The sequence below is a fragment of the Providencia sp. PROV061 genome (genome assembly GCF_011045655.1).
Lineage (GTDB): Bacteria > Pseudomonadota > Gammaproteobacteria > Enterobacterales > Enterobacteriaceae > Providencia > Providencia hangzhouensis.
Window position 1 is genome coordinate 173,014 of record NZ_CP042861.1, and the last position, 57,671, is coordinate 230,684.

Here is a 57,671-nt window from a genome sequence, read left to right on the forward strand (position 1 = left end):
CGCTATTTGTTCCCCCATTAAAGGAACGTGGCGAAGATATTATTTTATTAGCGGGGTTCTTCTGTGAACAATATCGCCAGCGTTTTGGCTTATCCAGTGTGGTACTGAGTCCTTCATTACAACGGTATTTACTCAATTATTCATGGCCAGGTAATGTACGTGAATTGGAACATGCGATTCATCGTGCCGTTGTTCTTGCTCGAGCTTCAAGTGATACTGATGAAATTATCTTACAGCCTCAATATTTTACCTTTGATAATAATAAGTATGAGTTTACAGAAACATCACAGAAAGTCTTACTACTAACTAAAAATTTACGTGAGGTAACGGATGATTTTCAGCGTAAAGTCATTTCACAAGTATTAGAACAAAGCCATTATAATTGGTCTGCATGTGCCAGAGAATTGTCTGTCGATATCGCTAATTTACATCGATTAGCTAAACGACTAGGTCTGAAATAAAGTATTAATGCCTGTTTTAGCCGGGGTACTTATAAGAACTTATTTTATTATTAGCAATATTCTTTTTCCATATAGTGTTTTACATATTTCTTAAGCTGTTCAAGTTCTTTATTATCATTTTCGTTACGCTGTAAATGCTGAAATAGTGTGGAAATTTTCTTTAAGTCAAAGCGATTTTGTTGAATGCGTTTTTCAAGCGCAATAAGGGCTCTTTTCTTTGATGCGTGGTGCGCAAATTGCTTATGCAAAATAAGTAGATACAACCAAATACTTTGTCGAGTTATAAAAAAATCAAATATAGGCGGGTGAGGAAGATTTGCTTTTTTTGCTAGCAATAATCCACTAAATAAACGGTGCATGAATTGGGATGTGGAAGGCTTATTGCCCTGAATTAGAGCCGTTACTCCTTGTTTAAATTGCTGCTCAGAGAGATAGATTAATTGCTGGTAACGCTTGGTCGGGTTGGTTGGATAAATCCATGCGAAAGCAGCCATTGCAACTAATGGGCCTGAAACTATCGCAATGGCATTACCGATACTTTGAGGGAGTGAAAGAGAAAAAGGATAGCTCGGTTGGAGCAAAATTAAAGAAACCATAATGTAATCAAAAGCAATTAAAATTAGGCGGTTATGGGAAAAAATGATAACGCCACTAATAATCACTGGAATAATGAAAAAGGTCATCTGCCATGATGAAGAGGCAAAAGGCCATAAGTACCATGTGCAGATTAACGCTGTAATAGCGCCAAACAATTGCCCAGTAAAAATATTTTTCATAAACCTAGCGGGGTAATCGAGGGATGCGAATAGAGCCAACATCACTGAAAGACCGAGAGTAAGATAAGCCAGTACTTGCCACTGTGTCCACAACCATAACAAACCAACTGCAGCGATAGTCATAAAAGAACGAGCAAAGGCGTGCCACGCTGAAATTTTATCTTGATGAAGCTTCAGTTTATCCACTTTTTCAAAGTGTTTCGCTGATTTACCAAAAATAGCATAGTAAAGTGGGATCAATAGTGTTTTCAGTACTCCAGCGGGGCATAATGATAAAATATGTTTCCATTGAGTCTCAGTTGGCTCTAGTGCAGGAAAATAAAAAGGTGCAATAGATTGATATTTATCTAAGTGTAATAATATTTGGCTTTGAAACATGAGTTTTTGACGCGCTTTAGCAACTTGTTTGCGGTGATAACGCCAGCCAATACGATGAGTCTCTAAAATTTCGTCATAGCTAGCCATGGTTTGCCAAAGATAGTCGATATCGTGTTGCTTAATTGGGTGCTTTTTCTCAAGTGAGTCATGTAGTATTTGGAAGAATAGTGTATCAATTTGATTTTTAAGGGTAATGATATTATCTTGTTCACGCTTAGGGGTAAAAAGGAAATTGAATACTACCGCTGAAAGCACGCCAACCAAAATGGTCCATAGCCGATCCCAAGCGACTATAAATAAGTTATCAGTAATATGAACGCTCAACATACTCACCATCACGGCGGAGTAACCTGCTAAAAATGTGCCATAAGCGACAAAGCCCTTTTGTAATTGGCCGATACCACTGCAAATGCCTAACCAACTCGCTAGCCCAATAATGAAAAGTAACGGGTGAATAAGGTGAAGCTGAATTAAGACGACACCGGCAAGCACACCACAAACTGTTCCAGCAAAACGCCACCAACTTTTTTCCAGTAAATTTTCGCGCCAAGGTTGCGCTGAAGCCCAGACGGTCATGGCTGCCCATTGGGGGTGAACTAACTCTAAATATTGAGCAATAAAGAGCGCAGCAATTGATGCACAAGCGGTAATGGCGGCAAAACGAAAGCGTGCTGGGTTGAATCCCAATGAATTCAGTAAAGTTATTATTTTTGACATAGAATATGAGTAAATTTGGGGTGTTAAAAAAGTATTTAGTTGATAATATCAACTAAAATCAGCGTGATTATTAACTAATTGGTTGATAAAATCAACTAAAGAGGGATTATGCGTACAGAACAGGCTCGAGTATTTGGAGTGATTAGTCGAGCAGCTCACCATTATATGAAATGGATGGGAGAGCCTTATGGTATCAATGCAATTGAGTGTTTGATGATTTTACATATTCATCAATATGATGCATCAACCCTAGAGCAGATTACGAAAGCGATGGTTGTGGATAAATCAGTGACGACTCGAGGTGTGAGCAAATTTTTAGCTAAGGGGTGGGTTGCTAAAACGAATAGCTTAGTCGATAAACGGGTTTATCATGTTTCGTTGACAGCGCTCGGCAAAACGATTGTGAATGAGTTAAATTTTAAACTAGATAAATGGAATGATTATTTAGCGGCGGATTTGCCAGAACAAGAGGCTGATCAGCTATTTAGTGCACTAGAAAGCTTAGCGAAACGAGCTATTGAAAGCTCGGCGGCAGATTTTCCGAGTTTATTAGAAAAACCAAATGAGTGAGGCTCAATAACCAACCTAGCAATGTTATGTATTTAGGACTGGTTTGAGAGCGGGTTATGTAATTCTTCATTAAGAGGAGGAGAATTCTTTAAATTTATTTTGGCGAAATGAACGTTGTTATTGCGAAATAGCGGTCATAGGAAGTAATACTACTTCAGACATATTCTCAGGTATTGGGCTTAGTTTATTACTCATCATGATTAATTCGCCATCTTTTTCAATTCTTGCACTCATTCCTAAGGTATACCGTTTGGATTGAAATTCTTCAGGAAGAGCGACTGTAAATGCGATACTACGTCCTGCACTTTTTGTTTTTAAACTGTAATCCAGATTAGACTTTGCGTTGTTTTCATTTTGTTGTATTGAGGTCAATGAGAGTGTAATTGTGGAATTTTCGGGAATATCATAAGAGTGCGAATAAATATTACCATTAATATTATAAGCGGGAGTATGAGTAAAATAACTCATTAAAGTACTATTACAAGCAGATAGCATGAAGGTTATAAAAAGTATAAATAATAAAAAAAAGTATTTCTTTGAAAAATTTGGGTTAATATTTAGCATTAAATTTTCTCTTTGATGAAATCTGGTTATAGTGATGAACGAATAAACATTCTCTGAAGAAAATATCGTATATAGGTGTAAAGGCTTTTTTTTGTGTCATATTTTGAGAGTGTTGGCATTTCTGATTTCTCTCCTGTATATAAAATACCAATTCGAGGTAAGGTCATAATTAAATTTTCATCGAGATCGACTTTTTTAAAGGATTGTCGTAATTGCCTGACTAGCTTGTAATAACTACTTTCAGTTACGATAGTGCCTCTTTTTTCCCAAATTTCATACATAACTTCTCTTTTACTATTTGTTTTTATTAATAATAATTTAAGCAGACATGATTCATTTTCGGAAAGATTAACGACATTTTTTTCACGGGAAAGTGTGCGTTTGAGTGGGTCATAGACGACATTCCCAGATAAGAGGATCATTGATTCTTTTTCATTATAGTCAATGTTATCCATAAGGTTTTGTACTGTAGGTAAATCGGTCATAATTTATATCTGTCCTGATCATTTATGAATATATTTCAATACAAAAAACGAGACTAGATAAGATGTTATAAAAAATAAAATCGCTTTTTGATATTGAACTAATGTGTTTTGATAAAGTGAATTTAAACGATATTCAGAGGTTGTATATATCAATTTTTATTTAAATTTTTTATGTTTTTTATATTTTTATAAATAAATAGGCTTAGGGTATTAAAAAAATACACTAAACCTATAAATATTAGTCGATAGATAATAAATTCAAGATGAGGGTAATAGAGGAAATTAATGCTAAATTACTAGTTCATCATCCTCATCGTCGCTACCCTCTAAATTAATATTAGTCATATTATGACGAAGTTGGTTGCTAAGAGGGGCGCTCATCAAACTGATAGACATATAATGGTTGAGTGAACGATTAAATTTTTTATTTAGTGATACTAGCTCTGGGTCATTCGATGATTGTAATGCTTGGCTAACACCGGCGATAAAGTTTTGTTTTTCATCTTTACCCAATGCAATCATAGTTTTAAATACATGAGAGAAGAATATTTTGTCATCTCCCTTTGATTTAAGCTCATCAATAAAGTTGTTAACTTTATTTTTTTCTATAGGGGATAAATCTATTTTTTCGCTGTATTGATACTTATTTGTGGTCTCCATATTTTTCTCCTGCCATATTGAGGTCATTTTACTTTGAATATTTTCTGCATGAATTTGAGAACCGTTATATTGAGGATTGATAACCTTAGTTTGTAGATTAGTCTGCATATTTGTGTTCTTCCGGTATTGAATTTATTGTTGTTATCAAGTTTTGATAGGCATTTTTATGCATTTTTAAAATTTGGCATTGTGTCGGAACAGAAAATACATGAGGAAAAATATTTTTAGAGGCAATGATAGGGGAAAAGTAGGTGATTCTATTATCGACTTCTAAGGCAATTGTATTATCAGCCGTGGTTGAAAACTTCATATCAGAACCACCTATCGTAATACGAGTTTGCATTTTTTCAGGTAAGTGTAATGTTGTATTGGTTGTTTTTGCACATTGCCTCTCAAAATAGGTTGCAACCGTCTCTTGTAGATGGTTATCACCAAAAATATCATTCAATATTTTCATCAGCTGTTCTTTGCTTTGACTGATATTTTCTTGGTATTGAATTTCACTGGTTTCTACCGCATGAATAAAATCAGTTAATAATTGTTTAATTCCATCGTTATAGCCTTGTTGATAAGCGGTTTGGTAGATAGCTTCTTGCTGTTGTTTTGCTTGTTTGTATAGCTCACTCGCCTTTTTTTGAGCATGTTGAGTGATAATTGTGTGGTATCTATCGGCACTCAATGCTTGGTATTTGATCAAAACTTTTTCAGACATCGTCTGTTTAACATTTGGGGGTGTTTTCTCTGACATATCGACATGTTTCTTCAATAGTATTCCAAGGTAGCATCGTTTTTACGGATGACGGTATAAGTTGCTGAGTTTCAAGACTGAACATATATTTTGCCCGAAGGGTGTAAGTGGTGCCAAAGGGAGCTAAACACATTAATAACTGTTGTGCTCCAAGGGCAGTTAGTACCTGTGGTGACGTCGTGGGTTGATTTTCCGACTGCCAAAGTGAGCGGCTTAAGCGTGTATGTAATACACGGTATTTGGAAAGTTCAACCCACCAAGGGAGTGGTTCGGCGTGTAGCAGAACCCCTAAGCCTAACGCTACCTCCGGTAGTAAAGCCCAATGTTCAGATAATACTTTTGGCAATAAGGGAGTTTTCTCATTGGGTAAAGGCAATGAGTATTGATGAATCAATTGCTGATTGTGTTTACGTTGCAGTAAAGGTGGAAAGTCGTTATATCCGACCCCATTAAATTCACTATGGAAATAGCAACCTGGCGCGAGTAAAATATTTCCTTGTTCAATTAGTAGGTTAGTCAGCGTTGCCATCAACAGGTTTCTCCATCAGATGAGTTGCTGATTTTTTGTTACTTAGCTGGCGCCACAGTAATAGTAAAATAGTAAATAGAATGATAATTGCTGCGATAATTGAGCTGATTATAATTGGATTGAATGTATTTTCTGGTTCAGATTTAATTTGGTATTGTAATGGTGGCCGGTTGACGACGACGACTGAGACATTATCGTAATTTGCTTCAGCAAAACTGTTCGTTAGAAACAGTTTAATTTTATGCATCATCATCTGAGGATCTTCACTTCCGGAATAAGTAACTAAGCTAGACACATTTTGTATTTGCTTGGTCGGATTATTGCCATTTAATGGGTAGCTGACATGCACTCGAGCATTAATAATGTCGGGGATGGTGAGCAGTGATTGTTCAAGCCGTTGTTCGATTAAAGAAAGTAAACGGGTACGTTCTGCTTGTGGTGATGCCACCAAAGAATCTCCAGGAAATGCTTGAATAATTTCTATTGGCTCTTTTGATGGTAAGTTATATTGGCGCAATAAATCTACCGCGATAACAAAATCACTAGGTTGAACACGAATGGAATCCCCGTTTTTATTATCTTGTTTACGCGTAGCCTCAACACCATGCTCTTGCAGTATGGCCAACACTTCATTACTTTGCCTTTGGCTTAACTGACTGAGTAATAATTGGTTATCACAGCCCGCTAAGAAGCTAATAAATCCAATCAAGATAAACTTCTTTAAAATATTCATGGTTTACTGTGCTTTTAAGACGGCATCAATTGCAGAGACGCTTTTATGTGTCAATGTGCTAATCATATTCATTGTCAGGCTATAATTGCCGACACGATTTTGAAATTGCAGTAGTTGGGTTGGGTTACTTGGGTCAATATTATTGACATTCTCAGTTAAGGCTTTCCGTTCTTGACTGACGGTTGCTGTGTATTCAGCAAATAGCTTTTTGACCTTGTCTTCAATCGGAAGAGATGGTGAGAGAACTGATGTGGTCTCTGTTGGGGCAGTGAGTAGTAAATGTGGTGTAATAGCTAACATAAATAATTATCCTAAATAAAATAGAGCATTATAATTAATAATGCTCTTTAAAATTAAACGTTACGAATAATGGCTTGGTCAGTATCTTTAATGGATTTCATAAAATTACTCTGCAATTGGCGTGCCATATTATAGTTACCACTCATAGCGGTGATTTTTGCCAACACTAGTGGGTTATCGACTTCTAAATTGGTGCTAGCAAGTAAGGTGTTTAATTCATCGCCAAATTTTGTAGCTTTAGCACTAATACTTGCCGAGGTACGATAGATCATACCCAGATTATTTTGACCTGTTCCCTCGGTTTCTAATTTAGAGCTGCCCCAACGGCCACTAGTATCTAAACCTAGAATTACATCTGACATTTTATTTCCTCTTTATTTTTAAAATCATATTAATTAAATTTTTTAAGTTAAAAACTGATTGAATTAAAAAACCAATGGTTATTACCTAATAGAATATAACCATTTGCATTGGTGACAAATGATTTTCCTTCGAGCTTGTTATTTGCAAGGGAAATAGAAAATTGAATGTGATTTTCTCCCCATTTTTTGTAAAATAAATTTGTGAAATTAATTAGTGAAGCCGTCTGGTCGTCATTTAAGCTGTCTTTTATTATAAATATGACTTTATTATCTTTAGTGATTTTACGCCATTGAACATTACTTTCTGTTAATCCTAACTCTGCTTTTTGTAATAATTCACCAAGGTTAACCTGTTTTATATCACTCTTAATATAACAACTGAAATAGCTAGATAATATTTTGTCTATTTTATTGTTTACATTAATGGATGTTTTGTCATCTATCGCTGTTATTTTTGGGTTACATGGATTACTAAGCTCTATCTTTAATGTATCTGGAAATACGTCAATAATCTTATTTTCAATTTCATTTTCGAGTTTATTTATTATTTTAATTGAAAACTTTTCATTATATTTAGCTTTGACTAGGCGTTGCATACTCCAGTCGGCATCTCTTTGGGTTTTAACTAAAATGAGGCTTTCGTCATTTGCACTTTGAGTTACAGTAATAGGGTCGTGGTTGCCTTGAAGTATGCGCTCTAGTGTTTTTACTTTTTTGTCAGCACTTTGTTCTGGAATATACTGGAAAGTAACGTAAGTAATAAATATTGAAAATAAAGTAAAGAAAAAGACCAGCATAGTTTGTTTATTAAAAATACTTGGTTTTTCCTTGGTTGACTTTTTTATTTTAGCTTTAAAGGCAGGTAACGGGTTTTCCATTTCCGAGCTCAATGCGTCTTCAAACGTTTGGGCGCTTTGCCAATCAGTATCTTGCATTTTTATTGCGATAGGAAATATATCAGCCAAAAGCAATTGCTGAAGAACGATAGGAATTTCAGTACTTAGTCCACTATCATTTAGTCGAATTGCCAAACCACTTTCAGTTGATTGACTTGCCGTAACAATTGAAAACTCACATGCAATACCATTACTAGGGATCTGGTAAGTTGTAAACCCATCATCATTGATGTCAGTTTTGTAATCTAAGCCGTTACTAATGATAATAAGATTATTATCTGTATTAACCATTAACTCTTGGCTGGTCATAGGACCACTAGCAATTTTTATTATGCATGTTTGGCTATTTGTGTTACTCATAAAAATAATCTCATGGAATTAATTTCATTTTAGTTATGTATTTATTGGGTCTCGTTATTGGCAGCAAGTAAAACAAGAAATATTTTTTCTGTCAGTTGAATTGTTCTTATTCATTTTTACTTTTAATTTGGAATGGAAAGTGTGAAGGATTCCAGAGTATTCCCTTGAGGATTTTTCATCTATCGCTCATTCTGTATACACCAAGTTACTTTAATAAGGCTTATATCATGTCAAAAAAAGATATTGCTATATTATTAGAAAGTAGGGGCTGTTGCTTTTCTTTGCAGGATAAATTGGTCTTGGCTATACCTAATAAGAATGCAACGCCTTTTTCTTATAGATCTCTATATTCAAATTTAAATATTTCGATAGAAATTCAGGCTATATTTATTTGCCAGGAAAATGAATGGGAGTTGATAGATAAATCAAACTGGAATTTATATTCAATGGATTTATCAGAATTAGTTGAAATTTTAGCAGTTATTGACACCGCGACAAGGCAAGCATTTCTCGCTAAAAAAGAGAAACTAAAGGTTGATGAAAAGAGTCAAGACGAATTTATTGTATTACCTGAAGAGTTTCCACCAACCGTTTCGATTAAAAATGTAGTGATTGATTTAATCATTAGAAATCATCCTATATTTGATAGTTGGTGTGAAATATTAAGGCGATATGAAGCCTACGGTATGATGCGATTTATTCTTACTTCCGCTCAAGATGATAAGAATGCCAATATTAATCAGCTATGTGCACGTTATGGTATATCAGCTTCTTATTTTAGGCAGCTTTATCGAGAAAACTTTAATAAAACGGCAAAACGAAAAATTATGAGTGTGCGTATGGCTAATGCCATTCTACAGCTAATTGAAAGTGATGATTCAATATTAGATGTAGGTCTGGAAGCGGGTTATTGTTCAGCATCTCATTTTACTAATGATATTAAAAAAGAGTTAGGCCTAACGCCATCAGAAATTAGGCATATTGGAGCAACACTATATGAGCAGTAAAAAAAATCGAGTGTTTGGGTTGACACTCTTTTTACTGAGTATGAGTTTTTATTCGGCGCAAGCAGAAATTATTGTTGCAGAGCCCGTTACGCAGTCAAAAAACCACGATACATTCGTTGCAAATAATATTGCAGTGGGTAAGGTGTTTGATGCGGTCGCAGAGCGTCTAAATAAACCAATTATTCTCAGTAAATTAGCTGCTCAAAAAAAAGTAACCGGTAATTTTAATTTGGCTAATGCAGATGAAATGTTTAAAGCATTAGCTCGGCGAATTGCACTAGTGTGGTATGACGATGGCGCAAGTATCTATGTTTATGATAATAGTGAAATGCGCAGCGCAATTATTCCAACGAATAACGTCAGTAGTAACCAGTTGCTTAATTATATTCAACGAAATGGCATCTATGATTCACGTTTCCCGGTACGTTCACAAGAGGGGGAAAGACTATTATTTGTCTCTGGCCCGCCTCTATATATTGAATTAATTAAAGCGGCTTCTTTATACCTTGCAGAGCAAATTAGGAAAGAGGAATTATCCAGCGGTGAAGTTGCGGTTATTCCGTTAAAACATGCCTCAGTAACAGATAGAAGTTATTCATTACGCGGACAAAATATCACAATCCCTGGTTTGCTGAATGTCATTAATAACTTATTTCAAAACGGTGCTACAAGCGATGAAACATTAATTATTCAGCCTCCATCTGTAGCGATTAACTCAACAGGAGATTCAATCGATGAATTAATGGATGCACCAATTGGGGACTCATCATCTTCTACGAATAAGCCCCAGTTGGTAACAAGAAAGCCTTCTAACAGTGCTTTTTCTCTAGTGGCGCATCCTGACAGTAATAGTTTGATTGTTAAAGGCAGCCAAGAGCAAATTCGTTATGTTCGTCAACTTGTGAATACATTGGATATGCGTCGTCGCCAAGTGGAGCTGTCATTATGGATTATCGATATTACTCGTTCTGAATTAGATAATTTAGGTGTCAATTGGGAAGTTGGCACATTTAATACGGGAACGGGCTCAGTATCTTTTAATCGCAGTACATTATCGAACAGCCAGCAATTTCTATTACAGATTGATGCATTGAATAAGACGGGTAATGGGCACATAGTTTCTCGGCCAGTGCTATTAACCCAAGAAAACATTCCTGCTTTATTTGATAACAACACTAGTTTTTACGCCAAATTACAAGGTGAACGTATTGCGACTCTTGAGCAAGTCACATATGGCACCATGGTGAGTGTGATGCCGCGTATTTCCGCAGGTAATAACGTTGAAATGGAAGTCAATATTGAAGATGGTGCAGAAAACCGCGATAGCATGGGTAAAACATCCAGCGTAGAAGGGCTACCAGCCGTTAATCGAACCAGTATTAACACCGTTGCGCGTATTGCAAAAGACAGTAGTTTACTTATTGGTGGTTATACGCGTGAACAATATGTTGAAAATGAAAGCAAAATTCCTTTTTTAGGCGATCTTCCTTATGTGGGAGGGTTATTTAGCCATTCATCTACGAATCAGCAAAAGATGGTGCGTTTATTTTTAATCCAACCGCGTTTATTGGATGAAAATGAAGGTTGGGATGGGCGACAATTTTCCGAAAAAACGCGGATTACCAACCATGACAGTCAGTTACACGGTACGGTTCAATTTCTTCAACAATACATGAGTGAGTCATGGCAATAACACCACTGAGCTTTAATACCCGCTTTTCGGTTAATACTCAAAACAAAAGTCGTGCACCAGTGAGTAGCAGTAGTGACGACTCCGATGAAGTTGCTCGTGGCGCAGGTGTCATTGATAGCTCTAGTGAATATGCATCGATGTCGATGCTAGCGGCAAGTCATGTGCGCCGAGGAAGTTCTAAAAAGGGCAGCGAAGAAGACTGGTTGCAATTTTCTGAACGCATTTTAGATAAAGATGCGGATGACAAAGTGTTACATATAGAAGGGTTACTTAATAAGCAGTTAATGACCCCGAAACAGTTACGAGAATTTTTATTGCAATTTTTTACTGATCCTAGTGACTTATTAATGCTTCTTGCAGCATTACTTAATCGAAAAAAATTAAAAAAAGAACAAATTGATAACCTTGAAGCTTTAGCGGAATTACTGCAAGCAGAAGACACTGAACGGAGCGCTCAAGCAGGCATTAATGTTGCACTCATTGCAAAGGCATTTGCAAAAAAATTACATTTCAGTGCTGGGAATTTACGTACATTATATCGTGAATTTATTAGTTATGACGGGCCGATTGTTTATTTATATGAGCAATGGGTTGAGGAAATGGAAATCCAAGAGCGTGAAAATATGATGCGTTATCTTGGTCGGGCGCTTGCTTGTGATTTACAGGCGTTGCCATTAGGCGATCTAAATATCACTGCGTTCGGTAGTTTTTTTAGCCGTGTTGGCCGGCTCCGAGAATTGCAATCATTAGACTATGTATTTTGTCAGCAATTCTTTCAATCCGGGTTTTTTCGCCACAATGGAAAATCAAATCAATCAAAGCTTGAAAAAGAGTTAAGCCAATTATTTACCCGAGGGATACGTAATCACGTTGGCTTTGAAGAAGTGGTCATCACTTTTATTAATAACATATTGAACATAATGAGCTCCGATATTCGAGGCCAATTTTTACAATTACTCTTATTGGCGTTTTCTATCATTCCAGTTGCTGTATTTCCTTCATTGGAAGCACGAGAGGAACTCATTGATCAATTAAAGAAACTCATGGACCAAGTTATGGTGAAAGAGCCGTTTTTACACCGACATTCGTAGTTTGATAGGAAAAGTAATTTCATGAAAAATATAACCGGATTTTTATTACAAATCCGTAATCGCCCAGAGCTAATGGTATTAGTTATCATGGTTATGGTTATTGCGATGTTGATTATTCCATTACCCACAATATTGGTCGATTTATTGATCGGCTTAAATATTATGATCTCAGTACTTATTTTTATGAGTTCTTTTTATATTACTCGGGTACTTAATTTTCAGTCATTTCCATCTATCTTGCTAATTAGTACGTTATTTCGACTTGCTTTATCAATTAGTACTAGTCGTCTAATTTTATTAGAAGCAGATGCAGGGGATATTATCGCAACGTTTGGTGAATTTGTTATTCAAGATAACTTAGTTGTTGGTATGGTGGTATTTGCGATAGTTACCATTGTACAGTTTATTGTTATCACTAAAGGTTCTGAACGTATTGCTGAAGTGGCTGCACGCTTTTCCCTTGATGCGATGCCGGGCAAACAAATGAGTATCGATGCTGATCTACGTGCAGGTGTGATTGATGAGGCGACAGTTAAAGAGAAGCGTGGCGACCTTGAAAAAGAGAGCCAATTATTTGGGTCTTTTGATGGCGCGATGAAATTTATTAAAGGGGATGCGATAGCGGGTATTGTCATCATTTTTGTTAACTTAATTGGCGGAATATCTGTTGGCACAGCTCAACAGGGAATGGATGTTTCAACTGCATTAAATACGTTTTCTTTATTAACGATTGGTGATGGTTTAGTTGCTCAAATCCCTGCACTACTCATTTCTATCAGTGCGGGTTTTATTGTCACTCGAGTAGGCGGTAATGATAAAAACTTAGGTGAAAACATTGTTTCGGAGTTATTTGCAAATGACTTTACGATTTTAATTACAGCATTAGTTGTACTTTCAATGGGTTTTTTACCTGGTTTTCCAACGATTATATTTTTACTGTTATCAGGGCTTCTTATTGGACTATTTGCTTTCCGATATTTTAAAAAACAAAAAAACAAGCAAAAAATAGTTAAAGGTGAAGCAGAAACGATTAATTCAGATGTAACGGAAGGTGAAACACAAAGAGAAATCAGTGATATTGAAGAAGAATATATTCCAGAAACATTACCGATTATCATATCTGTTAACCAAAAATATAAAGAACATTTAGAAGATAATAGATTTTTGTCTAGAATGAAAAAAGATATTTTTATTCGATACGGATATAGGATCCCAGATATTGCTGTCAACTACTCACCGATTATTCCTGAAAATAAAATGGTGATACTCATTAATGAAATTAAAGCAGGAGAATATGATATCTATTTTCATGGGTATCGCTTACTGACTGTTAATGATGAACCTGAATATTTAGGTATGGAATTAATAAAGTTTACGGATGAATATGGCTCAGTGAGCACGTGGTTTGAGAAAAATGACTTATCTAGTATTGAACAACTCGGTTTAATGGTTCGTGATGATGTAACAGAAGCGATTGATTGTGCCAGCACCTTATTACTGCGATTTATTAATGAATTTTTTGGTATTCAAGAAACGAAAAACTTACTCGATGATCTTGAAAGAAAATACCCTGAATTATTAAAAGAGTGTTATAGACATACGACAGTACAAAAAGTCACTGAAGTTTTTCAACGTTTATTAATGGAAAAGATTTCAGTTCGTAATATGAAATTGATTATTGAAACCTTAGTGCAGTGGGTGCCAAAAGAAAAAGATAGTTTAATGTTAGTTGAGCACGTCAGAAGTTCAATGGCACGTTATATTTCATCCTGTTTCTCTGTGGATGGGCGTTTGAATGTCCTCATGATTAACTCAGGGCTAGAAGACACGATACGTCAAGGGATTAGGCAGGCTTCCGGTGGAGTGTACTTACATCTTGAACCTGAAAAAACCAATGAGTTGATACAGGCTGCAGAACTTGCTTTAGAAAATAGTTATTTGTCAGTTAGGGATGTGAATGTTTTAGTACCGGTTGATATTCGTCGTTTTGTCAAAAAAATCTTAGAAGGCCGCTTCCCAGAATTAGAAGTGCTTTCTTTTAATGAAGTTTATGAAATGGTGAAGGTTAATGTAGTTAAAACCATATAGTCAAAAATTGGCTTTATTAACAAATAAAGCGACTGAATTCAATATAACTAAAAATATTGGATGATTAAAATATATTTAAAATATGAGGAGTATCAATGAAATATAGATTTATAGAAGTGTTAAATGAGTATTTAAATTCTATGGGACGTAGTGACCTAGTTAACTCTCAGCTGGATTGCCACTCTAATGTCCAATTAGAAATGAATGAGTTCTCTGCGATTAATATCGATTTATCAACGGATGATATTATTATTTGGTGTCAATTAGTAGATTGCAATTACAGTCATTTAGATTTAGTTAGTGCTACTTTATTGAAATCATTACTAGAATACCCGCCAAATAATTTTTATCCGGGGCAACCGGCATTGAATCTTGTGGATAATGCCTATGTTCTTTCTGCAGTTTTAAAAGAATCAGCGTTAAATGATATGCAATTATTTGCAGATAGTTTTGAAGAGTTCTTTGAGCGTGCAAATGAGCTTAGCGCTCAGCTATCGTAATTCATTATGAAGTTATTTGATTTCTGCGCGCATCCTGCGCGCATTCATGGATGCCTAATAGAAGCGCCTTTACACGGTGTTTTTATTGGTGAAATTTGTTTTATTGAGCGTTCTCTTATGCAGCCCGACATTATTGCGAAAGCGCAGGTTGTTGGTTTTAAAGAAGGGCTCACGGTATTGAGTTTAATAGGTCGCACACAAGGTTTAACGCGAGAAGTGGTTATTCGCCCGAGTGGCTACCCATTTGTATTTGAAGTTGGCGAATATTTAGCGGGTAAAATTTTTAATGCGGCAGGAGAACAAGTTGGTGCGTTGAGTGAAGACCTTGCTGAGCCAATGTTGCTCAATACAAAATTATTACGTATTGATAGCCCTCCGGTGAGCGTGACACAAAGGCGGCCGGTTTCTGAGCCGATGGTCACAGGGGTACGTGCAATTGATAGCCTACTAACATGTGGCTTAGGGCAGCGTATTGGTATTTTTGCCGCCGCAGGTAGTGGTAAAACTTCATTAATGAACATGATCATCAACCACGCTCATGCGGATATTCATGTCGTTGCTTTAATTGGTGAGCGAGGCCGAGAAGTTATTGAATTTATTGAGGAGTTGAAAGAGTCGCCTCATGCGGCACAGACGATATTAATTTATGCAACTTCAGACAGCCCACCGATTGAGCGGTGTAATGCTGCGTTGCTTGCGACTACGATTGCTGAATATTTTCGTGACTGTGGTCGTAATGTATTGCTGTACGTTGATTCCATGACCCGATATGCGAGAGCATTGCGAGATGTGGCTTTAGCTACCGGAGAACTGCCGGCTAGACGCGGTTATCCTGCCTCTGTTTTTGAACAGCTTCCTATGTTGTTGGAGCGTCCAGGGCAATTAAAGCATGGCTCGATTACTGCTTTTTATACGGTGTTATTAGAAAGTGAAGAAGAAGCTGACCCGATTGGCGATGAGATTCGCTCCATTCTAGATGGTCATATTTATTTAAGCCACAAATTAGCGGGACGTGGGCATTACCCAGCGATTGATATCTTACACAGTATTAGCCGCGTATTCCAAAAGGTAACGACTCCAGAGCATCGCCGGTGCGCAATTGATCTACGTGACATGATCTCAAGGCTTGAACAAATTCAGCTTTACCTTGAACTCGGTGAATATCAACGTGGTGAAAGCCATGAAAATGATCGAGCTTTAGATAAAAAAGAGCAAATTGAAGCTTTCTTAAAACAAGCCATGGATGAGCCAATGAGTTTCGACAATATATTAAGCAATCTCAATGAATTGGCATCTTAATGATTTCTAACTTGCTGGCTTTAACGGAGAGACGTTTTGACCGGACATTACAAGAACAATCGCAATTAAATTCAATAATAAAGCAACAGCAACAGCAATGCAGGGATATTCGCCAGCGTATTTTAGTTCTATCAACACAAACTGCATCTTATGAAAAATCAGAAGAATTAAGCCGAACTGCTTTTTGGGAAAGGCAGCGATTAAAGGCAGCGGTTCTAGCGGAAATAGCTCAACTTGAATTTCAAATAGAAACTCTAGCAGCCGAAATATCAAAAAATAAAATACTACAGTCTGAAATTGCTAAACGAATATTCATATTACGTAATAAATGCGAGAAATTCAGAAATTATCTCAAGCAACAACGTATAGCCAGAAGGTTAAAATCAGAGCTGCAGCAACAAAATGAAATTGAGGAGTTATTCGTACATGTCAGCAATAAAAACGAGCTCAAATGAAAAAGTACCCTGTGTAGCTATCGACAGAGAAGCAATATCATCAACATATAACACCACTGAATTTAGCCACCAAAATATAACTCCAAAAATGGCAAAAGTAGTGAATGACAAAAATATGATGCATCTATTCGGCCATAAAAATAAAAGTCAGCCAAAGGATATATCTGCTTTTCTATCCGTATCCCTTCCTTTTATGCAAAAAATATCGCAATTGAGCGACTTAGCGAAGGGGTTTATTACATGGAAAGAAAATGTATATATTGGTGAAGGTATCCAAATAGCCGGAGAAAATAAAGAATTAAAGGCCAAAGCGATTGAGCCGCTAATAAATAATTATATATTTACGGAAAGTTGTATACCTGTTGTTCATCATTTTCAGGATAACTTACCAAAGACTCATCAGGTCAATATTACGAATAAATTGATGGTGGATAATCAGCCAGATATGAATCTATTGGCTGATTTGACGACTACTGGGAAAGTCGAAACCATCCCTGAATTAATTGAGAATAATGAGAATACTAACTTTATTATTAGCACCCCAGCCGCTGACCTAGTTGATATACTAAATAAACCGGTCGTTGATAATAATCTGTCAGAGAGTCCGGATATTCACGTTGAACAAAATATTGCTGACGAAGATGAGATCCCGTTGTTCAACTCTATGATGGCCAGCTTTCCATTACCGAATATCCCACAGCGAGTAAGGGGAAAAGCTAACGATAATTCAGTTCCATACGGGGAAAATAAACCGCAATTAAGTGAGAAGAATCAGCTCAATATGGAAAGTCCACTGGCAAATTTGGCGCTTAGGAGTACTTTAGAACCGACATCAAAAGAGTTGAAACCAGAGGTTAAAACGGGGAAACAGTATATTAGATCTTCAGTCAAAGTAGAGCTTGAGCCCGCTATCCAAAGGAAAATAGTTGGAGAACAATCCAAGCCAGTTAATATTCGACAAATTGATTCACTCGATACCATTTTGTTAAATACATATCCACGAAAAAATAACCCAGCAAAAGATGACTCACTAAGAAATCCCCCTTCTCTTCTGGGAATGCAGTTAGCTACCCATCATTTGCATGACCAACAGGGCACCCATCAAGGTATTAAAGAGAACACCCATCAAGGTATTAAAGAGAGCACCTATCAAGGTATTAAAGAGAACACCTATCAAGGTATTAAAGAGAACATCCATCATCATGTTGTTGGGCAGCTTGAACTTGCTTTTACAAAAAATGAGCCACCTACACAGTCAGTTACCTCACTGAAAACTTATTATCTATATGATAATAAAAATATTTTATTATCTGAAAATGAGACAAATAGTCTCCCTGATAAAGTGCAAGAGACGACAATTTCTGCACAAATCTCACCTGCAGAAGATATGAGCCCACCTAGCAATATGATAGCAACGACTGCGAATGAGGTTATGCGGGTGTCTGTGCCACTACAAGCCACACAGCAAAAGTCAGAGATGCACAAAATGCCAGAGCTAGTGGAACCCCCCCCATTTTTAGGTGAAAACCAACAGCCGAAAACTGCAGAACGTAGTTTCACTTATACTTTTAACCAGTGGCAAAGTAGTCCATCAGTGACGTTTGAATTGGCCTCTAAAGGAGAGTTCGTTGCCTCAACAGCGAGTTCAGAAGTTCAATTGGCATTAAATGAGAATAAGCATTTATTGGCTCATGAAACGAGTGTGCATATTCGACGTGAAGATGAACGTCAGCAGCATCGAAACCGACAGCAGCATGACCAACAGCAAGAAGAAGATTAATTATGTTGAAGATTCGACGGATCAGCTCTCAAGAAAAACAACTTAAAATTTGGCAGCAATATTATTTAGTTAATCCACAAATAAAGCTAGCTAACCGCAGTATTGGTTATTTTCAATTATCACTAGTGAGTGAAACACAGAAAATAAATGCATTCGTTGTTGTTGAAAGTTGGTGTCATTATCGTTGGCCTGAACTGGTTCATTATGCATGGAGTTCATTATCAAACAGCCAGCTATGTGAATTGTTTGCTTCTGAATATATTGGAATTACATTTTTCTCCCAGAATTTCCGTTGTGAATCTGTCGAGATAGTTGATGATATGCGTATTAATTACCAGCCATGGCTAATTGTTAAAGAAGCTAGCCTCGGGGAAGTATTATTAGCAGAACCAATAGAAAGCCTCGAAAAAAAGCAGGGAACTAATCAGATATTCGACCATTTAAAACTGCGAGCGGATTGGATATTAGGGTATAGCTATATTAGTGCCAAACTTTTGCAAACTATAGAATTACGTGATGTGCTGAGTATCCAACAATTACAGTTAAATATGTCTGTGGCAGGACAGGTATTAGCTCGATTTCAAAAGCAAGATGAAGGACTACTTATGATTGAAGAATTAGTGGCGCCAGAGAGTGAAGAGGAATTCGTATTTCCTGAAGAAGATGAAATGCAAGAAATTGTACGCCCCTTTAATATAAAAGAAATGAATATTAAATTAACCTTTGTTTTAGGTCATAGTGATATTACGGTCGATGAGCTTTCAAAAATGGAGCCCGGTTATATTTATTCTATTGGTGAAAATAAAGAACGTGAAGTTAAAGTCTATGCTAATAAGCAACTTATTGCAGAAGGGGAGCTTATTTATATTGGCAATAGTGATGAATTAGGTTTGGAAATCACACATGTTGTCAGTTTGGGTGATAAAAGAGTTTAATATGCCAACGATACCTGATGGGATCCCATTATTAGCGATTATCGCATTCTCGACATTATTGCCATTTGTTATTGCTGCAGGCACCTGCTATTTAAAAATATCTATTGTATTAATTATGGTACGCAACGCGATGGGCGTTCAACAAGTTCCTTCTACTATGGTATTAAATGGTATTGCATTGTTACTTTCTATTTTCGTTATGATGCCTGTTTTACAGGATGTGAATAATCATATGCGACAAGAACAGGTTGATTTTAGTAATGCCGAATCAATCGATAGTTTTGTTGAAAATGGGCTGGGGGGATATAAAGCGTATTTGAAAAAATATTCAGATCCACAACTAGTGACGTTCTTTGAGTCAATACAACAAGGTCGAAGTGAAGAAGAAGTGACTGCTGATGAAGGCGAAGCTACATTATTTTCTTTATTACCTGCTTATGCATTAAGTGAAATAAAATCAGCTTTTGAAATTGGTTTTTATATCTATTTACCTTTTGTTGTAGTTGATTTAGTTATTTCCAGCATTTTATTGGCACTGGGTATGATGATGATGAGCCCAGTAACAATTTCGATTCCAGTTAAATTAATTCTATTTGTTGCAATTGATGGCTGGTCACTGATTTCTAAGGGGTTAGTGATGCAATACATTGAATTAGCACAGCATTAAAGCGAATGATACTATGGATCAAATCGTTTATTTAAGTAATAAAACGATGCTATTAATCGTTATATTATCTGCAATACCAGTAATAGTGGCTACTGCAGTAGGATTATTGGTAGGGTTACTACAAACTGTCACGCAACTTCAAGAGCAAACATTACCTTTTGGTATTAAATTATTAGCTGTTTTTGGCTCACTTTTTATGATCTCTGGTTGGTTATCCGATAAGGTAATGAATTTCGCATTAGAAACCTTAAGCGCTGCTATCCCTGCTATCGGGTTATTCGGATGAATCAGGAAATACTATCGCTGATGTCCTCGCTCTATTTTATCTTTCAAGAAGGATTGATAAAAATAGCGTTAGCTTGGTTGAGAATTGCACCAGTGATGTTTTTATTACCTTTTTTAAGTAACAAATTACTTAATGGTGGGATTATTAAAAACTGTGTGGTGGCTTATATTGCATTAGGTTTATGGCCTTTTTTTTCATCCTATGAAATACAATGGGATGAAATTAATTTTGTTGATGTATTTATTTATGAAATTTCGATTGGACTCGTATTAGCACTGATGTTAGCGTTGCCTTTTATGATAGCCAATATTGTTGGCGAATTAATTGATGCGCAGCGTGGCGAGACGATTAGTAGTATTGTTGACCCTGCGAGTGGAACCGAAGCTTCGGAGCTTGCTGTATTATTAAACCATATTACGTGTATGATATTCTTAGCACAAAATGGAATGTATCAACTTGCTAATCTATTCGCACAGAGCTATCAGTTATTACCCTTTGCCCATGGATTTACGTCATTTAATAGCCTTCCTTTGGGGGAATGGTTAAATAAAATGGTCATCAGTGGAGTTGTTTTAACTGCCCCAATATTAGTGACATTATTTATTACAGAGGTTGCCTTAGGGCTATATTCCCGTTTTTGCCCTCAATTAAATGCATTTTCATTATCTTTAGCAATAAAATCAATCATCGCTTTCTGTGTCTTTTTACTTTATTTCCATAATGAGGTCCCAGAGATATTAGTCAATATGATTTCAATTTCACCATTGCGAGACATATTCCTTTCTTCTTGATTTTATGGATGTAAATAAATATGGCTGAAAAAACAGAAAAACCTACTGATAAAAAAATTAGAGATTCAGCTAAAAAAGGGCAAAGTTTTAAGAGTAAAGATAGCGTTGCGGCAATTGTATTAGTCGTAAGTGCATTTGTTATTGAAGGCGTATCTAGTTTATATGAACTGGGTGGGTTAATGCGAAAAATATTTTTATCTCCAACGGAGATAAAAATTGATGCACTACTTTGGCAATTCTTCACGATATTTTTAAGTGTTGTTTTACCTGTTCTATTTACTTGTTTTTTATCCGGTACAATTATTTCTTTATTACAAAGTCGATTTAGATTGGCCAGTGAAGCAATAAAGCTTGATTTTACTAAGTTAAATCCTATTGCAGGGTTTAAAAAAATATTTTCATTGAATTCATTGAAAGAGTTAATTAAGGCGATTTTGTATTTAATTGTTTTTATTATATCAACATTAGTCTTTTTTATTGTTTGGCGTAAAGATATTTTTATGCTCTACCGAACAATGATTAATGGGATGATTAGCCAATGGGTTAGTTTGTGCGTAACATTTATTGTCGTCTTTCTTGCAGTTGCTCTTATTATTATCTTGGTTGACGCAATAGCTGAATTCTTTCTGTATATTAAAAACTTAAAAATGGAAAAGCAAGAGGTTAAAAAGGAATACAAAGATAATGAAGGTGATCCTCATATCAAAAGTGCACGTCGAGGAATGCATCAGGAATTACTGTCTGAAGAGGTTAAATCAAATGTTCGTAATTCAACATTTGTAATGGCAAATCCAACGCATATTGCATTGCTTATTTATTATGATTCGAATATTGCACCATTACCCTTTTTATTCTCTAAAAGTAAAGGCGCACAAGCAAAAGCAATTATTAAATACGCGGAACAACAAGGTGTTCCAGTTATTAGGGATATCGTTTTAGCAAGGCAAATATGGCGGTCATATAAAAATGATAGTTTTATCGATGAAAAAGGATTAGAAGATGTTATGCAAATAATATCATGGTTAATCCGTATAGAATTAGTAAAAATGGGAGTCGATATTGATAAAGCATTAGAGAAAATATCAGAGAACGAGGCATATTTGAAAAATAATAGCGAATTTAATTAATAATTTATTTATTACTTAAATCGTTTTTTTAAAGAAAGAACTAAATCGGTTAATTATGATGCAAGCATAAAGTATATGTTATGCATTGCATATCAACAATAAGGTAAATATATGAATAATGCGGAAACAGAGAGTTTTCAACAATCTGATATGGAAGAATTACTTGACAATATTACAACTGCACTAATGGATGGTGCAACTTATAAAGATATTCACGGGATCCCACAAAGTACAATGGATGGCATTTATTCCTATGCATACGAATTCTATCAACAAGGTAAATTAAAAGAAGCAGAAACTTTTTTCCGATTTTTAAGTATTTATGATTTCTATAATACAGATTATGTGATGGGACTTGCTGCTGTCTATCAATTAACGAAACGGTATGACAAAGCAACTGAATTATATGCTCTCGCATTTGTATTGGCAAAAAATGATTACCGCCCACTATTCCATGCAGGACAGTGCAATTTAATGATGAAAAAAAGCAGTGCTGCAATTCATTGTTTTGAAAGCGTTGTAAAAAGCAGTACAGATATTGATTTAAAAAATAAATCTCAAGCTTATTTAGCCGCATTAGAAAAAAAACTAGAAAAGACAAATTTAGAAAATAAAAATCCTAATATAACGTAGAGGAAATTATATGGTTCAAATTATCAATTCAAGTAATGAACGAATAAATAATATTCATACATTTCTACAAGGCAGTAATCCTATTGGATTAGGGGATGAGTGCATCAAGTCGGTATTAGCTTTAGAAATGGCGTGTGAAGAATTAACGTCAACAGAGCAGATGAAACGCAGCCGTATTGAAAATGCACCACAATTACCTGCACCTAAAAATAATTTATCCGTTATGTTCAAGGCAGCCGCGGCAAAAGAAGAAAAATTATTCCTAAAAGAAGAGGGGTTTAATGCGGCTTCAGTACTTGTTGGTAGCCTTACGGCATTACGCCAGTTATTACATGAAGGGAATATTAGTGAGCTAGCTAATCGCCTCCAATTGTTAAATATAGAATCAAATACACTTCGAGAAAAAGGAAATGATTTATTAAGTTCTTTTACAAGTAATACGGACAAGGCCAGTGCACTTAATAACGAAGCTAATGCTTTAATACAAGAGCGTGCCGAAAGTAAAGAGCGTTTAGCGAATCTCAAGTCTTTGAAGGGTGGAAACCAAGAGAAAATTAAGCAGCAAATTAAGGCAGAAAATACAAAAATTACAAATTTAGGCACCAAAATCGATAACTTGCTTGAGTCGGCTGGTAATTATGCGAAAAGTGCAGGTGAGGATGCAAAAAAACTCAATCAATTTGTAGAAACAGCGCCACGACGAGTCGAGATTGATGGTGAAAAATGGGAAAACACGCTGGCACTGCTTACGATGTTAACCGCTCAACTTAAAAAGGCGATGAATGAAGATTCGATTCGCAATATGAAAGAGCAAGAAGCCGTGATGGCAACAGTCAATGAAGCTTCTCGCAAAGATTCAGATAAAAAAGCCAAAGAGGCGGAAGAAGCACAGCGTAAAGCTGATGAAGCGAACAAAGCGGCCTCTTGTGCGAGTAAAATTTTTAGCTATGTGATGCTTGCTGTGTCTGTTGTCGCCACTGTTGCGACTTTTGGCGCCGCTGCACCACTAACGCTTGCAGTTGCTGCTATCGGTATTGCTATCTCAGTGGCTGATATCGTTTTGGAAGAAACGGGACAAAGTAGCCTTATGCAGATGCTAGCGGCTGAAATTTCTAGTGTTGTTACCGACATGCTGATGACTTTTGGTGTCTCAGAGGAAAAAGCGAAACAAATTGGCAGTATTGTTGGAATGATTTTGGCGGCAATCGCATTTCTAGCGCTTTCATTAGCTTCTATGTCATCTTTTGCGAAAAACATCGGCAATATTGCCAGTAACTCAGTAAAAACGCTTGCTAAAAACGCAGGAACATTATTGAAAAGCATTATTAAATCGATGCCAAATAGTTTAATGAATGCCTTAGGTAATATCGCGAATGGAGCCGGTAAGGTAGGAAAATCGGCGGATAATATGGTGGTGCTCACTAAATTTAACAAGTTGGCCGATAGTATTGATGACTTACAGCAAGCAGTAAAAACTACCACTAAGGTAGCGAGAAAAGCTGATGACATAAAAGACACCGTGAAAGCGGCCGATAAAGCGGCAGACCAAGCAGACAATATTACGGATATCACCAAAACCTCAGATAAAGCCGTAAACACGGCTAAAACGCAAAGCGTTGCAGTGGCTCGCCTTGAAGTGGGTATGAAGGGGACTGGAGCGACATTGATGGTTGCGAATACGGCAACAACCGGAGGGCTAAATTTGCATGCCGCGGGGCAAATTCGAGATATGAAAGAAATGCTTGCAGATATGATGCTTAACAGTGAAACCATTCAAGCGTTGGATGAGTTATTAAAAAATCTACTGAAGTCCATGTCTCAAAACTATGAGAAATTTGAGGAAATGTTTAGCGGAATGCTGGCGTCATTAAATCAATCAGGTCAAACGAAAGTCAATATGCTGAAAACAGCCCGCTTTGCGTAGTTAATATAGGAATTTATCAAATGAGTCTTAATATTCAATCAGAATCAAATAAGCCAGTTTTATTTCATAAGCCTGTCAGTTTTAGTAGCGTTTCCCCGACAATTAACAGTAATACAAAAACAGTAGCCATTCCTTTACTGCAAAGCGTGCATTTAAATGATGTGCATGCAATGGCGTCAGGGGCTGAGATGGTGATGGATAAGCCATTATTAAAAATGGTTCAATTTTCAATGCATGATGACCAGATGCTAGCGGACATTTCTGCGTTAACGAATTCCGATAAATTAGCCACATTGGATGATCTTCATACTTTTCGAACACTGACACCAGAAAATATTCGACAGGCAATTGGCAAGGTATTAGAAGAAGAAAAAAGTCATATTGAACAATTAGTTGGAGATGCTCAGCTTCCAGATGAAGCCGATTTAAAACAAATGTCTCAAGCTGTTCAATTATTGATTGCCAGCAGTTTCTTCAAAGATTCGCCTTCTAGGCAGGTTGAAGGTGGTAATAAAGGTCAAGAGCCTATTGATGGCATTAAAAACAACACGTTTGTTGGAATTATTAGTAATGACTTACTGGTGGAGTTGTCGAAAATTATTCGCAAAGTGATGGCAGAGATAAACATTTCAGATCGTCGTATTAGTGCGGAGTTTCTGCAATTAAATGCCAAAATGGTACAAGCTTCTGCGGATTCAACGATTCGTGAAGGTAAAGAAACCTTTAAAGGGGCTATGATGGGCTTTTTTACGGCTCTTGCAATTACAGCTGCTGGCGGAGCCTTCCAAGCAAGAGGGCTGCGCCAGCAACAGCAATCGATAAAACATAACTTGATACCAGGCAATAAAAATATCAGTGGTGCTAGTAAGTTATCGGGGTTAAATGGAAATACAGAGAGCGTCTCAACGAAGCCGAATACATTGAGTCTGGCGGGTAAAGATGGCTCAACAGTGACGCTGGGTAATCAAGCTTCACAAAGTCAAAAAAAACCTTTCAAATCAAAGGATTGAAGAGGCTGGTAAACGTACAAGAGATTTGGGTGCCTCACAGCATGAGAAGCACGACCAAATCATGAATAAAACTCGTGTGCAAATGGGGGTGGCAGAGCAAGCTTCTCGAATGTCAGACAATGCGGGTCAACTCGCGACGGCGTCAAATCAAGTCAATGTGAAATCGGCGGAAGCGGATAAAATGATTGAACAATCCGTTGCGGATACTGCACGTTCAGTTTATTCAGATAAAGACAAGCAAATCGATAAGAGCCAGGACCTTGCGAAACAAATGCAAGAACATTTACGTGAAATTCGTGAAGGTAGCCTAAGAACAATGCAAAGTATGGTGAGAGGCTAAAGAATGGATATTACATCTCCTTCTCGTCTAGACAACATTTCTCATTTTTCGCCGCAGGCGACATCAACAGAGCAACCACACCTCCCCCTTTTTGGGGGGGGGATTACTTTTGATGAGTCACTTATGCCTCACCAACAAGTGCTGGATGTGTTCCGACAAATGCAATATAGCGTACCGGAGGGGGTTTATCAGCAACGACCACAAAATGATTCCCCTGAAAATATACAGCTTAGGGCAAGAATGTTGGTACGTGAAAATAAGAGCGCAAATGATGCTTATGAGGAGGCTAAAGCATTAAGAGCCACGAGAAGAACGGAGACTCTCGAAGATGGCCGCTCGCATATTAATAGGCTGACTGGTTTGATTGATAATATTCATACGGATTATCAAAAAAAATACGGTGAATTAGTTAAGGCGTCAACTCAATATATGCAAGATATGAACACGCTAGCCAGTAAGCTGTCTCGTCATATGAAAGCCGGGGATGATGGCAAGATAAAATTTGCCAAAGAGCATGTAATGAGTGATATGGATAGAATTGTGTCGAAATACTCTGGTACGAGTATGAAGATTGAGGTTCTTGGTGAAACAGAAGAGGTAAAAAAATTACAAAAACAAATAAAGGAGATGGGAGACCTGCTTGTGATTGGAATGAAAGGTAAATTAAGTGAGTATAATGAGCTACATGCTAAAGTAGCAAATATAAAAAAATCACTTAATTTAAAAAGTTATGGTGATTATTATGGCGATTGGAGCCCCAATCTTTATAAGGCCAAACCGCTAATGGAGATTAAAGGCGGTACAAAAGAATACGAGTTCTGGGGAAAAAAATTGACAGACCAAGGGTTCGTGATAAAACAGAGTAATGGAAAACTGTGTATTTACCCTGATTTAAAGCCAGTCAAAGAGATGTTTCATGCGATTAATCACTCATCCGGCGCATGGAATGATGGTAGTGACATTATGTCTCAAGAGTTTCAAAGTTTACAAACAGCGATAGATAGCCAAAAAAATGCGATTAATAGCTCCGTATCTCGTTTATTAGAAACCTTTCGACAAGATAATAGTCACTTTGAAACTTTAACTCAGTTACTTATTCAATTATATAAAGACTTACAACAATATAATAATGGCTATGTCAATATGTAATAGATGAATATCGGTTTTTTTCGTAGGATAAATAGTTTTAGAAATATTATTATATATTAATAAGGTGAAGGGATGGAGAAAATTAACACGACATCAGCTGTAAATAATGCATTACCAGTATCCAAAAAAAATGATCGGCCAATATCATTTTCAAATGATATAAATTCAGTTAATAACGTAGGCCAGGAAGTTCATTTTCCTTTAAAAGAACAGGCTATTGATAAAACATTTAATCTTTCAGGTAATGCTGAGGATTTACACTCGAACAACCAAAAGTTACAGGCGAATATAATTGAATCGCTATTAATTGAAAATAAATCTAGTATCAGTTTGGAAATGATAACCAAAACCCTGAATTTGGGGCATGCTGGTAGTCTCCAAGGACAAAAATTGCAGTATCAGCCTGAAAATGCACTCATTGTTTTAACGCTATTGACTCCGGATGAAATTAAAGGGTCAAAGGTATTAGACTGCGCTGCAGAATTAATTAAGCAAGTTAATAAAAGTAATAGTGATAAAGATCTTAAGCAAGTGCTTAAATCATCGCAAAAAGCGCTTGAAGCAGAGCTTTTTGATAATATCTTGAGCGATAAAAATATTGATGAACTTAACCAACGCTTTACTGATAAATATGTTTATCCTGCAATTAAAGAAAAATTAAGACCTTTTTTATCTGAAAAAACCATCGAAGAGTTACCGATAGATAAATTATTCGATGCATCTCTTCAAAAAACAAAAGAAGAGTTAATTATAGAAGCAAAAAAACAGCTGATAAAACATAAAGCTGATAAATCAGTTGATAGACTTTTGCAGGTACATAATATATTTTCAGCGTTGGAACAACAAATCGAAATTATGGGGCAGTTGAGTATTTCTATAAATACGGATATTAAGACTGAAAATGTGATAACACCATGCTCCGAGAAAAATGTTAAGCCAGAAGATAGTGTGGATGGTGGCACGAGTTCTGTTATATCACCTAATAGTTCGGCTTCAACTCCTTATAAATCTGATGTGATACTAAAAGAACTGGTTGCTGTGAATAACGACGGAACAAAAACGAGCCAGTTTGAAAATAAAACAGTAGATAGCCGAACACCCGAGTCAGTTCAAAAAAATAGCCCCGAAGAGGGTGACAATAAGCCCAGTATACTTAGGTTTAAAAGCACGTTAGATATTCCTCAAGTTAATAATAATCCACAGGTGGCATTAGCTAGAAACGCAGTGGAAAAGGGGCATTCTTTGGCTGATGAGTTGCGCCAAAGCATTCTGGACGGTTCGCGGGATCCATCTGCACATGCCAGTAGCAAACCATTAGCATCTGCTGAGTCTAAGTTTAGTCCCGATATAAACGCGTTACTTCCTAAACCAATGGTGTCAGCGAGACGCTTCGAATTAGTTGAAGTTACTGACAAGATGACGGGTGAAACGAAAAAAAGTTGGCAAGCTAAAGTTCCGGAAGAAAAAAATATCACCTTATCAGGTCATGGGGCGCTAACCCGTAACCAAGCTGATAAAGAACGTTATGCGAGTGGGCCGATAGCGTCAAGTACGGAAAAAATGGGGATCCCCAATAATACCAATACATTCAGTAGCAGCTTTAAATCTACAGAAATTGTTGATGAAGTAACAGGAGAAAAGAGGATAACGTGGCAGTTATCTGATGCGAAAACAAGCCAATCAGTCACGTTAACGGAGATGGGGGCGTTAACCCGTAATCAAGCAGATAAAGAACGCTATAACGATAATACTACCCGTTCTGAAAAAGGTTAAGAAATGACAGCACAGAATTTAATTCAGCAACAATGGGTAGAAAATAAAATTAAGGAAATCCGGACTTATTCAGGAATAACGGAATCTTTTACCATGGACTCAGCCCTAATAAGAGATTTGCATATTGATTCTTTGGAAATGTTAGAGTTGATAGCAGCCATTGAGCAATATACTAAAGTCCCTATTCAGGATGAAATTTGGATGAAATGGTATAATTTACAGGATATTGTCGAGTATCTATTGTGTGTCAAATAAAAACAGAAAGCCATGGTATTTATTCGAGCATGGCTTTTGTTTATTTATTTCCTATCGTGTTATTTCAGTCATCTAAAATTCATATTTTTGTCATCAAGTGATAACGCTCACAAAATAGCATACCCTCGTTTGCTTAATTCTACGCGCGTAGACTATCCTTTAAGTAAATAAAAAACGCCAGTTAGATTTTTTGATTAATAGGCTTCGCGCCAACACCAAGGGTTTATCACTATGGCTACACAATTAAATATCGAGGCGAGTCAACAAGCCGCGCAAGAACGGTTAAGTACGCCAGAAGGAAAAAAAGATTTCCGTCGGGCGATTTTTTCTTGTTGGTTAGGCACAACCATGGAATATGCGGATTTTGCTCTCTATGGTTTAGCAGCAGGTATTATTTTCGGTGATGTTTTCTTCCCTGATGCAACGCCTATTATGGCGCTGTTATCCAGTTTTGCAGCCTATTCAGTCGGGTTTATCGCACGTCCAATAGGTGCGTTATTTTTTGGTTGGCTAGGTGATAAACATGGCCGAAAAATGGTTATGGTCATCACGATTGCATTGATGGGGTTATCAACCACACTCATCGGTGCGATCCCCAGCCACGCACAAATTGGTGTTTGGGCACCGGTTTGTTTGGTGATCCTAAGGTTTGCTCAAGGGCTAGGAGCGGGGGCTGAACTATCCGGTGGTACTGTGATGTTGGGGGAATATGCGCCAGTAAAACGCCGTGGTTTAGTTTCTTCGATTATTGCATTAGGCTCCAACAGTGGAACATTACTGGCCTCAATGATTTGGCTGATAGTGTTACAAATGGACAAAGAAAGTTTGATGTCATGGGGATGGCGGATCCCTTTCCTTGGCAGTATTTTGATTGCATTGGCGGCATTATTTATTCGTCAACATATGCGTGAGACGCCAGTTTTTGAGCGGCAAAAAGAGCAACTTGCTGAAGAACGCCGCCTCGCATTGGAATCTGATGCTGTCGCTCACCCTGTAGATAACCGTTCATTTTGGCAAAAAACGCGGGCATTTTGGACCATGGTCGGGTTGCGTATTGGTGAAAATGGGCCATCTTATCTTGCTCAAGGCTTTATTATCGGTTATGTCACCAAAATATTGTTGGTGGATAAATCTGTGCCAACAACGGCGGTTTTAATTGCTTCAATCCTTGGTTTTGCCATCATTCCATTTGCAGGGTGGTTATCAGATAAATTTGGGCGCCGTATTGTTTATCGTTGGTTCTGTTTCCTATTGATGCTGTATGCCGTACCCGCGTTTATGTTATTAGACTCTCGCGAACCGATTATCGTTATCCCGACGATAGTGGTTGGAATGGGGTTAGCATCACTGGGTATTTTCGGGGTACAAGCGGCTTGGGGCGTAGAATTATTTGGCGTGCGTAATCGCTATACTAAAATGGCCTTTGCTAAAGAACTCGGCTCTATTTTATCCGGAGGTACAGCTCCATTAGTGGCATCTGCACTGTTGTCTTGGACAGGTCAGTGGTGGCCAATTGCCGTTTATTTTATTGCAATGGCATGTATTGGTTTAGTGACCACATTCTTTGCACCGGAAACGCGAGGCCGTGACCTAAATCTGCCAGAAGATGCGATATAAGTAAGCATGGCTGTATATAAAAGTCAGAGTGGCTGCTATTCTTTGGCAAAGTCATGTTAGAAAAAGGAATTGCTGGGTGTCAGATACAAATGACCGTAAAGTGACGCGGGTAGATGTTGCCCGCGAAGCCGGAACCTCGGTTGCGGTAGTCAGTTATGTGATTAACAATGGCCCTCGTCCTGTTGCAGAGGCAACGCGGCAAAAGGTGTTAGCAGCAATCAAAAAAACGGGGTATCGGCCAAATGGTATTGCAAAAGCCCTAGCTTCGGGGAGCACGCAAACCTATGGGTTAGTGATCCCCGATATCTCTAACCCGTTTTTAGCCTCTATTGCTCATGCCTTGCAGCGAGAAGCGTTTAAATATGGGCATGTTTTGTTGCTGGGTGATGCGGGGGATTCTCGGATTCGTGAAAAAGAACTGATTAATAACCTTTTGTTAAGACAAGTTGAAGGCCTCATTTATACCAGTGTTGACCGGCATCCCTATGTTGATTTAATTCAGTCATCAGGCACGCCTTGTGTGATGCTTGATAGGATTGAAGCCACAGAAGGGATCAGTACCATTCAAGTGAATGAGAAGCTCGCAGCCTATAAAATTACTCGTCATCTCATTAAGCATGGCTATCAAAATATTGGCATTATTTGCGGCCCAAATGAGATGCTCAATACCCAAGACCGCTTAAATGGTTGGAAAGCTGCACTCACAGAAGCTGACTTAACGATACAACAAAAATGGATTTTATCAGGGGAATATACCCGCGTTTGGGGCTACCAGGCTATCTATCAGATGCGGGAAGAGGGGTTCCCTGAAGCTATTTTTGCCACGAATGAATTGCAAGCTTTTGGCTGTTTAAAAGCCTTAGCAGAATTAAAATTACGCGTACCGAAAGACATTGCACTGGTGTGTTTTAACGGTACCGTGCAATCAGAATATACCGTTCCAACTCTCACAACTGTTCGCCAGCCTGTTGATAAAATAGCGCAAAGAGCGATACAAATTTTACAAAATTGGCCATCTAAAGAAGCCATCTGTGAAGTGGAATTTGAATTACAAATCGGGCACTCATGTGGGTGCTGATTATTTATTGTTTCAGGGAAATTTATGCGAGTGATTATAGATTGCGACCCCGGTAATGGGGTCGTTGGTGCGAATGTTGATGATGGCCTAGCACTTGCGCTGGCTATCGCTGCACCTGAAATCAAATTGGAAATGATCACCACTGTTTCGGGTAATACACCTAGCGAAATTGGCTTTGACGTTGCCAGCCATTTAGTTCATTCACTGGGTGAAAATATTCCTGTTTATCGTGGTGCATCGTCAGCCTTGGTTGAAACTAGCGCGGCATGGCGTGAACTACTCGATAACGGCGCTGAACGAGCGCAACTTACGCACCTATGGGACGGTCTTCCACCCATACCCAGTTTACCGAAGTCTATCCCAGAAGCCGCGTTACGTATTGGTGAATTAGTTTGCCAAAACCCGAAACAAATCACGATTATTGCCATTGGCCCATTAACTAATATCGCAATAGCAATGCAGCTGTTTCCTGACATGGCTCAAAACGTGGCGGAGATAGTGATCATGGGGGCGGTTTTTAACGTGCCGGGGTACTTGAAAGACACTAATTTTGGCATCGACCCTGAAGCGGCCTACGCGGTGCTTAATAGTGGAGCAAATCTGACTTTAGTGCCAATGGATGTCACCGTACAAACGCAAATGGTGCATGAGGATCTTGATAAGCTTGCTCAAATTGGTACACCACTGAGCCGTTTTCTTGTGGCAACAATGCGACCGTGGATGGACTATTCACGTGCGACTCGTCATTTAGCAGGGTGTTGGATACATGATGTGTTAACCGTGGCATGGTTATTGGATAAGAGTCTGGTGACTTATGATAAAAAGCACGTAGGTATTGAGCTACAGGGAGCGCTGCGCGGTAAAAGCTTTTGTTATGACGCACTGCGCCTACGGGTCGGAGTTCCTGAACCAAAAACAAAGCCAATTACTGTGCTGCAATCCGTAGATAACTCAGGTTTATTAGATTTAATCTTTAATACGCTCAAACTGAAAAAATAACGTGGCAAGAATAGCGTCTATAGACGCTATTCTTTTATCACTATGAAGCGGACTTTGGCATCATTCCGTGGGCTAAATGGCCTTTATGGAAGCTCGCGAACCTTGGTGAGATCCGTGCGACTGCTTCGGCAGAACAAGATGCATCAAGCAGCACAAAGCTGGCATCATCCCCTTTAGCTGGCCACACTTGTTGGCCTTTTTCATCTAACGGTAGAATATTGCCTGTTGCGATGGCCAGTGAACGGGATAGCGATAGCTCATCAGGGCGAGTATAAAGCTGCGCGTATAAATTGGCTTTTTCTAGCATATCGCCTAGGCCAAAGGGCGACCAATGGTCAATCACACTATCCGTTCCGGTCATCACAAATACCCCATTTTTATTTAGGGTTTTCAGTGGCATATGCAGTGTGCCAATTGGAACAGTTGAAGCAATGGTGATTTGCTGCTCAGCCAACTGTTTTGCCGTTTTTTCCGTTTGTTCAGGGGTGAGTGTTGCCAGTGCAAAGGCATGGCTGATGGTCACTTTACCGCGTAAGCTGCGGTTTTCATCCACCGTTTTAATCATATAATTGATAGCGGCAACGCCTGCAGGGCTCGTTTCATGCAGATGAATATCCACGCCTTTGTTGTAGTCCAATGCAATTTGGAACATCGAATCGAGAGACTTTTCCATCGCGCTATCTACATTGGTTGGGTCTAAACCGCCAACGTAATGAGCGCCCGCTTGCATGGCTTCACGCATTAAACCCTCTGACTTGGAATGTAATAAACCATGTTGCGGAAAGGCGACAATTTCGCAAGTTAGGTCTTGTTGGTGTTCACCAAGCACTTTTTGTAAGGCTTCTAAATTTTTTAAACCGGAAACGGGTTCGATATTACAATGGCTACGAGCAATGGTCGATCCTTGGGATTGGATCAGTGCGATCAGCGCATTCGCTCTTTCTTCCGTGAAAGGTTGTAATTCAGGTAGCAATTTTTGCTCTAACGCGATCATATCCATAATGGTTTTGCCTTCACGTGACTGTGGCGCTTGCCATGGCCCGCCATAGAAAGTTTTATCAAGAGGTGGATATGCATGTCACGAAAGGCCGGTAGCATCAGTTTGCCTTGCGCACTATAGGCATTTAATGTGCCATCAGCATGCTGTTTATTCGGTAAAACGGCTGCAATTTTACCGTCCCGGATTTCTACAGTGTGTAATGCGGTTTGGGTGCCGACGACCGTTGAATCTTGGTAATTAAAGCCAGTTTCGAGTAATACGTCATCGAGGTAATAATGTTTATCCGTAATACTGGACTGGCCTGCTTTTTGGCTAGTTTGGTCTTGAGCGGAGGCAAAGCCCGATACCGCGCCGAATAAAGTGCAAGCGGCTGCGACTTTAGCGCTGATGGAAAGGAACTCTCTTCTGCCTGATGATTTTTCTGCTTTCATAGAAACTCCTAGTGATATCCATTTACTGTCGAATTTCCTGTTTTTAAGCGACACTTACCCACTCAGATCGTCATCAAACGATCTGAGGAATATTGCGGTTTGCGACTAACAAAAAATTCGCATGATCCAGATTATAGAAACTTACCCTTGAACAATATGGGTTCCCGTTTCACCGCGTAAGGCTTCTGGTAGCTTTTCAGGGGTGGTGATGATCACACGTTTACCGCCATTGGCAATAAACGATAGGCTGGCTTCAATCTTCGGTAACATGCTACCCGCTGGGAAATGGCCTTCTTCCATGTAGCGTTGCATGTCGCTAGTGCTGGTTTCGCCAAGTGCTTTTTGTTCAGGTTTGCCGAAGTGAATACACACTTTTTCGACACCTGTGGTGATAATTAAAATATCGGCATTGAGCTCTTTCGCCAGTAAAGTTGTTGAGAGGTCTTTATCAATCACCGCGTCAACACTTTTGTAGCCACCATTGCCGTTATCAATGACTGGAATACCGCCACCACCTGCAGCAACCACCACATAATTGTGTTCTGTTAAAGTGCGGATCGCTTGTGATTCAATCACACGTTTTGGTTCGGGGGAGGCCACCACACGGCGGTAACCGCGACCAGAGTCTTCAACAAAATGCCAGTTTGGGTTTTCTTGCTGTAATTGCTGAGCTTGTTGCTCAGTAAAAAATGCCCCAATCGGCTTGGTTGGCGCGCTAAAGTTTGGGTCGTTTTTATCGACTTCAACTTGTGTCACTACCGTAATTGCTTGGCGGTTATGGCGTTTTGCTAAGACGTTAGTCAAAGCTTGTTGAACTAAATAGCCAATCCCACCTTGAGTATCTGCCACACAGTTAGCCAGCGGTGTTAAAGGTAAACCTTCGGTTTCGTGTGCAATTTCTGCACGGCGCAAATCTAATCCAACTTGAGGTCCATTTCCATGGGTCAAAACAATGTTGTAATTACCTTCAAGCATGTCACTAATATGATGTGCGACTTCTTGAACGGCTTTTTCTTGAGCTTCGATAGACTGGCTGTTGTTATCTTTGATAATACTGTTGCCCCCGATGGCAACAACCACGAGTTCTTTCATTGTTAATGTTTCCTGAGACAGAGATTTAGCTGATAGTAGGTGTACAGCGCACACCTACTATAAAAGGTTGGCTTAGTTACACTGACTTACTGAGTTTCTCAGATTTTTCAGCTTGTTGTTCTTCCACCGATTTCCGGCTATCTAAAAAGTGTTTGAGTACAAATAAAGCTGCCATCATGAGGTATGCGTAAACAAACATCAAGGTTGAACCAGTAGCAATTCCGACCGCTGGGGAGTGAATAATTCCGAAGAATACTAATATTGCTCCCGCTGCAGCAGCAATGGCTCCACGCAGTGGTTGGTTGAGGATAGCAAAGATAGCAATACAGCCCCATAACATACTGGCTAACGGCGCACCGTTACCTAAATGAACTAGACCTTGGTAATAAACACCTTTGTGTAGCAAGGTTTCAACACCAATTGCACTCGCAGAGGTGCCCGCCGCGCCCATGACACTATTAACCATCGTCAATGCCCAGTTAGCAATCCATGGGAATAGACAGATAAAGATAACGGGAACTTCAATTTTTGGCGTTTCTCGCACAACTTGGTTGGCGGTGACGACCCCGATAAACACCAGTATTGGCACGATAGCGGTCATTGGAATGATAGCTAACATAAAAGCGCCGATACCGAATAATGGGACGATAAACATGGTGATACCGGATGCTAGGGTATAACCCACACTAGCGCCCATGGCTTTCCAACCCGCATGGCCGACGTAAACAGTGACAGGGAATGGGTTACCCATAAAACAGCCAACTGTAGACGATAAACCGTTAGCTAACATGACCTTACGAGTATTATATTCATCACCTGCAGCATGCGCACTTTCAATATTTTCAAGGTCGAAGATATAGTTTGCTAAGCCAAGTGGTACCGCAGACGCTAAGTAAGGCAGAGCGTGTGGCAGGCCTTGGAAGAAGCTATCAATATGGATGCCCGGCGGGTTGAAACCAAATGACGCCATTGAGTCTTTGATTGCTTCCGCACTTTGCAAGCCAGAAACCCATGCCAATACCGTACCGGCAATTAGCAGCAATAAGCCAGTTGGGATGCGAGCAAAAATCGGTTTTTTACCAAACCAGTTAATGAAAATTAATAACAGCACAATGAATGAAACCGTTGGTGCTTCAAACGCTTGCAGCATCGGGTTCATCGCTAGTAACAGTAATCCTAAACCGGACAAACAGGATAACAGTACGGTGCGTGGGATCATCTTACGGATGGTTTCACCTAAGAAAGAACCACCGACGAGGATCATTGATTCGACAAAACACCAAACTAGCGCAATTTGGATCGCAAATTCAGCATTCTGTGTTGTTTGGTAGACAGGCATGATGACTAAGAACGTCACCGTAAAGATAGAAGGCGCACTGGGCCCTGATGGTAAAGCGGTGACATCATTGCGTCCAGTTTGCTTTATCATTTGCTGGCCAAAGTAAGCATAGCTCACGCTGGCAAGTAAAACAGCGAAACCAAAGGCTGGTGCGATACGGCCGTAAACAATTTCTGATGGGATGCCGACAACGAAAATCAAGAGACCCATCATGGTGAGTAGGTTGGTTAGGTTATTGGTCATTAAGCCAAAGTAGGCGGCCAAATCCCCACGTTTCCATTTTATTTTTAATATACTCATTTTAAGTGTTCCCCTGTGTACCCTTGTATACCCGTCATACTTTGAACCGCAGCGTTGTTGGCTGCATTCACTTGTCCTAGTCACATACCTATATATGCTCCTAGGGTCTCGTTTACTTGCCGCCTAGCTGCAATTCAAATTATTTAGGGTATGTTCCTATATTTTGAGTTACAGCACTGTTTTTCAAATAAAATCAATCAGGGTATTCGTTCTATTTTTATTGCCCGACTTTAGTCGGGCGTTATTTTTTCTTACTGGAAACTAAGCGTATTTTTGTGCGTAGGCCAACATCGCTTTTTCAAAGCAATCAAACGGCGGGTGAACAATACCTGCCCCAATCATACCGATGCCCGCATCTTTATGGGCAATGGCTGTGTTGATAACAGGTAAAATACCACTGGCTGAAACCTTCGTAATATCAATAGCTGTAGGGATACCCATAAAGCCCAGTAATGGAATAGTCACGTTCGGGTTCTCACCTAAGGTGATTTCACGCATTTGGCGAGAGAAATCGACCGCTTCTTCTACCGTACCGCCAACGAGTGCCACAATAGCTGGCGCTGTTGCCATAGCAAAACCGCCAATACCGTAGGTTTCTGTGATTGCGGAGTCACCGATATCTAAACCAGAGTCTTCAGGTTTGTAGCCTGCAAACATTGGGCCGATAACTTGCTGAGAAGGCCCTGTGAACCATTGACCTGGTAGTCCACTAATGCGTAAACCAAATTCATAGCCATTACGCGCCATGGTCGTGACAACAGTGCTGTATTCGATACCGTGAGCCGCATCCATTGATGCTTTACACATCGCCATCCACGTTGGGCCGGAGAAGTAATCGCTGCTTGCAACAAAATCAAATACTTCTTTTTGCTGGGCGACAGAGAAATCAGTTTGAATGATCCCTGTTGTAAGCGCTTGAATCAGTAAGGTTGTCCCTGCATTGTTGCGGTTATGGCACTCATCGCCCATATGCAGTGCTTGAGCAAGCATCAAACGCAGGTCGATTTCACCAACGATTTTCATTGCGTCGCGCAGCATTGGGCCTAATACATCACGCATCCAATTTAAACGGTCTATTACACTTTGGTCATTGGCACCCATGCGCAGGATTTTCGCCATTTGCTCACTGAGGTTAGTGAATGCACGGTTGCCATAGGTTTTATTTTCAACGATATGCATAAACATCGATGCTGAAGTGACACCAGCCATCGAACCTACACAATCGTGTTCATGGCAAGGGGAGAAAATGATATCTCCCGAGGCCGCAACACGTTCTGCATCGGCTAAGTCTTTCGCTAAGCCTTCAAAAACCAGCGCTCCCGTCACCGCACCTTTCATAGCGCCACACATATCTTTCCAAGCAACCGGTGGGCCTGCGTGTAGGATAGTATTTTTGGTCATGCCCGGAACCACATTAATCGCTTGGTCGTAACCGATTAACACAGGTTGAGATTGAATAATGCGCTCAAGCGCTTGGGCATTGGCGGCCGCAATTTTTTCTTGTAGTGCGGCATCACCTTCAATTTGGTCGAGGGCGCGGATAACCGCAACGTTGCCTTGTCCGGGAGGAGTCCAGTTTAAATGCGTAACTGGAACATGTTGTTTTTTTAGGTCATCACTGAACATTTCGATGCCAACATTGATGACATTTAATGGCTGCTTAAATAATGAAGTCATTATGCTTTCTCCCCTTTCCATACAAACTCACGCCCTAATAAACCAGTATTGGTGCTGCTACTTGCCCAGATAACGCCGGCATCTGTTAGCATTTTGACCTGCGCATCCATCGACGGTGTGTCTTGGTCAGTACCCAGCACATAGCCTAAAATTTCTAATTCACGCCCATCTTGTTTGGCAATATTCTTCGCTTCTTTAATTGCGTCGATCATCACGCCTACTGGGTCTTCGTGAGAACCAAAGCCCAAAACGAAGTCCATCATAATGACGCCAACTTCAGGGTCGCGAGCCTCTTGTAATAAGCGTTCAATGCGGTTGGTAGGGTCGATCATTGGGTGCGGTTTACCGTTGGTAAAGTCGTCATCACCAAAGTCGAGGAAAGTGTGTGCAATACTTTTGTTGAGGTCTTTTAAGCGATAATCAGGGTTTGGCTGAATATTGCTGTAAACATCATCGTATTTTTCCAAGGCGGCAAACATGGCTTCATCGCATAGCGTTCCACCACAGAATAAGCCACGAATATATTTCTGCTCAGGTTTCAGTTTTGCTCTGACTTCGTCAATAAGTGGTAAATTAAGAGGGTGTAAATCTAAATCTTCTTTGCGAATACCGGTTAATAGAACGGCTTTCAGTGCGGCTTCTTTGGTGCCCTGAGCAAAGGTTAGACCGGGTTTGTCTTCTGGTAGTGGTTGGCTACCTAAGAAACACACAACAACCGGTTTGTGGCATTTTTCCGCTTGTTCTAACACTTTTTTCGCAACGTTAGGAGCTGGTGGCTTAGAGATCAATGCGATAACTTGGGTTTCATCATCCGCATCGAGCATTTTCAGGGCGTCAATCATCATGATACCGCCAATTTTCTCGCTTAAATCGCGACCACCAGTACCAATTAATTGGGAAACCCCTGCGCCAAATTCGTGAATACGGACGCTAAGTTCTTGGCTACCCGTACCGGATGCACCGATGATGCCAATGCTGCCACGGCGAACGCTATTACCAAAGCACAGCGCGGTTCCGTTGATAATGGCAGTTCCACAGTCAGGGCCCATCATCAGTAAGCCTTTTTTGCTAGCCAGCTGTTTAAGTGCGAGTTCATCTTCAATGGAGACGTTATCGGAAAATAGCATGACATTGAGGTCATTTTCTAACGCAATGCGTGCTTCACGGGCAGCAAACTGACCATTTACTGAAATGACGGCAAGGTTGGCATCTGGGATATGTGTTTTCGCTGAATTAATGGTGGCGTATTTGGCTTCATGCTGCCCGCCGCCTTGATTTTTCTTATTAAATAAATCTTCGATAGCAATTAATGTGGCTTCGTTAGCTTCATCACTTGGGCCTTTAATGACAATCATTAAATCGCCATTTTTAGCCTCTTCTAATTCAGGTGTTAGTAAACCTAAATTACGTAAAACACCTTTGTTCATCTCTGTTGCCATTGCGACGAACGCTTGCTCAACATTGTCGAGTTGATTGGCTTTTGTCGAAATAGACATCAGTGATACGGAATCAAAATAGGTATTCTTTTTTATGACAACTTTAGTCGACATAGTTTTCTCCGAAATAATGGGTGATATACAGGGCATCTCGCAAGCCAAATAGCATGTCGCTGCCAGAACTCGACCCGATATTTAAAATCTGTAAAAATTGTGGATAAATATTTGTTTCTTTCGCATCAACTAATGATTGAATTAATTGCTGCATATTTTCGCGATATTCTCGGTTTAATGCTTTTTCTAATGTGATGGCACTGATTGGTGTCGTCTGGCTTAAGCTTTGGGTTATTCCTTGATAAAACTCAGGGTAAAAAGTGGCAGCCGGGTGACCGGTTAATAATAAAAATGCCATTAACCCAACTAAGTAATCATCTCCTGATGGTGTTAGCCCGATACCTAATCCAACAAACTGGCGGATCACATAAATAATATTTTCTTTATTTTTCTTAATTATTGACTCAATCAATTCAGAGCGTAATTGAACCAATTGCTCTGTCATAGAGAGATAAAAAAAGTTATCCCCCTGATATTTAAATAGAGAATTTTTATTTTCAGTTAAGATTAAATCCAAATTACTTATTTGTTCTTCGATATATAATAAATAATTTGATTTCTTCAGTTCGTTATCACTAAAGTTGATAACTGGTTGCCGCCATTCTTTACATAAAGAAAATGATATTAAATAATGACTACCAATCAATATTTCTTTATTCGATAAATTAATTGTCTCTCCTTCTTTAATATCGAAAAGAGAAAAGTCTTTATTGATTAATCGGCAACTATTTGGTGCATTATCTAATTGAGAACAAAGCAAAGTATAAAGTACATTATCAATAGAAAAGTTAATGGCTTTATTAAATACTTGTTCTACCGTTCCTTGGGGTTGTGGCTGATTTAACAGATTGAGAAAATGTGTATCAGCCGTTAGCCCGTATAACCTTTGCCGATGAGATATGGATGCGTTCACATGCCTCCTTATCCTATTTAGAGTCTATGATTTCGCTAGGCTCCAGCTGCAATCAGTAACTCAGCAATCTCGTTATAGCCTTTTTCACGAGCTAGCTCTAATGGTTTTTTACCATATTTATCAGTCATGTGAGGGTTTGCGCCATGGTCTAATAGCAATTTAACGATTTGCTGCTGTTTTTCGCCACCGTCGTTGAGTACGATAGCTTCTAATAGTGGTGTCCAACCTACAAAGTTGGTGTGGTTGACATTAATATCGGTTTTTTCAAGTAATTCACGAACAATTTCTACATGGCCTTTTTCACTAGCAGGTGTAATTCCCACACCACCAAAACGGGTCAATAAATCTAAATTTGGTTTTGCAGGCAAGACAATACGCAATAAAGTGAGGTCATTATTAAGGCAACTTAATAAGAAAGGGTTAAAACACGTTTGGTCTTGTTTATTAATATCCGCCCCTGCATTAATCAGAAAAGAAACACATTCATAATGTTTATTTAGGCTGGCATTGACGATAGCTGTACGGCCCTGACGGTTGGTGGTATTAATATCTACACCTTTTTCAAGACAACTTTTTAATATTTCTAATTGTCCTTGTTCAGCGGCGGTTAAAAAATCGTGAGCGAGAGTACTAGCGGTCATCATTTTCCCCTTAGGTTGGTTTTTATTACCAACATAGATAAAGACAATTTAAAGGTGACTTCGAATATATAATGATTAGAGCATAGCAATTGTCATTAATAAAAAGAATCCGTTTAAATTTAATTCATCAATGAGGCGTTTGATTGTTGAATTAAATTCAATAATCCGGCTTTTTTGTGCGTGTGAGCATTATTTTTAATCGTTATTTGATAGTTTATGGCCGTTTTTTGACCCGAATTGTGTGATTTTCTTTGTTAATTAAAATCGAAAATCATGATTTACTCAGTTCTGTGATAGACATCAAATTGAAAGTTTTTAATTTGTTAAATTTGTAATTTTATTGATCGCAATCGTATCGAATGTTAATACTTGGTTTGCCTATTTAATTCAATAATATTAGGTATTTCGAATATTAATAGTTACTTTAAAGGTGTGGTTTTTACTTGGCGAAAATGCATATCAAATTTAATCTATTCCAGTTGTTAATAATTCTGTTAAGCTATAAAAATGTGCTCGAAAAATAATCTGATTTTTACGTTATTGAATTTTATTCACATAAAAATATGATTTGTCTAAATTTTAAACATTTTTGGCGGTGGGTATGAACTCAATTTTTACGGAAGAAAACTTACTGACTTACACAACAGCGGCGAAGTTTGCGAGTTTTAGTAAAGCAGCAGAAGAGTTAGGCGTGACCACCTCCGCGGTGAGTTATACCATCAAACGTATCGAAACCTATTTAGATGTGGCGTTATTTATTCGTAATACCCGTAATATTGAACTCACCGAAGCCGGTTATTATTTTTATCGCAAAGCAACCGACTTGCTTAATAATTTCCATTCCATTCAAAAAAGTATTTATTCCATTGAGCAAGGTATTGAAGCGCGGGTACGTATTTGTATTAATCAGTTATTATATACGCCGTACCATACCGCTAGGTTATTACAAATATTAAAAAAACAGTTTGCTACCTGCCACATTACAGTGACAACAGAGGTGTACAATGGGGTTTGGGATGCGATTATTAATAACCATGCGGATATTGCGATTGGCGCTCCGGGTACTTTGATGGATGGCGGTGGAATTGATTACACTGAAATTGGTGCGATTCACTGGCAATTTGCTATAGCGGCAACTCACCCTTTGGCGCTGATGCCAGAGCCTATCGCTGAGAGCCAGTTGCGTCTTTATCCAAATATTATGGTAGAGGATACCGCGCATACCATTAATAAGCGGGTGGGTTGGCTACTACATGGGCAAGAGGCAATTCAAGTTCCTGATTTTAATACTAAATGCCAGTGTCAGATACTCGGTGAAGGGATTGGCTTTTTACCCGATTATATGATCAAAGAACATGTTAAACATGGCCTGTTGGTAACAAAACAAATTCAGAACCCACGACAAGACTCCCATATGCTATTAGCCACACAACATTCGGCTACTGGGCTTGTGACGCAGTGGATACGCAAAGAATTTGGCGAAAAGGGGGTTCTAGCAGACCTCTACAGCGATCTCCTAAAACCCATCAATTAGTCTTATTGGCTAGCGACATCAAGGGCTTTATCGATGGCGTCAGGGATCACTGAACCGTGGTTTTTGCCGTCGAACAACATAAATTCACAGTGCCTTTGGTGGTTTGCAATTTCAGTGCAAACTTGGCGTGTGCTAATCCAACTTTTGCGCATTTGGTAATTTTTCACCTGTTCGGTGCTGAGTTTGGATAAATCAGGGCTCTCTTCTAAACCACCTAAAGTCACAAACAGGGGGGAACTGGCCTGTTTAGCTGTCAATTTTGCTAAATCCACCATACTTCCTTTGCCCCACCATAATGACGGGCTGGCAGAAACATAAAACTGGAAATCATCCGGCTGTTGCTGGTATGCCATCAAGGTAAATAATCCACCAAATGAATGGCCAAATAGGGTTTGCTTGCTTTTATCAATAGGAAACTGTTGTTCTGCCCATGGGCGGATTGTGTCAGTTAAATATTGGTATAGCGCAGGGGAGCCGCCCCCTTGTTTAAAATCTTCACCGGCAACAGGTGGGGTATAGTCGTAAGTTCGCCATGCTTTAGGAAAGGCTTCATCGATTGGGTAACCAATTCCAATAATAATCGGTAGTTTATCCACGGGGAGCTTTTCAACAGCGCGATTAACGGCTTTAGGATATAAGCCATTGCCATCAAGCATATACAGGACAGGGCGTTGTGCGGTGATATTATAGGGCACTGCACTGTAAATGCGCAGCGCACGGTTACCGTAAGTCATATCCGTTTGTTGGATATCATAAAATTGGCTGACTTGCTCGTCCATACTCGGGATAGTCTGGCTTGGGCGGGAAAATGCGGAACTGGTCATACACAGCAATATGCCACTTAATATGATTTTATTCATTTATTGAGTCTATTTAAGGGTTTTGAGGGTATACCTGAAACAGGCATACCCTCAGAGTTAATTAGAAACTAACGTTAACGTTCGCCCAATAACGGCGTCCGTCTTCAACATCCCAGTTGCCATCAACTTTATCAATTTTAGGTCCTTTTTCATTACCAATATTTAGCACCGCAAAGTTCAGTTTAGTGTTTTTAAATAATTGATAGGTTGCGCCGACATCCATAGTGGTATAGCCACTACGATAGCGAGGCACTTTAGAACCATTACGTTGTGCTGCCCACACCTGTTTTCCTTCATAATGCGCACGTGTGTATAAAGTGAGATCTTCATTGAAGTTCCAATCCAATTTCGCATTAGCAATATGTTTTGGTGTTTTATCCAATGGATAACCTTTTAAGGAAATACCGTTACCTAATTTCTCATCATCACTTTTACGTTCGGAATCGGTGTATGTGTAATTTAGGTTGAGGTTCCAATCCTGTGCGATAGGAATACCTGTTGCAACTTCAACACCTTTGATGTTCGCTTTACCCACATTATCGTAGGTATATAACGTGAGGTTAGGGTGGTTAGGATCGGCTTGATTAAGTGAGTAGCTAGTTAGCTTGTTTTTGAAGTCGGTATTAAAGAACGTTAAGCTCGCATTAAAGCCAGATTCATGGTTATAGGCAATACTGATTTCTTCACTAACACTTTTTTCCGGTTTGAGGTCTGGATTACCGTAGATAATCCCGTTACCACCTTGGGTAGAGGTGCCATAGCCTTTACTGATTTCACGTAATGTAGGTGCACGGAAAGCTGAAGAAACGCCCCCTTTAATGGTGATCTCATCCGTCAGATAATAAACGGCATAACCCCTTGGGTTCCAATGGTTGCCATAAGTTTCGTGGTGATCTAAACGTAGTCCACCGGTTAAGATCAGATCATCCGTTGCGGTAAATTCATTTTCGACAAACAGTGCTGATTGATCGACTGACATACTGGTTTTTTCCATTACGCCTTTTGAGACCAAGGAGCTGTCTTTGAGTTTTGAGTACTGATATTGCCCGCCGACGGTTAAGATGTTGTCCGGCAGGAAAGCCACCACTTTTCCATCAACAACGGTATTGGTGATTTCGGGTACGCGGTCTTCATAACCGCCTTCCCAATGCCCTGTTGTTTGATTACGGTCTTGGGATTTTATTTTACGTTTGGTTTTTTCTTGGTAAACACTGAGTTCAGTATTAAAAAGAAGGGGCTGTCCTAGATAAGGTTTAAATTTTACCTTTAACTATCTGTTTTAGCATAGTTAATTGTTGTTTTGCACTAGGTGTGTTAAATCGCCATTCACACTCTTTTAAATACAGCTCAAAATGAGCCTTCGGAATACCGTTAAATTTACGCATGTGACGCTTCGCTTGGTTCCAAAAATTCTCTATGCCATTGATGTGATTTTGCCGGTCTTTTTTGTCGACAAACTGGGTGCTGTGATTGATCCTGTAATGCTTAAAATCGCTCACATCCAGTACGTCATAACTGGCAAAATTATCTGTGTAGACGATGCTGTCAGGGTAAATTTTTGACTCAATTATTGGCAGTAATGTCCGCGATTTAGCATCGGGTATGACCTTGGTATAAACCTTGCCACCACGCTTGAGAAGCCCGAAAACAGGCACTTTTCCAGCTGCCCCTCTACCGCGCTGACCTTTACGACGCCCCCCAAAATAACTTTCGTCCAATTCAATCTCGCCATCAAACCAAGTGTGCTTATCAACGTGCTCAGCTATCAGCACTCTGAGGCGATGGAAATAGTAAGCGGCTGTATTTCTGTGGACACCAACTAACTCTGCGGCAATACGGGCTGTGGAGCCAGCAATAAACAGCTCAAGTAACCGTGCTTGTTTATACTGACTGAGTCTACTTTTTCTCATGGAACTATCCTAGATGATCTTAGTTATCTAGGACAGCCCCTAAAAGAATCCCACTCACCTTTATAAGTCAGAGCTGCATGGTTGCGGTCATTATGCCACTCTTCTTTGGAATTATATTGCTTGTCCCCACCACGAATTTCATATTCAGATCCAGATTTACCTGGTGTCGATGTTTTCTCTTGGGTGCTACGACCCGCTTCTAATAAGAACGTTTGGTTCTCTTGTGGTGTAAAGGTTAATTTGGCTGTTAAGCTGCGGTTATCACGTTGATGATGACCTTCTAAGATTTTATCTTCCTGACGGTAGTTACCACCACCATACAATTGCAGGCCGAGTTTATCTTGAATTAATGGGCCAGATAGGTAGAAGTTACCGTCGGTTGAATTACCGCTATCACTATTTTCTTGGATAATCGCACCCGTTGTGACGCTACCATGCCATTCATTGGTCACTTTTTTGGTGATGATATTGATAACACCACCCATCGCATCAGAACCATACAGGGAGGACATAGGACCACGGATCACTTCGATGCGTTCAATCGCTTCGACAGGTGGCATAAAGCCCGCTTCAAAACCACCGCTCCCATTTGGACGTGATTCACGGCTGTTTTGACGACGTCCATCGACCAATATCAAAGTATATTCGCCGGGTAAGCCACGGATATTAATATCTTGTTTGTTGGCAGCACCAACGATACTCACCCCTTCCACGTCTTTAACGGCATCGGCGAGGTCACGGACAGGTTTATTTTGTAATTGGTCTGCACTGATCACGGTCACACTAGCAGGAGCATCACGCAGTTGTTGCGAGAAGCCTGACGCACTGACGACCATGGTATCTGTTTTATTGTCTGCTGCTGTAGCGCTAAATGAAGATAAAGCCGCACAAACACCGGCGGCAATAAGGGTGTAGTGATATTGCAAAGTCATAGTTATCCCTAGTAAATATAAATGAGAATGATAATTATATTGTTTGCGAATATTATCACTAAAACATATCAAAAATAAATAATGAGCTAGCTAATTTATGAGCAATATTTGATCTCAGCTAAGAATTTTCACTTACGGTGTTTCCCCCCTTTTACCGTTTTGACCAAGCGTGACGAAAAATTAAGGCTTAACTTTGGTTTATGGTGTTTATCGGTGTGTAAATCTACTCTAGTGCCAACGTTCACTAAAAAAATTTGAGTTATATGAAACATACATTCAAAATTAGCCCGTATCCTTTGGGATATCCTCGTTAACCCAATGAATAATATTAAGTACTGGTAAAGAGATAAAAGCTGCCCGAAAGGCCAGCAATTACCAACGTACTTCGTTACTCTGTTAAGCACCGTATTGAGTTTATTAATGTTGTATTGATGAGGACAAAAATGAAAATCGAGACAATCAGTGGTATTAAAAAGCAAGCGGCAGCCCGTGATCAAAAATGAAAACTCCAAGTTAAGAAATCATAAATATAGCCTAATAAATAGGGGCTTCACATCTAAAAAAGAATGTCGATAATTGAATGATTGATTTTTATTACGAGTAAATATTATTTAATATATTTTTAATTTTCACTTTCAATCTAATTAAGAATGATTTTGATTAAATTGATAATAAACATCAATTTAATGCTTGATTTGATTTGCTTTTAATTAGTTGTTTTATATCAATGAATTAATGGTTTTTTGTTGGGATTAATTTGATTGTAAATTATTAGCTATTGCTTTATTACATATAGTTCGTAAATATATAGGAAGAATTAATATTGATTTCAGAACTTGAGAGTTATTATGAGTCAAGATACCCATTCAGAAACACATAATCAAAAAACGACGAATGAAAAACGCAGAACAATATGGATGGTGATAGCCACAATAATTATCATTCTATTATTTGTAGCCTACGGTGCTTATTGGTTTTTAGTTTTACGCTTTCAAGAATATACCGATGATGCCTATGTATCTGGCTTGCAAATCCCGATAGTTGCGCAAACAACGGGTAATGTTACTCAAGTTAACTTTGAAAACACCGACTTGGTAAAGGCGGGTGATGTACTCGTTGTATTAGATAAAACTAACGCCCGCTTAGCATTCGAACAAGCCAAACATGATTTAGCAACAACCGTGCGCAAAACCAAAGAGCTCTATATCAATGGTGATGAATATCAAGCGCAAATTCAAAAAAACCGGGTGACACTTGCGCAAGCTCAAAAAGATTATCAACGTCGTGTGGCTTTAGGCCGCAGCGGTACCATTTCGAAGGAAGACCTACAGCACTCCCAAGAAGCGGTACAACTTGCTCAGGCAGCTCTGGATATTTCTATTCAACAATACAATGCCAATCGTGCATTGTTGCGTAATACAGAGCTCAAAAAACAACCAGCAATTCAGCAAGCGGCTGATAGCGTACGCAGTGCGTGGATAAACTTACAACGTACTGAAATTAAAAGCCCGATGACGGGGTATGTTTCACGGCGGAATGTTCAAGTCGGTTCTCAAGTCAGCCCACAAAGCTCTTTAATGGCCATTGTGCCTGTCCAGCCTGTTTGGGTAGATGCAAACTTCAAAGAAACCCAACTGGAAAAAGTCCGTATTGGGCAACCCGTGACGATTAACAGTGATTTTTACGGAGATGATATCGTTTATAACGGTACCGTTGTCGGGCTTGATATGGGAACCGGCAGTGCTTTCTCATTATTACCCGCCCAAAACGCGACAGGGAACTGGATTAAAGTCGTACAGCGCTTGCCTGTACGTGTTGAATTAGACCCTGAGCAGGTGGCGAAGCACCCATTACGCATTGGGTTATCCATGAATGTCACCATAGATATTAAAGACCAGAATGGCCCTGTTTTAGCGGAAGTCCAGCGTACAGCACCAGCATTTGAAAGTGATGTGTTGGTCTTAAACTTAAGTGATGTCGACCACATCATCGACACCATTATTAGCGATAACGCAGACTAGCTTGAAAGGAGCCGTTGTGGCAGATATTCAACCACTTAAGGGTGCAAAACTGGTATGGGCAACCATTGCGTTGTCCCTTGCGACCTTCATGCAGGTGCTTGATTCCACGATTGCTAACGTGGCTATCCCGACTATTGCCGGTGACCTTGGGGTTTCTATGTCTCAAGGGACATGGGTGATTACCTCTTTTGGCGTATCGAATGCGATTTCAATTGCCATTTCTGGTTACTTAGCGAAGCGTTTTGGTGAAATCCGTGTTTTCTTATGGGCAACGGCACTTTTCACATTATTTTCATTACTTTGTGGGTTTTCCGATAGCCTTGGTATGCTGATTTTATACCGCGTATTGCAAGGGGCCGTCGCCGGGCCAGTGATCCCGCTTTCACAAAGCCTTATCATGCGTTGCTATCCGCCAAAAATGCAAAATATGGCGTTAGCATTTTGGTCGATGACGATTATTTTAGCCCCAGTATTCGGTCCTATTTTTGGTGGTTATATTAGTGATAACTTCCATTGGGGCTGGATATTCTTTATGAATGTGCCTTTAGGCATTTTCGTCATTATTGTCGGCTCAATTATCCTAAAAGGGATGGAGTCGACGGTTGTGAAAGTGCCATTCAATGTGATTGGTTTGGCACTACTTTCTGTGGGAGTTGGTTGCTTACAAGTTCTGCTCGACAAAGGTAAGGAACTGGGATGGTTGGCGTCTAATGAAATTGTTATCTTAGCCGTTGTTTCAGCGATTGCGTTGGTATTTCTCGTTATTTGGGAACTCACAGATAAAAACCCAATTGTCGAATTATCGTTATTTAAATCGCGCAATTTTACCATCGGAACGATTTCTGTCAGCTTGGCATATATGGCCTATTTCGGTGCTATTGTCTTGTTGCCGCAACTTTTACAGGAAGTTTATGGCTATACGGCAACATGGGCAGGGCTCGCATTGGCACCCATTGGCTTATTGCCTGTGTTGTTCTCGGCTCCAGTGGCAAAATTATCCGATTTTCTCGATATTCGCTGGATAGTGACCTTTAGCTTTGTATTCTATGCAATTTGCTTCTTCTGGCGTGCATATACTTTTGAACCGAGTATGGGCTTTTCTGCTGTGGTTTGGCCGCAATTGGTACAAGGGATGGCTGTGGCTTGTTTCTTTATGCCACTGACTACATTGACACTTTCAGGTTTACCGCCGGAAAAACTCGCTTCCGCGTCGAGTTTAGCTAACTTCTTCCGTACCTTAGCGGGTTCAATAGGGACTTCCATTACCACAACGCTGTGGAGTGATAGAGAAGCCGTGCATCATAGCCAATTAACGGAATTTATTACCGATTACAATCCTGAATCTTTAGGGATGTATAAAGAAATGGCCGCTCATGGGTTGAGTACCGAACAGACTTCCGGTTTTATTGCCCAGCAAATTACTAGCCAAGGGTTAATTATTGCTGCAAATGAGATTTTCTGGTTATGCGGTTGGGTATTTATTGCGCTGATTATTACCGTTTGGTTTGCTAAGCCACCATTTGGCAGTAATGCGAAATAATTAATGGATGGGGCTACGTATTTTAGCCCCATCTAGCTTATAACTGGGATTTAGGGATAACATTCTCGAAACTTAGAGTGGGTCGGTTCGTTTCGGTTTCTTGGAGAGGCTCGACTTCTTTAAAGGTGTTTAAGCAGCGTGTGACTAAGTTTTGATAATCTTTAGTTCCGCTGGTTTTCCAGGCAATTTCTTTGTCTGATAAAGCGCGCAAGACTTTGGCTGGAGTACCGACAATTAAACTATTTTCTGGAAAGATAGCTTCAGCTTTGACGAAGGCGCATGCGCCCACTATGGAATTTTCGCCAATTACGGCTCCATCCATAATTACACTATTCATCCCGACTAGCGCATTACGTTTGATATGGCAGCCATGCAAAATTGCCCCATGACCAATGTGCCCATTTTCCTCGACTATCGTTTCATATTGCGGGAAACCGTGCATGACACAATTATCTTGCACATTGGCACCATTTTTAATGACCAAGCGACCAAAGTCCCCACGTAAGCTGGCGTTTGGGCCAATATAGACATTTTTGCCAATAATAACATCACCAATCACCACAGCAGTAGGGTGCACAAAACTTTCAGGGCTTACGACGGGCGTAATACCATCTATTTGATAAAAAGGCATACAGGCTCCTGTAATGTGTATTTAGGCGGCTATATCTCTGAGTACTCCACCAAAGCGGCGATAATAAGCGCTGGATGGCTGAGGTAGTTCGCCAACCGTCGTTTCGCACTGTTCAGAAACATATTGGGTTGCCGCTTGATCAATGCGTTGATAAATATTGGTGCAAAGATGGCGAGCAATATGGCCTTCCCATTGTGTAGGAAGGAGTTCATCAGGTAATAACGGGTCTTTAAGCGTGACACGTCGGTAGAAGTGGATCAGTAACAAACGTAGCTGAAAGCAGTGTTCAGGGGAAATCTGTGCGTCAGTATTTTCTTTAAGGAGTAGTGCAAGTGGCCTAAATAAGGAAATAAACTGATGGTAATGCTCTGAAATTTCTTGCAAAGACCAAGCGTGTGAAACCAGTTCTTTGAGGTTTTTTTCTGAGCGGCTATAGGGGTAATCGGCATGAAAATAAATGGCATTTTCCGTAGCATTGAGTTCATTAAGTAGTGTCGGTACATCACTTTGTGCACAGCTTGGTGCCGCCATGAGTGACGTGTTAAATTGCCCGAAACCGAGCCAACTCAGTTCCTTTTTTAGCCTAATTTTTTCGTCTTTATCAGCCGCTTCGAGGAGTAGTAAATCCCACTTTCCATTCCAATCAGGGTGCCCTGCGAGGTAAATTTTATTTTCTGCTCGGCGAAACCGACTTTGCCCACGCTCAGAAATGCGGTAATAGCTGCGACGGCCGATTTTTTCTACATCGAGCCAACCTTCTTTTTGTAAACGGAAAACGGAGGTTCGAACAAAGCGGTCAGTAAAGCCCATCGGTTCTAACAGCTTAGTTAAGCTTCCTAGCCACACTTCACCACCACGATGGTGCAAAGCATCACCATAGAGTGAGCTAATTAGAGACGTACCACTAATGGGCTGGCTTGCTATTGCATGTTGTATGAATTGGCTAAGTTTATTTTCCATTTATATTTCATCTATAAAATTTATGTATCAGAAGGCTTACTGAATAGTAGACATAAATTTAAAGGTTGTCTTCCATTACCTGTTTTGAACACTTTCTCAGAGATTAAGGCATATCAGAGTAGTTCATCTCAATATGCCTTAATAATTTGAATTAAATCGCAATTCTAGTATCAATTACTCGTTCGGCTTTGCCTTGAGAACGAGGGATATCGCCGCAATTGACAATACTAATACGGGTGCTAATGCCAACCATGGATTTGATTCGGTGCTTTAAATGGTGGCAGATATTACAGCGTTCATCATAAGTGAGTTGTTCAGGGTGTTTGAGCTCAACACGGACAGATAAGTTGTCCATATTGCCTTGGCGACCAATCTCTAACTGATAGTGGGGAGAAAGCTCCTTAAACTGCATAATTTGTTCTTCAATCTGAGAAGGGAACACATTCACGCCGCGAATAATCATCATGTCATCTGAACGACCGGTGATTTTACCAATTCGACGCATATTACGATTTACCCCCTGCATAAGGTGGGTGAGGTCGCGAGTTCGGTAACGAATCACAGGCATAGCTTCCTTTGTCAGGGTAGTAAACACTAACTCACCATGTTCACCCGCCCCCAAGGTTTTTAAGGTATTGGGGGAAATAATTTCGGGATAAAAATGGTCTTCCCAAATCGTTGGGCCACTCTCTCCTGAGTCTGCACACTCCATAGCGACACCAGGCCCCATGACTTCAGATAAACCGTAAATGTCCAATGCCTTAATACCAAGGCGGGTTTCAATTTCTGTTCTGAGGGATTCTGTCCAAGGTTCAGCGCCAAAGACACCCAATCTAAGTGAGCACTTACTAGCGTCTCCACCCATGATTTTTTCAAGCTCATCAATAATACTCAGGCAGTAAGATGGAGTTACCATGATCACATCGGGTTTGAAATCCGCGATTAGTTGCGCTTGTTTTTCAGTTTGCCCACCAGACATAGGAATAACTGCGGCTCCTAGGCGCTCCGCACCATAGTGGGCACCTAGGCCTCCGGTGAATAAACCATAGCCGTAAGCAACATGGACTTTATCGCCTCGGACAGTGCCCGCAGAACGTAAACTACGTGCGATCAGGTCAGCCCAGTTATCGATATCCCGTTGGGTGTAACCCACCACTGTTGGGCGCCCAGTCGTTCCCGAAGAGGCGTGAATGCGGATGATTTGGTCCATTGGCACGGCAAAGGTGCTAAATGGGTAGTTTTCACGTAAATCCTGTTTGGTCGTGTAAGGGAATTTTTCGATATCACTCAGTTGTTTGAAATCGTCAGGGTGTACACCCGCATCATCGAATTTTTTACGATACATGGGGACGTTTTCATAGGCGTGAGTGAGTGTCCACTTCATTCTAGAGTACTGTAAAGACTCGATCTCATCCCGCGATGCAAATTCAATTGGGTCGATGCTATCTTGTATATTGCTCATAATTGCCTGTCCTCATAATTATTATGGTCACCAGTTCACGTGAATAAATGACGTTTCTGGTATTTGCCTGAGCAGGTGTCGGGTTTTCAGGCTGCTTTTATTTGTATTAAGACGTTGTTCAGACTCGTTCAATAATCATTGCTATCCCTTGGCCAACACCGATACACATGGTGCATAATGCATAACGCCCCTGCTTGCGGTGCAGCTCATTGATAGCGGCAATAACAAGCCTTGCTCCACTCATTCCAAGTGGATGGCCTAACGAAATGGCTCCCCCGTTAGGGTTAACGTGTGAGGCATCATCAGGTAAACCAAGCCCCCTTAAAACGGCGAGTGCTTGAGCGGCAAAGGCTTCGTTTAGTTCAATAACATCCATTTGTTCGATGGTGAGCCCTGCCATTTTTAATACTTTTTGCGAGGCAGGAAGTGGACCGATCCCCATCAATCTTGGCTCAACGCCGCAAGTGGCTGTAGCGATGATACGAGCCCGTGGTGTTAGCCCTTGCTGCTTGGCAATAGTGCCGGATGCGATAATCAGTGCGGCAGCTCCATCATTAACACCAGAAGCATTACCTGCCGTTACAGTCCCGTTATCGCGAAACGGGGTTTTTAGTTTTTGTAATTGTTCAAATGTCGTTTCTGCTCTTGGATGCTCATCTTCACTGACGACGTATTCATTTTGACGTTGTTTAACCGTGACAGGGATGATTTCTTGCGCAAAAATACCGTTAACTTTTGCAGTTTCAGTACGCTGTTGACTGCGTAATGCAAAAGCATCTTGGTCTTCACGGCTAATTTGGTAGGTTTCAGCCACATTTTCCGCAGTTTCTGGCATCGAATCTGTGGAAAACTGTTGTTCCATTAGCGGGTTGATAAAGCGCCAGCCAATAGTGGTATCAAATACTTGCGCTTGGCGTGAGAATGCAGATTCTTGTTTGCCCATGACAAACGGCGCTCGGCTCATGGACTCGACGCCTCCGGCAATCATGAGCCCGGACTCACCAGATTTGATACTTCTTGCCGCTAATGCAATGGCATCTAGCCCAGAACCACATAGGCGGTTAATGGTGGTACCAGAAACTGAAACAGGGAGCCCGGATAACAGTCCTGCCATGCGAGCTACATTACGGTTGTCTTCTCCTGCTTGGTTTGCGCAACCTAAAATGATGTCGTCAGTTAATGACCAATCGAGTTGCGGGTGCCTTTCCATTAAGGCTTTTAATGGCACTGTGGCAAGGTCATCAGGACGTAATGGTGATAAAGCGCCACCGTAGCGGCCAATTGGGGTGCGGACACCATCACAAATAAACGCATCTATCATGATTGTTCTCCTGTTAAACGATGGCCTAACCGATGAGAGCGACCGTGAAATAGAGCGAGTGTTTTGCCATCTTGGTTAGTTATCTCGACTTCATATAAGCCGTTACGTTTGCCTTGGTGTTTCATCGTGGCAGTGGCAGTCAGTAAGTCACCTTCAAAACCGGGACGAATAAAATCAATGGAACACATTGAGGCAACAGCGGCATGCCCTTGGCTATTACAGGCGTAGGCAAATGCAGTGTCGGCAAGGCTAAATAATTGCCCGCCGTGGCAGGTTTTATGGCCGTTAAGCATTTGTGCTGTGATAGGCATCTTCAATTGCGCAAAGCCTTCTTCGACTTTTTCAATGGACATACCCATAGCTTTTGCACATGCATCATCACGGTACATAATGTGAGCTGATTGCTGGGCCAGTGTATCGTTTGGCAGTGAAATCATGGTTGCTCCTTGAAAGATAAAGATTGATAACCGGCTGCTAATTGCCTTAAAAGTGGGTTTGGCCGATAACGGCTGTCGCCATAAAACTCTGCTAAATTTTCAAGTACGGACAGCACGCGTTGCCAGCCAAGTTGCATCCCCCAAGCGAGTGGGCCTTTGGGGTAATTCACACCAAAACACATGGCATTATCGGTATCTAACGCAGTTGCTATTCTCTTATTGACGATATCTAATGCCTCATTGCACAACATCGCGACCGTTCTCATGGTTAACAGCGCAGGGTAGTCTGGTAATACAATCACGTGTTTGCCTAATGATTGAAAAAATGCGATTGCTTGTTGGTTTTGCTGCGTATTATTTTGTGCTGCACAGCTTATCGTGATGGCTTTTGCTGTAAGGTAATTTGCTGACAAATCAAAATGTACGACCGCTTGTTTTTGTATTTGCGCATGTGATGACGCCAATTCACCATTCGTTAACATAATAATAACGTCATTAACAATAAGTGTTGGGAATTGTTCGGAATGTTGTGTTAATCCTTCGAGAGAGATCCCATTTTCAGTTAAAAGCTGCGCAAACTCAGGAAATATCTGCCAATCGCCATGAGCTTTTATGTTTAGAGGCCGGTCAAGGTGAATTTTTTCTGCGACTAAAGGTAAAGGCTGGGGTTTATTATCATCATAATGATAAAATCCTTGCTTCGATTTACGGCCTAAATGACCCGCTTGGACTAATTCCAATTGCATTAATGAGGTTTGAAAGCGTGGGTCATACCCAAAGGCCTGAAATACCGATTCAGTCACCGCATAGTTCACATCATGACCAATTAAATCTGTTAGTTGTAATGGCCCCATAGCGAAACCACCGGCGTCACGTATGGCGCTGTCTAATGTGGCAGGGGACGCAATTTGTTCTTCAAGGGCACGCATTGTTTCTGCGTAGAAAGGCCGAGCCACACGGTTGACAATAAAACCAGGGGTGGAACGGCAAATCACTGGCACTTTTCCAAATGATAGCGTCAATTCTTTTAGCTGTTTTATCACCGTATCTGATGTTTCTAGCCCGCGGATCACTTCAACCAATTTCATCACGGGAGCGGGATTAAAAAAGTGTAATCCTGCAAGACGTTCTGGATGAGTTAATTGTCTACCGATTGCGGTAATTGATAACGATGAAGTATTACTAGCAAAAATGGTTTTTTCGTTACAAATGCCTTCAAGTTCACTGAAAATGGTTTGCTTTACCTCAAGTTTTTCAGCAACAGCTTCTATTACCAATTGTGCTTCTGAGAGCTCAGGTAAACTTTGCGCAACGCTAATGCAGTTAAGCAGTTCTTTTGTTGCTACAGCTTGGGCTTTTCCTTGCTCCACGCGCTTATTGAGCCGTTGAGTCATTTCGGTAAGGGAGTGACGTAAAACCTCTTGGTTAACATCAAACAACAAGACACGTAAACCCGCGCTCGCGGCAACTTGCGCAATACCAATACCCATAGTGCCTGCGCCAATAACGGCGACGGTATTGATGGCTAAATTCAAAGGTAAGGTCATGATTATCTTCCTTTAAACTGGGGTTCACGTTTATTTAAAAAAGCACTAACTCCTTCACGATAATCTTCACTTCTCCCGCCAAGGCGCTGTAAGTCGCGCTCAAGGTTGAGTTGCTCATCAAGAGTGTTAGTTGCCGCGGCATAAATGGCTTTTTTGATAAGCCCTAAGCCATAAGTGGGTTGGGTCGCAAGGTGTTGCGCAAGCTGTTGAGTGGTATTAATGAGTTTTTCATTTTCAGTGACTTGCCAAATCATTCCCCACTGTAATGCTTGCTCCGCACTTATTTTATCGCCTAATAATGCCATCCCCATTGCCCGTGCATGGCCGACTAATTGAGGTAAAAACCAACTCCCCCCTGAGTCAGGAACCAAGCCAAGGCGGCAAAAAGATTGAATAAAACTGGCACTTTTTGCGGCAATGACAATATCACCAGCGAGTGCAATGGCGGCTCCTGCACCCGCTGCAACACCATTGACCGCGCAAATAATTGGTTTTGGTAATGCGGTTAGGCGACGGATCAAGGGGTTATAATAAGTT

Annotated in this window: 53 protein-coding genes and 3 pseudogenes (2 of these 56 only partly in view); 28 read left to right on the plus strand and 28 right to left on the minus strand. The window is 39.9% G+C overall.

Annotation, left to right across the window (positions count from 1 at the left end; translation table 11 throughout):
• Positions 1-461 carry the final stretch of a nitric oxide reductase transcriptional regulator NorR gene (norR, locus tag FVA72_RS00795; protein ID WP_110592731.1) on the plus strand. 1,054 nt of this gene lie to the left of the window's left edge, so the window shows 461 of its 1,515 coding nt (coding positions 1,055-1,515); its start codon lies beyond the left edge, outside the window; it ends in the stop codon at positions 459-461.
• 50 nt (positions 462-511) lie between these two features.
• On the opposite strand, the gene FVA72_RS00800 is transcribed toward norR, so the two are convergent.
• Positions 512-2,332, minus strand: coding sequence for an FUSC family protein (locus FVA72_RS00800; RefSeq protein ID WP_004263075.1), 1,821 nt, complete (start codon positions 2,330-2,332; stop codon positions 512-514).
• Between the two features lie 108 nt (positions 2,333-2,440).
• Here FVA72_RS00800 and FVA72_RS00805 point away from each other — a divergent pair, with 108 nt between their 5' ends.
• Positions 2,441-2,902 carry a MarR family winged helix-turn-helix transcriptional regulator gene (locus FVA72_RS00805; protein ID WP_004263073.1) on the plus strand — a complete coding sequence of 154 codons (462 nt, stop codon included), beginning with the start codon at positions 2,441-2,443 and terminating at the stop codon, positions 2,900-2,902.
• 117 nt (positions 2,903-3,019) lie between these two features.
• On the opposite strand, the gene FVA72_RS00810 is transcribed toward FVA72_RS00805, so the two are convergent.
• The 9 genes from FVA72_RS00810 to FVA72_RS00850 all read right to left on the minus strand — a co-directional run bounded on the left by FVA72_RS00810 (position 3,020) and on the right by FVA72_RS00850 (position 8,539).
• On the minus strand, positions 3,020-3,466 hold the full coding sequence (locus tag FVA72_RS00810; protein WP_004263072.1) for a YbaY family lipoprotein: 447 nt from the start codon (positions 3,464-3,466) through the stop codon (positions 3,020-3,022).
• Positions 3,467-3,492: 26 nt separating this feature from the next.
• Entirely contained in the window at positions 3,493-3,921 is a 429-nt protein-coding gene (locus FVA72_RS00815; protein ID WP_036958633.1) for a winged helix-turn-helix domain-containing protein, read from the minus strand.
• Positions 3,922-4,239: 318 nt separating this feature from the next.
• Entirely contained in the window at positions 4,240-4,719 is a 480-nt protein-coding gene (locus FVA72_RS00820) for a hypothetical protein (protein WP_110592730.1), read from the minus strand.
• Complete coding sequence (locus FVA72_RS00825) at positions 4,709-5,359, minus strand: hypothetical protein (protein ID WP_110592729.1); 651 nt, start codon at positions 5,357-5,359, stop codon at positions 4,709-4,711. The genes FVA72_RS00820 and FVA72_RS00825 overlap by 11 nt, the downstream gene beginning before the upstream one ends.
• Complete coding sequence (locus FVA72_RS00830; protein WP_110592728.1) at positions 5,331-5,888, minus strand: hypothetical protein; 558 nt, start codon at positions 5,886-5,888, stop codon at positions 5,331-5,333. Before FVA72_RS00830 ends, FVA72_RS00825 begins: the two co-directional genes overlap by 29 nt.
• Positions 5,872-6,621, minus strand: a complete 750-nt coding sequence (gene sctJ, locus FVA72_RS00835; protein WP_094960872.1) for a type III secretion system inner membrane ring lipoprotein SctJ — start codon at positions 6,619-6,621, stop codon at positions 5,872-5,874. The genes FVA72_RS00830 and sctJ overlap by 17 nt, the downstream gene beginning before the upstream one ends.
• 3 nt (positions 6,622-6,624) lie before the next feature.
• Entirely contained in the window at positions 6,625-6,921 is a 297-nt protein-coding gene (gene sctI, locus FVA72_RS00840; protein ID WP_004263051.1) for a type III secretion system inner rod subunit SctI, read from the minus strand.
• A gap of 53 nt (positions 6,922-6,974) precedes the next feature.
• A complete protein-coding gene (locus FVA72_RS00845) occupies positions 6,975-7,283 on the minus strand; it encodes an EscF/YscF/HrpA family type III secretion system needle major subunit (RefSeq protein ID WP_110592727.1) in 309 nt (102 codons plus the stop codon).
• Positions 7,284-7,330: 47 nt separating this feature from the next.
• Positions 7,331-8,539, minus strand: a complete 1,209-nt coding sequence (locus FVA72_RS00850) for a PrgH/EprH family type III secretion apparatus protein (RefSeq protein WP_110592726.1) — start codon at positions 8,537-8,539, stop codon at positions 7,331-7,333.
• A 227-nt stretch (positions 8,540-8,766) separates the two neighbouring features.
• Here FVA72_RS00850 and FVA72_RS00855 point away from each other — a divergent pair, with 227 nt between their 5' ends.
• The 23 genes from FVA72_RS00855 to FVA72_RS00965 all read left to right on the plus strand — a co-directional run bounded on the left by FVA72_RS00855 (position 8,767) and on the right by FVA72_RS00965 (position 33,036).
• Entirely contained in the window at positions 8,767-9,546 is a 780-nt protein-coding gene (locus FVA72_RS00855; RefSeq protein WP_112308009.1) for a helix-turn-helix domain-containing protein, read from the plus strand.
• The gene (gene sctC / locus FVA72_RS00860) at positions 9,536-11,239 is read left to right on the plus strand and encodes a type III secretion system outer membrane ring subunit SctC (RefSeq protein WP_110592725.1); all 1,704 of its coding nucleotides are present in this window, start codon (positions 9,536-9,538) and stop codon (positions 11,237-11,239) included. The genes FVA72_RS00855 and sctC overlap by 11 nt, the downstream gene beginning before the upstream one ends.
• Positions 11,230-12,330, plus strand: a complete 1,101-nt coding sequence (gene sctW, locus FVA72_RS00865; RefSeq protein ID WP_110592724.1) for a type III secretion system gatekeeper subunit SctW — start codon at positions 11,230-11,232, stop codon at positions 12,328-12,330. Before sctC ends, sctW begins: the two co-directional genes overlap by 10 nt.
• 21 nt (positions 12,331-12,351) lie before the next feature.
• A complete protein-coding gene (locus FVA72_RS00870) occupies positions 12,352-14,418 on the plus strand; it encodes an EscV/YscV/HrcV family type III secretion system export apparatus protein (RefSeq protein WP_110592723.1) in 2,067 nt (688 codons plus the stop codon).
• 95 nt (positions 14,419-14,513) lie between these two features.
• On the plus strand, positions 14,514-14,918 hold the full coding sequence (locus tag FVA72_RS00875; protein ID WP_110592722.1) for a type III secretion system protein: 405 nt from the start codon (positions 14,514-14,516) through the stop codon (positions 14,916-14,918).
• A gap of 6 nt (positions 14,919-14,924) precedes the next feature.
• On the plus strand, positions 14,925-16,217 hold the full coding sequence (gene sctN / locus FVA72_RS00880) for a type III secretion system ATPase SctN (protein WP_110592721.1): 1,293 nt from the start codon (positions 14,925-14,927) through the stop codon (positions 16,215-16,217).
• Positions 16,217-16,672 (plus strand): hypothetical protein, encoded by a 456-nt coding sequence (locus FVA72_RS00885; RefSeq protein ID WP_047756416.1) that lies wholly within the window; start codon positions 16,217-16,219, stop codon positions 16,670-16,672. Before sctN ends, FVA72_RS00885 begins: the two co-directional genes overlap by 1 nt.
• Positions 16,644-18,452, plus strand: a complete 1,809-nt coding sequence (locus FVA72_RS00890) for a SpaN/EivJ family type III secretion system needle length determinant (RefSeq protein WP_110592720.1) — start codon at positions 16,644-16,646, stop codon at positions 18,450-18,452. The genes FVA72_RS00885 and FVA72_RS00890 overlap by 29 nt, the downstream gene beginning before the upstream one ends.
• A gap of 2 nt (positions 18,453-18,454) precedes the next feature.
• The gene (locus tag FVA72_RS00895) at positions 18,455-19,387 is read left to right on the plus strand and encodes a FliM/FliN family flagellar motor switch protein (RefSeq protein WP_110592719.1); all 933 of its coding nucleotides are present in this window, start codon (positions 18,455-18,457) and stop codon (positions 19,385-19,387) included.
• A gap of 10 nt (positions 19,388-19,397) precedes the next feature.
• The gene (locus tag FVA72_RS00900) at positions 19,398-20,054 is read left to right on the plus strand and encodes an EscR/YscR/HrcR family type III secretion system export apparatus protein (protein ID WP_172412213.1); all 657 of its coding nucleotides are present in this window, start codon (positions 19,398-19,400) and stop codon (positions 20,052-20,054) included.
• A gap of 13 nt (positions 20,055-20,067) precedes the next feature.
• Positions 20,068-20,340 (plus strand): type III secretion system export apparatus subunit SctS, encoded by a 273-nt coding sequence (gene sctS, locus FVA72_RS00905; protein ID WP_004262998.1) that lies wholly within the window; start codon positions 20,068-20,070, stop codon positions 20,338-20,340.
• A complete protein-coding gene (gene sctT, locus FVA72_RS00910; protein WP_110592718.1) occupies positions 20,337-21,131 on the plus strand; it encodes a type III secretion system export apparatus subunit SctT in 795 nt (264 codons plus the stop codon). The genes sctS and sctT overlap by 4 nt, the downstream gene beginning before the upstream one ends.
• Before the next feature lie 20 nt (positions 21,132-21,151).
• Positions 21,152-22,258, plus strand: coding sequence for an EscU/YscU/HrcU family type III secretion system export apparatus switch protein (locus FVA72_RS00915; RefSeq protein ID WP_110592717.1), 1,107 nt, complete (start codon positions 21,152-21,154; stop codon positions 22,256-22,258).
• Positions 22,259-22,369: 111 nt separating this feature from the next.
• On the plus strand, positions 22,370-22,891 hold the full coding sequence (gene sicA, locus FVA72_RS00920; RefSeq protein ID WP_110592716.1) for a type III secretion system translocator chaperone SicA: 522 nt from the start codon (positions 22,370-22,372) through the stop codon (positions 22,889-22,891).
• A gap of 10 nt (positions 22,892-22,901) precedes the next feature.
• Positions 22,902-24,815, plus strand: a complete 1,914-nt coding sequence (sctE, locus tag FVA72_RS00925; RefSeq protein WP_110592715.1) for a type III secretion system translocon subunit SctE — start codon at positions 22,902-22,904, stop codon at positions 24,813-24,815.
• Between the two features lie 20 nt (positions 24,816-24,835).
• Positions 24,836-25,825 carry a hypothetical protein gene (locus FVA72_RS00930; RefSeq protein ID WP_137018861.1) on the plus strand — a complete coding sequence of 330 codons (990 nt, stop codon included), beginning with the start codon at positions 24,836-24,838 and terminating at the stop codon, positions 25,823-25,825.
• Between the two features lie 61 nt (positions 25,826-25,886).
• Positions 25,887-26,165 carry a hypothetical protein gene (locus FVA72_RS00935; RefSeq protein ID WP_137018863.1) on the plus strand — a complete coding sequence of 93 codons (279 nt, stop codon included), beginning with the start codon at positions 25,887-25,889 and terminating at the stop codon, positions 26,163-26,165.
• Positions 26,166-26,168: 3 nt separating this feature from the next.
• Positions 26,169-27,314 (plus strand): hypothetical protein, encoded by a 1,146-nt coding sequence (locus tag FVA72_RS00940; RefSeq protein ID WP_110592713.1) that lies wholly within the window; start codon positions 26,169-26,171, stop codon positions 27,312-27,314.
• A gap of 72 nt (positions 27,315-27,386) precedes the next feature.
• Positions 27,387-29,087, plus strand: a complete 1,701-nt coding sequence (locus FVA72_RS00945) for a hypothetical protein (protein ID WP_110592712.1) — start codon at positions 27,387-27,389, stop codon at positions 29,085-29,087.
• Between the two features lie 3 nt (positions 29,088-29,090).
• Positions 29,091-29,342 (plus strand): acyl carrier protein, encoded by a 252-nt coding sequence (locus FVA72_RS00950; RefSeq protein WP_110592711.1) that lies wholly within the window; start codon positions 29,091-29,093, stop codon positions 29,340-29,342.
• 231 nt (positions 29,343-29,573) lie between these two features.
• A complete protein-coding gene (locus FVA72_RS00955; protein WP_110592710.1) occupies positions 29,574-30,959 on the plus strand; it encodes an MFS transporter in 1,386 nt (461 codons plus the stop codon).
• 76 nt (positions 30,960-31,035) lie between these two features.
• Positions 31,036-32,037: a LacI family DNA-binding transcriptional regulator gene (locus FVA72_RS00960; protein WP_110592709.1), complete on the plus strand. Its 1,002-nt coding sequence runs from the start codon at positions 31,036-31,038 to the stop codon at positions 32,035-32,037.
• Positions 32,038-32,061: 24 nt separating this feature from the next.
• Positions 32,062-33,036 carry a nucleoside hydrolase gene (locus FVA72_RS00965; RefSeq protein WP_110592708.1) on the plus strand — a complete coding sequence of 325 codons (975 nt, stop codon included), beginning with the start codon at positions 32,062-32,064 and terminating at the stop codon, positions 33,034-33,036.
• A 40-nt stretch (positions 33,037-33,076) separates the two neighbouring features.
• Here FVA72_RS00965 and FVA72_RS00970 read toward each other — a convergent pair.
• The 7 genes and pseudogenes from FVA72_RS00970 to FVA72_RS01000 all read right to left on the minus strand — a co-directional run bounded on the left by FVA72_RS00970 (position 33,077) and on the right by FVA72_RS01000 (position 41,979).
• Positions 33,077-34,467 (minus strand): annotated as a pseudogene (locus FVA72_RS00970) (amidohydrolase family protein).
• A gap of 141 nt (positions 34,468-34,608) precedes the next feature.
• Positions 34,609-35,559 (minus strand): carbamate kinase family protein, encoded by a 951-nt coding sequence (locus FVA72_RS00975; protein ID WP_004262965.1) that lies wholly within the window; start codon positions 35,557-35,559, stop codon positions 34,609-34,611.
• Positions 35,560-35,635: 76 nt separating this feature from the next.
• A complete protein-coding gene (locus FVA72_RS00980; protein ID WP_110592707.1) occupies positions 35,636-37,198 on the minus strand; it encodes a xanthine permease in 1,563 nt (520 codons plus the stop codon).
• A gap of 261 nt (positions 37,199-37,459) precedes the next feature.
• Entirely contained in the window at positions 37,460-38,875 is a 1,416-nt protein-coding gene (locus FVA72_RS00985) for a DUF1116 domain-containing protein (RefSeq protein ID WP_110592706.1), read from the minus strand.
• A complete protein-coding gene (gene fdrA, locus FVA72_RS00990; RefSeq protein WP_004262956.1) occupies positions 38,875-40,425 on the minus strand; it encodes an acyl-CoA synthetase FdrA in 1,551 nt (516 codons plus the stop codon). Before fdrA ends, FVA72_RS00985 begins: the two co-directional genes overlap by 1 nt.
• On the minus strand, positions 40,415-41,338 hold the full coding sequence (locus FVA72_RS00995) for a DUF2877 domain-containing protein (protein WP_110592705.1): 924 nt from the start codon (positions 41,336-41,338) through the stop codon (positions 40,415-40,417). Before FVA72_RS00995 ends, fdrA begins: the two co-directional genes overlap by 11 nt.
• Before the next feature lie 35 nt (positions 41,339-41,373).
• Entirely contained in the window at positions 41,374-41,979 is a 606-nt protein-coding gene (locus FVA72_RS01000; protein ID WP_036958612.1) for an ankyrin repeat domain-containing protein, read from the minus strand.
• Positions 41,980-42,580: 601 nt separating this feature from the next.
• Between FVA72_RS01000 and FVA72_RS01005 the strand changes: the two genes are divergently transcribed.
• A complete protein-coding gene (locus tag FVA72_RS01005) occupies positions 42,581-43,513 on the plus strand; it encodes a LysR substrate-binding domain-containing protein (protein WP_096863520.1) in 933 nt (310 codons plus the stop codon).
• A 2-nt stretch (positions 43,514-43,515) separates the two neighbouring features.
• Here FVA72_RS01005 and FVA72_RS01010 read toward each other — a convergent pair whose 3' ends face one another.
• The 4 genes and pseudogenes from FVA72_RS01010 to FVA72_RS01025 all read right to left on the minus strand — a co-directional run.
• Positions 43,516-44,373, minus strand: coding sequence for an alpha/beta hydrolase (locus FVA72_RS01010; RefSeq protein ID WP_110592704.1), 858 nt, complete (start codon positions 44,371-44,373; stop codon positions 43,516-43,518).
• Positions 44,374-44,434: 61 nt separating this feature from the next.
• Positions 44,435-45,598 (minus strand): annotated as a pseudogene (locus tag FVA72_RS01015) (TonB-dependent receptor domain-containing protein); the annotation flags it as partial.
• A gap of 28 nt (positions 45,599-45,626) precedes the next feature.
• Complete coding sequence (locus FVA72_RS01020) at positions 45,627-46,283, minus strand: IS1595-like element ISEc75 family transposase (protein WP_004918487.1); 657 nt, start codon at positions 46,281-46,283, stop codon at positions 45,627-45,629.
• A 47-nt stretch (positions 46,284-46,330) separates the two neighbouring features.
• A pseudogene (locus FVA72_RS01025) lies at positions 46,331-47,215 on the minus strand (TonB-dependent receptor plug domain-containing protein); the annotation flags it as partial.
• Positions 47,216-48,063: 848 nt separating this feature from the next.
• Between FVA72_RS01025 and emrA the strand changes: the two are divergent.
• Positions 48,064-49,236 (plus strand): multidrug efflux MFS transporter periplasmic adaptor subunit EmrA, encoded by a 1,173-nt coding sequence (emrA, locus tag FVA72_RS01030; protein WP_004262941.1) that lies wholly within the window; start codon positions 48,064-48,066, stop codon positions 49,234-49,236.
• A 16-nt stretch (positions 49,237-49,252) separates the two neighbouring features.
• Entirely contained in the window at positions 49,253-50,776 is a 1,524-nt protein-coding gene (locus tag FVA72_RS01035) for a DHA2 family efflux MFS transporter permease subunit (protein ID WP_110592702.1), read from the plus strand.
• A gap of 37 nt (positions 50,777-50,813) precedes the next feature.
• On the opposite strand, the gene paaY is transcribed toward FVA72_RS01035, so the two are convergent.
• The 7 genes from paaY to paaG form a co-directional block, all read right to left on the minus strand.
• Complete coding sequence (paaY, locus tag FVA72_RS01040; RefSeq protein WP_110592701.1) at positions 50,814-51,407, minus strand: phenylacetic acid degradation protein PaaY; 594 nt, start codon at positions 51,405-51,407, stop codon at positions 50,814-50,816.
• 21 nt (positions 51,408-51,428) lie between these two features.
• Positions 51,429-52,367: a phenylacetic acid degradation operon negative regulatory protein PaaX gene (gene paaX, locus FVA72_RS01045; protein WP_110592700.1), complete on the minus strand. Its 939-nt coding sequence runs from the start codon at positions 52,365-52,367 to the stop codon at positions 51,429-51,431.
• Between the two features lie 151 nt (positions 52,368-52,518).
• Positions 52,519-53,829 carry a phenylacetate--CoA ligase PaaK gene (paaK, locus tag FVA72_RS01050; protein WP_094960845.1) on the minus strand — a complete coding sequence of 437 codons (1,311 nt, stop codon included), beginning with the start codon at positions 53,827-53,829 and terminating at the stop codon, positions 52,519-52,521.
• A 118-nt stretch (positions 53,830-53,947) separates the two neighbouring features.
• On the minus strand, positions 53,948-55,150 hold the full coding sequence (gene pcaF / locus FVA72_RS01055) for a 3-oxoadipyl-CoA thiolase (RefSeq protein ID WP_004262928.1): 1,203 nt from the start codon (positions 55,148-55,150) through the stop codon (positions 53,948-53,950).
• Positions 55,147-55,587, minus strand: coding sequence for a hydroxyphenylacetyl-CoA thioesterase PaaI (paaI, locus tag FVA72_RS01060; RefSeq protein WP_004262926.1), 441 nt, complete (start codon positions 55,585-55,587; stop codon positions 55,147-55,149). The genes pcaF and paaI overlap by 4 nt, the downstream gene beginning before the upstream one ends.
• Positions 55,584-57,134: a 3-hydroxyacyl-CoA dehydrogenase gene (locus tag FVA72_RS01065; RefSeq protein WP_110592699.1), complete on the minus strand. Its 1,551-nt coding sequence runs from the start codon at positions 57,132-57,134 to the stop codon at positions 55,584-55,586. Before FVA72_RS01065 ends, paaI begins: the two co-directional genes overlap by 4 nt.
• A 2-nt stretch (positions 57,135-57,136) precedes the next feature.
• On the minus strand, positions 57,137-57,671 hold the 3' portion of the coding sequence (gene paaG / locus FVA72_RS01070; RefSeq protein ID WP_110592698.1) for a 2-(1,2-epoxy-1,2-dihydrophenyl)acetyl-CoA isomerase PaaG. It continues 260 nt past the right edge of the window; the window shows 535 of its 795 coding nt (coding positions 261-795); the start codon falls outside the window, past its right edge; it ends in the stop codon at positions 57,137-57,139.

Coding starts and splice junctions, on each gene's coding strand:
- FVA72_RS00800 (WP_004263075.1), bottom strand. CDS start 2,332: ATGTCAAAAATAATAACTTTACTGAATTCATTGGGATTCAACCCAGCA.
- FVA72_RS00850 (WP_110592726.1), bottom strand. CDS start 8,539: ATGAGTAACACAAATAGCCAAACATGCATAATAAAAATTGCTAGTGGT.
- FVA72_RS01065 (WP_110592699.1), bottom strand. CDS start 57,134: ATGACCTTACCTTTGAATTTAGCCATCAATACCGTCGCCGTTATTGGC.
- paaY (WP_110592701.1), bottom strand. CDS start 51,407: ATGCCTTTTTATCAAATAGATGGTATTACGCCCGTCGTAAGCCCTGAA.
- FVA72_RS00980 (WP_110592707.1), bottom strand. CDS start 37,198: ATGAGTATATTAAAAATAAAATGGAAACGTGGGGATTTGGCCGCCTAC.
- FVA72_RS01000 (WP_036958612.1), bottom strand. CDS start 41,979: ATGACCGCTAGTACTCTCGCTCACGATTTTTTAACCGCCGCTGAACAA.
- FVA72_RS00930 (WP_137018861.1), top strand. CDS start 24,836: ATGAGTCTTAATATTCAATCAGAATCAAATAAGCCAGTTTTATTTCAT.
- FVA72_RS00885 (WP_047756416.1), top strand. CDS start 16,217: ATGATTTCTAACTTGCTGGCTTTAACGGAGAGACGTTTTGACCGGACA.
- FVA72_RS00915 (WP_110592717.1), top strand. CDS start 21,152: ATGGCTGAAAAAACAGAAAAACCTACTGATAAAAAAATTAGAGATTCA.
- sctI (WP_004263051.1), bottom strand. CDS start 6,921: ATGTTAGCTATTACACCACATTTACTACTCACTGCCCCAACAGAGACC.
- FVA72_RS00945 (WP_110592712.1), top strand. CDS start 27,387: ATGGAGAAAATTAACACGACATCAGCTGTAAATAATGCATTACCAGTA.
- FVA72_RS00845 (WP_110592727.1), bottom strand. CDS start 7,283: ATGTCAGATGTAATTCTAGGTTTAGATACTAGTGGCCGTTGGGGCAGC.
- sctE (WP_110592715.1), top strand. CDS start 22,902: ATGGTTCAAATTATCAATTCAAGTAATGAACGAATAAATAATATTCAT.
- sctC (WP_110592725.1), top strand. CDS start 9,536: ATGAGCAGTAAAAAAAATCGAGTGTTTGGGTTGACACTCTTTTTACTG.
- FVA72_RS00875 (WP_110592722.1), top strand. CDS start 14,514: ATGAAATATAGATTTATAGAAGTGTTAAATGAGTATTTAAATTCTATG.
- FVA72_RS00935 (WP_137018863.1), top strand. CDS start 25,887: ATGAATAAAACTCGTGTGCAAATGGGGGTGGCAGAGCAAGCTTCTCGA.
- FVA72_RS00955 (WP_110592710.1), top strand. CDS start 29,574: ATGGCTACACAATTAAATATCGAGGCGAGTCAACAAGCCGCGCAAGAA.
- fdrA (WP_004262956.1), bottom strand. CDS start 40,425: ATGTCGACTAAAGTTGTCATAAAAAAGAATACCTATTTTGATTCCGTA.
- FVA72_RS00965 (WP_110592708.1), top strand. CDS start 32,062: ATGCGAGTGATTATAGATTGCGACCCCGGTAATGGGGTCGTTGGTGCG.
- FVA72_RS01010 (WP_110592704.1), bottom strand. CDS start 44,373: ATGAATAAAATCATATTAAGTGGCATATTGCTGTGTATGACCAGTTCC.
- FVA72_RS00975 (WP_004262965.1), bottom strand. CDS start 35,559: ATGAAAGAACTCGTGGTTGTTGCCATCGGGGGCAACAGTATTATCAAA.
- FVA72_RS00895 (WP_110592719.1), top strand. CDS start 18,455: ATGTTGAAGATTCGACGGATCAGCTCTCAAGAAAAACAACTTAAAATT.
- FVA72_RS00820 (WP_110592730.1), bottom strand. CDS start 4,719: ATGCAGACTAATCTACAAACTAAGGTTATCAATCCTCAATATAACGGT.
- FVA72_RS00890 (WP_110592720.1), top strand. CDS start 16,644: ATGTCAGCAATAAAAACGAGCTCAAATGAAAAAGTACCCTGTGTAGCT.
- FVA72_RS00810 (WP_004263072.1), bottom strand. CDS start 3,466: ATGCTAAATATTAACCCAAATTTTTCAAAGAAATACTTTTTTTTATTA.
- FVA72_RS00870 (WP_110592723.1), top strand. CDS start 12,352: ATGAAAAATATAACCGGATTTTTATTACAAATCCGTAATCGCCCAGAG.
- FVA72_RS00830 (WP_110592728.1), bottom strand. CDS start 5,888: ATGGCAACGCTGACTAACCTACTAATTGAACAAGGAAATATTTTACTC.
- FVA72_RS00855 (WP_112308009.1), top strand. CDS start 8,767: ATGTCAAAAAAAGATATTGCTATATTATTAGAAAGTAGGGGCTGTTGC.
- pcaF (WP_004262928.1), bottom strand. CDS start 55,150: ATGATAGATGCGTTTATTTGTGATGGTGTCCGCACCCCAATTGGCCGC.
- paaK (WP_094960845.1), bottom strand. CDS start 53,829: ATGAGCAATATACAAGATAGCATCGACCCAATTGAATTTGCATCGCGG.
- sctS (WP_004262998.1), top strand. CDS start 20,068: ATGGATCAAATCGTTTATTTAAGTAATAAAACGATGCTATTAATCGTT.
- emrA (WP_004262941.1), top strand. CDS start 48,064: ATGAGTCAAGATACCCATTCAGAAACACATAATCAAAAAACGACGAAT.
- paaI (WP_004262926.1), bottom strand. CDS start 55,587: ATGATTTCACTGCCAAACGATACACTGGCCCAGCAATCAGCTCACATT.
- sctN (WP_110592721.1), top strand. CDS start 14,925: ATGAAGTTATTTGATTTCTGCGCGCATCCTGCGCGCATTCATGGATGC.
- paaX (WP_110592700.1), bottom strand. CDS start 52,367: ATGGAAAATAAACTTAGCCAATTCATACAACATGCAATAGCAAGCCAG.
- sctJ (WP_094960872.1), bottom strand. CDS start 6,621: ATGAATATTTTAAAGAAGTTTATCTTGATTGGATTTATTAGCTTCTTA.
- FVA72_RS00825 (WP_110592729.1), bottom strand. CDS start 5,359: ATGTCAGAGAAAACACCCCCAAATGTTAAACAGACGATGTCTGAAAAA.
- FVA72_RS00805 (WP_004263073.1), top strand. CDS start 2,441: ATGCGTACAGAACAGGCTCGAGTATTTGGAGTGATTAGTCGAGCAGCT.
- FVA72_RS00940 (WP_110592713.1), top strand. CDS start 26,169: ATGGATATTACATCTCCTTCTCGTCTAGACAACATTTCTCATTTTTCG.
- FVA72_RS00950 (WP_110592711.1), top strand. CDS start 29,091: ATGACAGCACAGAATTTAATTCAGCAACAATGGGTAGAAAATAAAATT.
- FVA72_RS00815 (WP_036958633.1), bottom strand. CDS start 3,921: ATGGATAACATTGACTATAATGAAAAAGAATCAATGATCCTCTTATCT.
- sctW (WP_110592724.1), top strand. CDS start 11,230: ATGGCAATAACACCACTGAGCTTTAATACCCGCTTTTCGGTTAATACT.
- FVA72_RS00985 (WP_110592706.1), bottom strand. CDS start 38,875: ATGACTTCATTATTTAAGCAGCCATTAAATGTCATCAATGTTGGCATC.
- sicA (WP_110592716.1), top strand. CDS start 22,370: ATGAATAATGCGGAAACAGAGAGTTTTCAACAATCTGATATGGAAGAA.
- sctT (WP_110592718.1), top strand. CDS start 20,337: ATGAATCAGGAAATACTATCGCTGATGTCCTCGCTCTATTTTATCTTT.
- FVA72_RS01020 (WP_004918487.1), bottom strand. CDS start 46,283: ATGAGAAAAAGTAGACTCAGTCAGTATAAACAAGCACGGTTACTTGAG.
- FVA72_RS01005 (WP_096863520.1), top strand. CDS start 42,581: ATGAACTCAATTTTTACGGAAGAAAACTTACTGACTTACACAACAGCG.